The sequence below is a fragment of the Pseudocitrobacter sp. CD920760 genome, from assembly GCF_057782505.1.
Map to the genome: position 1 here is coordinate 3,148,066 of NZ_CM173490.1, position 57,671 is coordinate 3,205,736.

The window sequence follows — 57,671 nt, forward strand, 5'->3', positions numbered from 1 at the left end:
AAAATTCGCTGTGCGCGGCGCGCTGATTAGCGTCGAGCAACAGATCCCAGGGTTCCCACTCCCCCTTCTGCACCGACTGGCGCTGATATATCGCGTACTCGCAGCCCGGCTCATACACCTGGCGATAGCGATAACCGTTTTTGGTATAGGGCGCGGACTCTTCTCGCTGAGGAATACGGTCGATGATCTCCTTCAGCACGCGCTCCTGAAGCTCGCGCTGAGAATCCATCACACTTTTTCCGTAATCATTTTCCTGATGCAGATAATCGAGGACCTCTGGCTCTGCGCGATTGTCGTCGCGCAGCCAGAAATAGTTATCGATACGCGTATCGCCATGAAGCGTCATGGCGTGAGGAATTCGTTTCGCTTTTGGCGGCATGTCATTGTTCTTCTGTATTAGTCACACCCTATAAGGGTGGACAAATTAAACGACGATGCAAGCGAAACCTGTGACAAGACGTTTAAAGTTGCTGTTTTTGTTGCTGCAAATCCTGCTCGATGCCTTCTCGCACTTCCGGCGGCAGCTTCAGCGCGTCGCCCAGCGCATTCAGATAGCTGCGCTCCATAAAGTGATCGATATCTATCGCCGCACAACTCACAAAGTAAAGCTCTAAAGCTTCCTCTTCGTTATGCACATCACGCGCCAGACGTTGGGGATCGAGCGGCTGTTCAATAGCCTGGGCGATCAGCGCACGCCCCTGCTCCTCAACACCGGCTTCGCGCAGTTGCTGTTCGATGGCCGCCTGCTCTTTGGCATCAATATGCCCGTCGCTCTTCGCGGCGAACACCAGCGCCAGAATCAGTCGCTGCGTGCGCACATCCAGCGGCGCGGCAGGTTCACCGTATCTCTGTTCTGTTTGCGGATTGCCCTTTAACTTATCTTTATATTTGTTCCACAACACGCTGCCCGCCACCGCACCGCCGCCGACTAACAGCGCCCCGGTGCCGTATTTCGCCAGCATTTTGCGCGAGGATTTACTGGCGACCAGCAACCCCGCCAGCCCGCCCAGTGCGCCAGGCACCAGCATTTGGCTGAGATCTTTCTTCCCCTCACCCGATTTTTGCCCCAGCAGCGATTGCAGTTGATTAAGCCAGCCAGACATATGACCTCCGATAGATTTGTGCCAGTTATCCAGCGTAGGCGAGTCGATGTCAGGATATGTCTGCGCCGCATAAAGATGCGCAAATTTAAGGTGATAGCGCGGGGTTAACGCTGACAGCAAGACAGACGCAAACGTTTTCGTTTATAATGCGCGAAATTTTGACAGACGATGGAAGATGCAATGACTTTACTAGGCACAGCCCTGCGTCCTGCGGCGACGCGCGTAATGCTTTTAGGTTCTGGCGAACTCGGAAAAGAGGTTGCCATTGAGTGTCAGCGACTGGGAATTGAAGTGATTGCTGTCGATCGCTATGCCGATGCGCCTGCCATGCACGTCGCTCACCGCTCGCACGTCATTAACATGCTGGATGGTCAGGCGCTGAAAGCGCTGGTCGAGGCGGAAAAACCGCATTTCATCGTGCCGGAAATTGAAGCTATCGCCACCGACATGCTGGTTGAACTGGAACGTCAGGGCCAGAACGTGGTGCCCTGCGCGCGCGCCACGCAGCTGACCATGAACCGCGAAGGCATTCGTCGCCTGGCCGCCGAAGAACTCAAGCTCCCCACGTCGGCATATCGCTTCGCCGACAGCGAAGCGGCGTTCCGTGATGCCGTCACGGAAATTGGCCTGCCCTGCATCATCAAACCGGTAATGAGCTCATCCGGCAAAGGCCAGAGTTTTATCCGCAGCGAAGCGCAGCTCGCCGACGCCTGGCTGTATGCCCAGCAGGGTGGCCGTGCGGGCGCGGGCCGCGTCATCGTCGAAGGCGTGGTGAATTTTGATTTTGAAATCACCCTGCTGACGGTGAGCGCGGTCGATGGCGTTCACTTCTGTGCACCGGTCGGTCACCGCCAGGAAGATGGCGATTATCGTGAATCGTGGCAGCCGCAGCAGATGAGTCCGCTCGCCCTGGAACGTGCACAGGCTATCGCCCGCGACGTTGTGCTGGCGCTGGGCGGTCATGGTTTGTTTGGTGTGGAACTGTTTGTCTGTGGCGATGACGTTGTCTTCAGCGAGGTTTCCCCACGCCCGCATGACACCGGGATGGTGACGCTGATTTCACAAGACCTCTCCGAGTTCGCCCTGCACGTTCGCGCATTCCTGGGCCTGCCGGTTGGCGCGATTCGTCAGTATGGTCCGTCCGCCTCAGCGGTTATTCTGCCGCGTTTACAGAGCCAGAACGTCACCTTTGATAACGTTAATGGCGCGGTCGGTGCGGGTCTGCAGGTTCGATTGTTTGCAAAACCGGAAATCGAGGGTACGCGTCGAATGGGCGTGGCGCTGGCAACAGCGGATTCGGTTGATGACGCCATCGAGCGGGCAAAAGCTGCTGCTGCCGCCGTGATCGTAAAAGGATAGTTAAGCGGGTTCTTAACGCGAAAGATTTAGTCTGTTTTTCATTCTCCGCTCACAGAATGTTAAAGCATCCGGTAATAGTGATATATTACCGGATGCTCGTTATACACCCACAAAATATTAAAACCATAAGCATATAAAAAACGTTATAAATAACGCCGCATACCTACGCACTAAATAAACAGAATCAATATAGAAATGATCTTGAGCGCAACAGTAAAATGTATTGGTTTTTATCGCCACTGTTCGATTATAAAGATAGCGTACCGATATTACACCTAATCGACATGAACTTTATTCATTTCGATATATCGGCGCAACATAAACTCAATGCATTCATTTTTTATTAAGGGTTTACTATTATTTATATTACGTAGGTAAATAACATGAATCTGAAACTTCAATTAAAAACGCTTTCTTTTCTACAGTTTTTTCTATGGGGGAGTTGGCTTAACACCTTTGGCTCCTACATGTTTATTACATTGCACTTCAAGGGTGAAGATATCGGTGCGGTATACAGCACCTTGGGGATTGCCGCCGTCATTACCTCAACCTTGTTTGGGATAGTCGCGGATAAATGGATTAGCGCAAAATGGGTTTATGCCGCTTGTCACTTTATCGGCGCCATCATGCTATTTATTGCCGCGACAGTCACTACCCCCTCCGCGATGTTCACGGTTATCCTGTTGAATTCTTTAGTTTACATGCCAACTCTTGGTCTCAGTAATACTATCTCCTACTATCGACTACAAAATGCAGGGTTGGATATTGTTGCGGCGTTCCCGCCTATTCGCATATGGGGAACCATCGGTTTCATTGCTGCGATGTGGGCGGTAAGCCTTGCGGGGTTCGAACTTAGCCATGTTCAGCTCTACATCGGTGCCGCAGCCTCTCTGGCATTAAGCCTGTTTACATTAACGTTACCCCGTATCCCGGTCGCTAAGTCGAATCAGGCGCGCGGTATTATCGACGTATTGGGACTACGCGCTTTTGCTTTATTCAAAAATAGCAAAATGGCCATCTTTTTTATTTTTTCGATGCTGTTGGGTGCCGAGTTACAAATCACGGGTATGTTTGGTAATACCTACCTGCACAGCTTTGAGCGCATTCCTGAATTTGCCAATAGTTTTGTGGTTACACATGCATCAATTCTGCTGTCTGTATCCCAGATCTCAGAGGTTTGTTTTATCCTGGCGATTCCGTTTTTCCTGAAGCGTTTTGGTATTAAGAATGTCATGTTAATGAGCATGATTGCCTGGATGTTACGTTTTGGCCTTTTTGCATATGGCGACCCGTCTTTCATTGGTACCTTATTTTTAATCCTCTCCATGATTGTTTACGGTTGCGCATTTGATTTCTTCAATATTTCAGGTTCTGTGTTTGTTGAGCAAGAGGTTGACCCATCCATTCGCAACAGTGCGCAGGGCGTATTTTTAATGATGGCCAATGGCTTCGGTTGCATCCTGGGTGGGTTTGTCAGTGGCAAGGTTGTCGATTATTTAACCGTTGCAGGCAATCCCGAATGGAAAACAATTTGGTTAGTCTTCGCCGGGTATTCGCTCATCCTCGCGGTCATATTTGTAATGATATTCAAATACAACCATAAAGGCACCCGTGTCTCCACGGGTAATTTTGCATAAACCGATACCGAAAACGCAACACCATGGATTAGCGAAAAGGAGTTTATTATGGCAAATCAGTTATACAATCAATGCAGAGTGTATTGTGCGCCATGGCGGTTAGACGCACTAAATTTAAATGATATATTAGATCAATGGGTTGATGATGGTTTATTTCCATCGCTCGTTCACACCTTTTTACCCTATCGAGATGATGCTGGCGCAACAAGTGAGGAGGAGATCTTCATCAATGATGTTGCCAACATGGATAATAGCGTGGGTGTCGTAGGCTATTTCGATGGAGGAACCTATGACTCAGGCTGTGCGTGGGAAGCAGGCTACGCATGGGCTCGCGGTATGCCGGTTCATCTGGTAACGACAGATTTTCTTATCTGGGCGGCAGGAGATGCTGACGAATTTTATCCAATCAGCAAGTTGATGAACTACATAGCAACCGTTGTTTCCATCTCTGATTCCGATCCCAGTATTAAGAACTATCGGTCACAAACCACAGACATCATTAATCGCGCATTGCATATTCTGCAGCAGAACTTACTGACTGATTTTGGTACAGGACTTCCTCCGGCTAAACCTGTTTCCCCCTTACCAATCGAGTTCGATTATTATCTTGATCCCAATTTCTCCTATACTGAACCCTCTCGCGAATTACTGGGAAAAATTCAGCAAGCCATTGTCAATGCGGGGAAAACATACATCCTGGGCGATAATATAAATGACATCGCAAACGATATTGATAACTTGAGAAAATCAAAGCAAGCCATATTCTATTCAGATACCTTTGAACCCAACGTTGATACCGGGATTATGAATGGGATTGCTTACGCCCTGAATCAGCGCTCAATTATTTACTGCAGCAAGCAACAGCGTTATCAGTCAGGCCTTGCCATCGACTATCTCAACCTGATGATCACCTACTCTTCCACATTGGCGCACTCCTTTTCGGAACTCGTATCTCTTATAGAGGCTGAATAATCAGGTGCACGATGATGATGCGTGAGAGATAAAAAAAGCGGGCCGTTGGCCCGCTTCAGGTTTATTGCGGCCGGGTAAACGCAGTGCCACCCGGCATCGTTACGCACTTACAGCGTTGCAGTCTCTACGGCTTCGCGAGCCAGTTTGGTGATGCGATCGTAATCGCCTGCTTCCAGCGCATCCGCCGGAACCAGCCAGGAACCACCAACGCACAGAACGCTTTTCAGCGCCAGGTAGTCGCGGCAGTTTTTCAGAGAGATACCGCCAGTCGGGCAGAAACGAACCTGAGAGAACGGACCTGCAATCGCCTGCAGCGCTTTCACGCCGCCGTTTGCTTCAGCCGGGAAGAATTTGAACTCTTTCAGACCGTGATCCATACCCAGCATCAGTTCAGAAACAGAGCTAATACCCGGGATCAGCGGAATAGTACCTTCGGTTGCTGCTTTCAGCAGAGAGTCGGTCAGGCCCGGGCTGATGGCGAACTGCGCACCTGCTTCGGTGACTTCTTTCAGCTGCTGCGGGTTAGTGACAGTACCCGCACCTACGATAGCGTCCGGCACTTCTTTAGCGATAGCGCGGATAGCGTCCATTGCGCACGCGGTACGCAGGGTGACTTCCAGCACGCGTACACCGCCTGCAACCAGCGCTTTTGCCATCGGCACAGCGTGTTCCAGCTTGTTCACTACGATTACCGGTACAACAGGACCCGTAGTCAGGATTGCTTCTGCAGTGGTTTTCCAGTTTTTCATCAGATTATTCTCTCGCCAGATCTAAAAACGTATCATCTTAAAAGGTAATGCAGGTTGCGCCCTGCTCTGCGCCGGAGAGTTTCTCGCGTAGCGCGCTGAACATTTCGCGGCCAGTACCGACACGGGAGGCGCTCATGTCAGGAATGTGCGGTTGACGTGCGGCCAGCTCGGCTTCATCGACCAGCAGCGTTAATTCGCCGGTCTGCCCGTTGACACGGATCATATCGCCGTCACGTACTTTTGCCAGCAAGCCACCATCGTATGCTTCCGGGGTAACATGAATTGCTGACGGCACTTTACCTGATGCACCAGAGAGTCGTCCATCAGTTACTAACGCAATTTTGAAACAGCGGTCCAATAATACACCAAGTGGCGGCATGAGTTTATGTAATTCTGGCATTCCGTTCGCTTTTGGCCCCTGATGGCGCACCACAACTACGCAATCTTTGTCCAGCAGGCCCGCTTCAAAGGCGGGCAGAACGTCATGCTGGCTCTCAAAGACCACGGCTGGCGCTTCGATAACCTGGTTTTCAACCGGCACAGCAGAGGTTTTCATCACCGCGCGGCCAAGGTTGCCGCTCAGTACTTTGGTGCCGCCGTGTTTAGAGAACGGCTTGTCGAAGGAGGCGATGATGTTTTCATCCAGAGACGCGGCTGCGCCTTCACGCCAGTCCAGCTTGCCGTTATTCAGCCACGGTTCCATGGTGTAGTGAGACAGACCGAAGCCCGCCACGGTGTTTACGTCTTCGTGCAGCAGGCCACCTTTCAGCAGTTCGCGCACCAGCACCGGTACGCCGCCCGCCGCCTGGAAGTGGTTAATATCCGCCGGGCCGTTCGGGTACAGACGCGCCATCAGCGGCACAACGTCGGAGATTTCAGAGAAGTCATCCCAGTTGATGATGATGCCCGCAGCACGCGCCATGGCGACCAGGTGCATGGTGTGGTTAGTGGAACCCCCGGTTGCCAGCAGCGCAACGATACCGTTGACCACCACTTTTTCGTCGATCATCTGACCGAGCGGCATCCATTCGTTGCCGTTACCGGTCATGCGGGTCACCTGACGTGCGGCAGCCGCAGTCAGTTCTTCACGCAGCGGCGCGTCCGGGTGAACAAATGAAGAGCCCGGCAGCTGCATCCCCATGAATTCAATAACCATCTGGTTAGTGTTCGCGGTACCGTAGAACGTACAGGTACCTGGCGCATGGTAAGAAGCGGCTTCAGAATCAAGCAGCGCGTTACGGTCTACCTTACCTTCCGCATACAGCTGACGAATACGTACTTTTTCTTTATTCGGCAGGCCGCTGGCCATTGGGCCTGACGGAATGAAGACGGACGGCAGGTGGCCGAAAGAGAGCGCCGCCATAGCCAGCCCTGGGACGATTTTGTCGCACACGCCGAGGTACAGCGCGCCGTCAAACATATTGTGAGACAGGCCCACAGCCGCAGACATGGCGATCACTTCACGGCTCAGCAGGGAGAGTTCCATCCCATCCTGACCCTGGGTTACGCCATCGCACATCGCCGGCACGCCGCCCGCAACCTGACCCACAGCATTGACGCTGTGCAGGGCTTTACGAATGATATCCGGATAGTGCTCATACGGCTGATGCGCAGAGAGCATGTCGTTATAGGAGGTGATGATCGCAATATTGTTACGCAGCATGCTTTTCAGCGAGGCTTTATCCTCTGCGCCGCAAGCCGCAAAACCGTGCGCCAGGTTACCGCAGGCCAGCTGGGAGCGGTGAACGGTTTCTGTCTTCGCACGCTTGATGCGTTCAAGGTAGGCAGAACGGGTATCGCGCGAGCGGTCGATAATGCGATTTGTTACGCGTAACAATACAGGATTCATAAAAGCTCCTCAAAAATTTTCTGTCCAGGCTCCAGCGACATAAGGTTTTGATTAGCATTTTCTGCCACAAAACCCCCGTATTCTGTAGCTTAGGGGCAAACATCTGAAGATAGTGTAATAAAAAAAGCCCCGGGGGTGAATCCACCCGGGGCTTAAATGCGTAAAAATAGCACTACATGCTGTGTTAGATCATGTTACCGGTAAAATACCCCAATGGGATTACCGGTGTTCCTCACTCAAACTCGTTCCAGGAACGGCCATCGCGGGTGATCATGGCAACGGAAGCTACCGGCCCCCAGGTGCCTGCCTGATATGGTTTCGGCGGGTCCTGATCGGCGGCCCACGCTTCAGTGATGGAGTCGACCCACTTCCACGCTTCTTCCACTTCATCGCGACGCACGAACAGCGCCTGAATTCCGCGCATGGTTTCCAGCAGCAGGCGCTCATAAGCATCCGCCAGGTGCGTTTGATTGAAGGTTTCGGAGTAGCTCAGATCCAGCTTGGTGATTTGCAGGTTATGTTTGTGGTCCAGACCCGGCACTTTGTTCAGCACCTGGATATCCACACCTTCATCTGGCTGCAAGCGAATCGTCAGTTTATTCTGCGGTAGCTCCTGCCAGGACTCTTTAAACAGATTGAGTTCCGGGTTTTTGAAGTACACCACCACTTCAGAGCATTTGGTCGGCAGTCGTTTACCGGTGCGCAGGTAGAACGGCACGCCCGCCCAGCGCCAGTTGTCGATATCAACGCGAATAGCGACGAAAGTTTCCGTATTGCTTTGTTTGTTGGCGCCCTCTTCTTCCAGGTAGCCCGGCACTTTTTTGCCCTGAGCAAAACCTGAGGTGTACTGACCGCGTACGGTTTTTTCGCGCACGTTAGAACGGTCGATACGACGCAGGGATTTCAGTACTTTCACTTTGGCATCGCGAATGCTGTCGGCGGTCAGATCGGACGGCGGCGACATAGCAATCATGCACAGAATTTGCAGCAGGTGGTTCTGAATCATATCGCGCATCTGACCAGCCTGGTCGAAGTAGCCCCAACGGCCTTCGATACCAACTTCTTCTGCCACGGTGATTTCGACGTGATCGATAGTGCGGTTATCCCAGTTATTAACAAACAGGGAGTTGGCAAAGCGCAGCGCCAGTAGGTTCAGGACCGTTTCTTTACCCAGATAGTGGTCAATACGGTATACCTGGCACTCTTCGAAGTATTCGCCCACCTGGTCATTGATTTCACGCGAGGTCGCAAGCGAGGTGCCCAGCGGTTTTTCCATCACCACGCGCGCAGGCTTGGCGTTCAGTTTCGCCTCACCCAAACCTTTGCAAATCGCGCCGAACGTATTTGGCGGCATCGCGAAGTAGTTGATGGTGACACGGTTTTTCTGATCCAGCATTTCGCCAAGGCGGCTAAACGCGCTGGTGTCGTTGACATCCAGATTGCAGAAATCCAGGCGGCCGCTCAGTGTTTCCCACAAACCTTCATCAATTTTCTCCTTCATGAAGGTTTCGAGCGCCTCGCGCACCACTTTGGTGTACGCCTCTTTGTCCCAATCCGCACGTCCTACCCCGATAATACGGGTGTCCGGATTGATCTGACCGGCTTTTTCAAGCTGATACAGGGAAGGCAACAATTTACGACGCGCCAGGTCACCTTTCGCGCCGAAAATGACCAGATCGCATGCCTGGGCCGTTTGCGTTACCGCCATGTCATTCTCCTCAGTTGTATTTCCTGGTTCTTATGCCAGGCTACAGTTGTAATTTTATTACACCGCACTGTACTGTGTTTACTAACTTACCGAAACCTTTTACCGCCTTAGACCGCACAAATGGAAATATCTGCGGCTTAACGCTTGGGCAAAGCGCTAATTTTGTTCGTTCTTTCGCCCTGTTCGGGTATGCAAAAATTCGACGTTGATCATGTAATGAAAAAAAACAACATTTTTTGCTGTTGTTTGTCCCCTTTCATCAACCTTGAGGGGTATATTCTTGCTAAAACGCCTGCAGATTTCACCCATTAATGGAATCGTTTCAATCAATGAGCGCCCCATCACGATGAACATGCTGGAAAAAATTCAGTCGCAACTGGAAAACCTTAGCAAATCCGAACGTAAAGTGGCGGAGGTGATCCTTGCCGCGCCAGAGCAGGCTATCCACTCAAGTATTGCGGCACTGGCGCTGGAAGCCGAGGTCAGCGAGCCAACGGTAAATCGTTTTTGTCGCAGCCTTGAAACGCGCGGCTTCCCCGATTTTAAGCTTCATCTTGCCCAAAGTCTGGCCAACGGTACACCGTATGTTAATCGTAATGTGGATGAAGATGACAGCGTAGAAGCCTACACCGGGAAAATATTTGAGTCGGCGATGGCAAGCCTGGCGCACGTCCGCCAGTCGCTGGAAATGTCGGCGGTAAACCGGGCGGTCGATCTCCTTACTCAGGCCAAACGCATCGCCTTCTTCGGATTGGGCTCTTCCGCCGCTGTCGCCCACGACGCGATGAACAAATTCTTCCGATTCAACGTGCCGGTGGTCTATTCCGATGACATCGTGTTGCAACGGATGAGCTGTATGAATTGCAGCGAAGATGACGTCGTGGTGCTGATATCACACACTGGCAGAACCAAAAGTCTGGTGGAACTGGCGCAGCTGGCGCGTGAGAACGATGCTATGGTGATTGCGCTGACGTCGGCAAACACGCCGCTCGCGCGCGAAGCCACCCTTGCCATTACGCTTGACGTTCCCGAAGACACCGACGTTTATATGCCCATGGTTTCCAGGCTGGCACAGTTGACGGTCATTGACGTGCTGGCTACCGGTTTTACGCTGCGCCGGGGCGCGAAATTCAGGGATAACTTGAAGCGAGTCAAAGAAGCGTTAAAGGAATCGCGGTTTGATAAAGAACGTATGACACACAGCGATAACCACTAAAAATCGTTACAGCACTATTGATTAGACATTCGGCGTTATCACTGCACAAGCGGTGCTACCTTTTAGGAGCCGAATCCATGTTCACGCAACACCTGGTTGTTTAAGTTAACGGAGTATTACATGTCCAGAAGGCTTCGCAGAACCAAAATCGTTACCACGTTAGGGCCAGCCACTGACCGCGACAATAATCTTGAGAAAGTGATTGCCGCAGGCGCCAACGTTGTACGAATGAACTTCTCTCACGGTACGCCGGAAGATCATAAGCTTCGCGCAGATAAAGTACGCGAAATCGCGGCAAAACTGGGTCGTCATGTGGCTATTTTAGGCGATCTCCAGGGTCCAAAAATCCGTGTTTCAACCTTCAAAGAAGGCAAAGTTTTCCTCAACATCGGCGATAAATTCCTGCTCGACGCCAACCTGGGTAAAGGTGAAGGCGATAAAGAAAAAGTCGGTATCGACTATAAAGGTCTGCCTGCGGATGTGGTTCCGGGCGACATTCTGCTGCTCGACGATGGTCGCGTACAGTTGAAAGTGCTGGAAGTTCAGGGCATGAAAGTGTTCACCGAAGTGACCGTCGGCGGCCCGCTTTCCAACAATAAAGGTATCAACAAACTGGGCGGCGGCCTCTCTGCTGAAGCCCTGACCGAGAAAGACAAAGCAGATATCGTCACCGCAGCAAAAATTGCTGTCGACTATCTGGCGGTCTCCTTCCCGCGCTGTGGCGAAGACCTGAACTACGCTCGTCGTCTGGCGCGCGAAGCAGGCTGCGACGCGAAAATCGTGGCAAAAGTTGAACGTGCGGAAGCCGTATGCAGCCAGGACGCGATGGATGACATCATCCTGGCGTCTGACGTGGTGATGGTTGCGCGTGGCGACCTGGGTGTAGAAATCGGCGACCCGGAGCTGGTGGGTATTCAGAAAGCGTTGATTCGTCGCGCGCGTCAGCTGAATCGTGCAGTGATCACTGCAACCCAGATGATGGAATCGATGATCACCAACCCAATGCCAACCCGCGCGGAAGTCATGGACGTGGCGAACGCCGTGCTGGATGGTACCGATGCGGTGATGCTGTCTGCGGAAACCGCTGCGGGCCAGTATCCGTCTGAAACCGTCGCGGCAATGGCGCGCGTGTGCCTGGGTGCGGAAAAAATCCCAAGCATCAACGTCTCTAAACACCGTCTGGACGTGCAGTTCGACAACGTTGAAGAAGCCATTGCGATGTCCGCGATGTACGCGGCAAACCATCTGAAAGGTGTGAGTGCCATCATCACCATGACCGAGTCTGGCCGTACCGCGCTGATGACTTCACGTATCACCTCCGGTCTGCCGATTTTCGCCATGTCGCGTCATGAGCGCACCCTGAACCTGACCGCGCTGTATCGCGGCGTGACCCCGGTGCATTTCGATAGCGAAAGCGACGGCGTTGCGGCGGCCCATGAAGCCGTTAATCTGCTGCGCGATAAAGGCTATCTGGTTGCCGGCGACCTGGTGATTGTGACGCAGGGTGATGTGATGGATACCGTGGGTTCCACCAACACCACGCGTATTTTGACCGTCGAATAAGATAGTTCTTTAATGTGTAAAAGGCCTCTTCATGTGAAGAGGCCTTTTTATTTTTAGCTACGAGTAGGCTGTAAAACTGCCTGATGGCGCTTCGCTTATCAGGCCTACCAGACTTTGCCCTACTCAATTCGTGTAGGCCCGGTAAGCGCAGCGCCACCGGGCACATAAAGCACTTACTCTGGATATCGCTCGCTCGGTTTATACGGCTTAATATCACCCGGTTTACGCGTTTTCAGCAGCTTCAGGATCCAGGTGTACTGTTCCGGATGCGGGTCGACAAAAATCTCCACCTCTTCATTCATTCGACGCGCAATGGTGTGATCGTCTGCTTCCAGCAGATCGTCCATCGGCGGGCGTACCAGAATGGTTAAACGATGTGTTTTGCCATCATAGACCGGGAACAGCGGCACCACGCGCGCACGGCACACCTTCATCAGACGGCCGATCGCCGGGAGTGTGGCTTTGTAGGTGGCGAAGAAATCGACGAACTCGCTGTGCTCCGGGCCGTGATCCTGATCCGGCAGATAGTAGCCCCAGTAGCCCTGACGCACCGATTGGATAAACGGCTTAATGCCGTCGTTACGCGCATGCAGACGACCGCCAAAACGACGACGTACGGTATTCCACACATAATCGAATACTTTGTTGCCCTGATTGTGGAACATGGCGGCCATTTTCTGCCCCTGGGACGCCATCAGCATTGCCGGGATATCCACGCCCCAGCCGTGCGGCACGAGGAAAATGACGTTCTCGCCCTTCTCGTGCATTTCGTCGATGATCTCTTTGCCCTGCCAGTCGACGCGCGGCAAAATTTTCTCTGGTCCGCGAATCGCCAGTTCAGCCATCATCGCCATCGCCTGCGGCGCAGTGGTGTACATACCATCAATGATAGACTCGACTTCAGCATCGCTTTTGTCCGGGAAACAGTAACGCAGATTGATTTGTGCGCGGCGGCGAGCGCTTTTGCCTAAACGCCCGGCCAGACGGCCCAACGAGCCTAATAGCGGGTCGCGTACTTTTGCGGGCAGACAAGCTACACCCGCGAAGGCGAACACACCTAACCACGCACCCCAGTACTGTGGGCGGCGAAAGTCTTTCTCAAATTCAGGAATGTATTCACTGTTTTTTTTGTTTGTTTCCATGCTTATTCCATGAAGAGCGCTTCTGGTGCGAAACGATTACCGATAGTGTAGCGAGGCGCTCTGGTTCACACAAAAGAAAAAGCCGGTGACACTGAGTACACCGGCTTTAATTGCATATAAATTAAGCGAAATTAATCAAAACGCAGCTGCGGAAGGACCTGCTTAACCTGTGCAAGGTAATCCGTACGATCGGAACCGGTCAGGCCTTCCGTACGCGGCAGTTTCGCCGTCAGCGGGTTGACCGCCTGCTGGTTGATCCATACTTCATAGTGCAGGTGCGGGCCAGTAGAACGCCCGGTATTCCCGGAAAGCGCGATACGGTCGCCACGTTTGATTTTCTGCCCTGGCTTCACGAGGATTTTACGCAGGTGCATGTAGCGGGTGGTGTAAGTACGACCATGACGGATCGCCACATAGTAACCTGCCGCACCGCTACGCTTCGCCATGACCACTTCACCGTCACCCACCGCCAGTACAGGCGTGCCTTGCGGCATCGCGAAGTCTACGCCTCGGTGCGGCGCGACACGGCCGGTAACCGGGTTCAGGCGACGCGGATTAAAGTTTGAAGAGACGCGGAACTGACGCGCGGTTGGGAAACGCAGGAATCCTTTTGCCAGCCCGGTACCGTTACGGTCGTAATACTTACCGTCTTCGGAGCGGATCGCGTAGTAATCTTTACCTTCGGAACGGATACGCACGCCAACCAGTTGGCTTTGCTCGCGCTTGCCATCCAGCATTTCGCGCGACATCAGTACGGCGAATTCATCATCTTTTTTCAGCTTACGGAAGTCCATCTGCCACTGCATCGCTTTGATTACCGCACTGACTTCTGTGCTGGTAAGGCCGGCATTGCGCGCGCTGGTCACAAAGCTGCCGCCAACAGTGCCTTTCAGCAGGCTGTTCACCCACTCGCCCTGCTGCGTTTCAGCGCTCATTTTAAAGCCGTTAGCAACGCGGTCATAAGTACGAGTTTCGCGACGGGACATTTCCCAGGTGAGCTGTTGTAAATCGCCATCCGCCGTCAGCGTCCAGGAGAGCTGCTGGCCGATTTTCATATTACGCAGGTCTTTATCCGTCGCCGCAAGACGACTGATATCACCCATATCAATACCATACTGATTGAGGATGCTGCTGAGGGTGTCGCCTGTCGAGACAACGTACTCATGCTGGTTATCGGTTTTTTCGTCCAGCTCATCCTGCGGGATAGCTTCATCTTCCTGTGCTGCCTGGTCGATAGGCTCGCTCGCTTCCGGCAACAGGGAACGGATTTCTTTCTGTTCCAGCTCGATGGTGCGTACAATCGGGCTGGATGTTGGGTGATAAACGTATGGTCGCCATACGGCGACCGCTAAAGTCAGGACTGTCAACGACCCCAGCATAACGCGGTGGGGTCGCGGCAAATTGTTAAACGCCAGGGCGACAGAGCGGGCTATCTGTTGCACGTATTCACTTCCTCATTAATCTCCCTTCAGGCAGCTCGAATATTGGTTCGCGAGTTGACGAAGAAACGCCGCGTAACTCTCTTTGCTCAATTGAATGTTTGTACCCAGAGGATCTAACGTGCCCATACGCACAGAAGTTCCCCGGGCCACCGCTTCAACGACCGCTGGCCTGAACTGTGGCTCAGCAAAAACGCAGGCTGCTTTTTGCTCAACCAACTGTGTTCTGATTTGATGTAAACGCTGCGCACCGGGTTGGATTTCAGGGTTTACGGTAAAGTGGCCAAGCGGCGTTAAACCGTACTGTTTTTCATAGTAGCCATAGGCGTCATGAAAAACGAAATACCCCTTCCCTTTCAGCGGTGCCAGCTCGTTACCAACCTCTTTATCGGCTGTGGCTAATTGTGCCTCAAAATCCTTCAGGTTGGCGTCGAGTTTGGCTCGACTCTGCGGCATAAGTTCCACTAATTTGTCATGGATTGCAACCGCTGACAGCCGCGCTATCTCTGGCGAGAGCCACAGATGCATGTTGTAGTCGCCGTGATGGTGATGTGCGTCACCTTTTTCACTCTCATGGCCTGCGTGATCGTGGTCACCTTCATGGTCATGGTCATCATCATCTCCCCCTTTCATGAGCAACGGTTTCACGTCGTCAAGCTGGGCAATGGTGACTTTATTTTTGTCAGAAATGCTTTGCGTTGACTTATTCATGAACGCTTCCATTTCCGGCCCAATCCAAACGACTAAGTCCGCGTTCTGTAAGCGTTTTACATCAGAAGGTCGCAGAGAATAATCATGCTCAGACGCACCATCAGGCAGTAAAACCTGCGTCTCGGTGACGCCATCGGTGATAGCTGAAGCGATAAATCCAAGCGGTTTTAATGAGGCGACCACAGCCGCGTCAGCGCGCTGAACGGCGGCACCGCTCAACGCAATCGATAAAGCAGCGAAAAGAAGCGTATTTTTCTGTAACATAATGCGTCTGATAATCGTAATGAATAAGTGGAATGTGATATTATAACATTCACTCACTTGTGCAACCCTTAATTGCTATGACGAATCTTGTAACACTGGAAAATGTTTCGGTCTCATTCGGCCAGCGCCGCGTGCTGTCTGACATTTCACTGGCCCTGAAGCCAGGACGCATTTTGACGTTACTCGGGCCGAACGGTGCGGGTAAATCCACGCTGGTACGCGTGGTTTTAGGCCTGGTAGCACCCAATGAAGGCGTGATCAAGCGCGAGGGCAAACTACGCATTGGCTATGTGCCGCAGAAATTACACCTGGATGCCACGCTGCCGCTGACGGTGGAGCGTTTTTTACGTCTGCACCCGGCAACCAAAAAAGCGGATATCCTTCCGGCGCTGAAACGCGTGCAGGCAGGTCATTTGCTTAACGCGCCAATGCAGAAACTCTCTGGCGGCGAGACACAACGCGTCCTGCTGGCGCGCGCGCTGTTGAACAGCCCGCAGTTGCTGGTGCTGGACGAACCGACGCAGGGTGTCGATGTTAACGGTCAGGTCGCGCTGTACGATCTGATTAACCAGCTACGTCAGGAACTGGACTGCGCGGTGCTGATGGTTTCGCACGACCTGCACCTGGTGATGGCAAAAACTGACGAAGTTTTATGCCTGAATCATCACATCTGCTGTTCCGGCACGCCGGACGTGGTGTCGATGCATCCAGAATTTATCTCGATGTTCGGCCCGCGCGGCGCTGAACAACTCGGCATCTACCGCCATCAGCATAACCATCGCCACGATTTACAGGGTCGTATTGTTTTGCGTCGGGGAAATGGTCACTCATGATTGAATTGTTGCTGCCCGGCTGGCTGGCCGGGATGATGCTGGCGTGCGCCGCTGGCCCGCTGGGCTCGTTTGTGGTCTGGCGTCGTATGTCCTATTTCGGCGATACCCTGGCCCATGCTTCATTACTGGGCGTAGCGTTTGGCCTGCTGCTGGATGTAAATCCTTTCTATGCGGTTATCGTGGTTACGCTCTTTTTGGCCGGCGGGCTGGTATGGCTGGAAAAACGCCCTCACCTTGCGGTCGATACCTTGCTGGGGATTATGGCGCACAGTGCGCTGTCGCTGGGTCTGGTGGTCGTCAGCCTGATGTCGAATATCCGCGTGGATCTGATGGCGTATTTGTTTGGCGACCTGCTGGCGGTTACGCCGGAAGATCTGATTTCCATCGCGATTGGCGTGGTGATTGTGCTGGCCATTCTTCTCTGGCAGTGGCGTAACCTGCTGTCGATGACCATCAGCCCGGACCTGGCGTTTGTCGATGGTGTGAAGCTGCAACGCGTGAAACTGCTGCTGATGCTGGTGACGGCGTTAACCATCGGCGTGGCAATGAAGTTTGTAGGTGCGCTAATCATCACGTCACTGCTGATTATTCCCGCCGCGACGGCTCGTCGTTTTGCCCGCACACCGGAACAAATGGCGAGCATCGCCGTTGGCGTGGGGATGATTGCGGTCACCGGCGGCCTGACCTTCTCGGCGTTTTATGATACACCGGCCGGGCCCTCCGTGGTGCTGTGTGCCGCGGTGCTGTTTATTTTCAGTATGATGAAAAAGCAGGCTCAGTGAGCCGTTGAGATGCCGGATGGCGGCTTCGCTTATCCGGTCTTCAGGCGCGGAGTCGTGTTTTGCCGGATGGCGGCTTCGCCTTATCCGGCCTGGGAATACGGTTTTGTCGGTCGGATAAGATGCGTGAGCATCGCCATCCGACACGGTCCTCAGGGCATTTCCGGCGGCGTAATGCCGAAGTGATTCCACGCACGCACCGTCGCCATACGTCCACGCGGCGTACGTTGCAGGAAGCCCTGCTGAATCAGGTAGGGCTCCAGCACATCTTCAATAGTTTCCCGCTCTTCACCAATCGCCGCCGCCAGGTTATCTAACCCCACCGGGCCGCCGAAGAATTTATCGATAACGGCTAGCAGCAATTTGCGGTCCATATAATCAAACCCTTCCGCATCGACGTTAAGCATATCCAGCGCCTGCGCGGCGATATCCGCTGAAATGGTGCCATCGTGCTTTACTTCCGCGAAGTCGCGTACGCGACGCAGCAGGCGGTTGGCGATACGCGGCGTACCGCGTGCGCGGCGAGCAACTTCCAGCGCGCCCTCTTCACTCATCTCCAGCCCCATATAACGGGCGCTACGGCCAACGATATGTTGCAGGTCAGGCACCTGATAAAATTCAAGCCGCTGAACAATACCGAAACGGTCACGCAGCGGCGAGGTTAACGACCCCGCGCGCGTGGTCGCGCCAATCAGAGTAAACGGCGGCAAGTCGATTTTAATCGAGCGCGCGGCCGGGCCTTCGCCAATCATGATATCGAGCTGATAATCCTCCATCGCCGGATAGAGCACCTCTTCCACCACCGGTGACAGTCGATGAATTTCATCGATAAACAGCACATCATGCGGTTCGAGGTTCGTCAGCATTGCCGCCAGGTCGCCCGCTTTCTCCAGCACCGGGCCAGAGGTAGTGCGCAAATTCACGCCCATTTCATTGGCAACGATATTAGCAAGCGTGGTTTTACCCAGCCCAGGAGGGCCGAAAATAAGCAGATGGTCGAGCGCATCACCACGCAGCTTCGCGGCCTGGATGAAAATCTCCATCTGCGAGCGCACCTGCGGCTGACCAATGTACTCTTCCAGCAATTTAGGCCTGATGGCGCGGTCTACCACATCTTCTGGCAGCGTACTTTCTGCACTAATCAGACGGTCTGCTTCAATCATCCTCTACCTCACAGCGCAGCGCGTAACGCTTCGCGGATCAATGTTTCGCTATTGGCATCCGGACGGGCGATTTTGCTGATCATCCGGCTGGCTTCCTGAGGTTTATAGCCCAGTGCCACCAGCGCGGCAACCGCTTCCTGCTCTGCATCGTCCGTCGCCGGGCCAGCCGGAGAGGTGAGCACCAGATCGGCGGCTGGCGTAAACAGGTCGCCGTGCAGGCCCTTGAAGCGGTCTTTCATTTCGACAATCAAACGCTCGGCGGTTTTTTTGCCGATGCCCGGCAGTTTCACCAGCGCGCCAAGTTCTTCGCGCTCAACGGCATTAACAAACTGCTGCGCCGACATACCGGAGAGGATTGCCAGCGCCAGTTTCGGGCCAACGCCATTGGTTTTAATCAATTCTTTAAACAGGGTACGTTCCTGTTTGTTGTTAAAGCCGTACAGCAACTGTGCATCTTCGCGCACCACGAAATGGGTGAAGATGATGGCTTCCTGCCCCGCTTCCGGCAGCTCATAGAAGCAGGTCATCGGCATATGCACTTCATAGCCGACGCCGCCCGTTTCCAGCAGTACTAACGGGGGTTGTTTTTCAATGATGATGCCTCTGAGTCTGCCTATCACATGACGCTCCTGCGTTAATGGCTCTGATACAAAGGTGTATCATAAAAAAATGCTGGATAGATATCCAGCGAGGGATGAAACAAAAGTTGATGTGTGGTGGTTTTTCTGGATAGCCGATAGTCAAGATGAATGCTATTCACCCACTCCCTGCACGTTAAATTTCTTCGGAGTAAGTCCATTCTCAATTCGCCATTGATACGCCTGTGTATGTTCTAAATCGTTACCATCAAGAGTAATCGAGGCCTGGTTTGAGTAAATCAAATATTCATCACCCTTGTTAGCAGGTTGAGTGCCAGACAGAGCATAAGTCCCCGCCAGCAAATCCCCCTCTGACACCATTTCATAACTTTTTAACGCGTAGCCATATCGCCAGTTAATCACATCAAAAAGTATTCTTTCAGCCGCCTCTCTTGCAAAAATATCATTCCCCACTTTGATGGAAAAACTGCTTGAGTTAATTTTATAATGATGTTTCCCGGGTAAGAATTCAAAAGCCTGAGTCAGTGAAAACGATCTCTTATAATGCCCACCCGGCGGAATAACTTGCCAGCCATCAACACCATCATAAATTCCACACATCCCATCAAGGACAATATTACTCGTTGAAACGTTAAATGCAGCGTTACAGGGCAGCAATCCACCTTTAAATATATAAGCGGGTTGATTATTGCGATTGTAGAAATCCAGAAATGCATTCACCACGCGTCCTTGCTGTATGACGCCAAGCCTCACGGTTACTCCACTTTGCACCATTCTCGCATTGTTGATACTCGTACCAACTTCACCCACGCCGTAGATGTCATCACTTATATGAATGACTTTCGGAACAATTGCCCCCTTATCATTTAAAGAAACGCGTCCATAGCGATAGGGATAGCGAATAACATTGTCATTAGCGAACGCATTCACACAATAACTTATTAAAAGCAAACACATCACCTTCATTAAGGATTTCATAAAACTTGCCTTGTCATTACCCTAATACAATGCTAATTCTTTATTATTAGGAAAGAAAGATTATAGATTATATATAAACAATGGATTAAATAGTGAAAATAAATTACCCAACCAAATATGAAACCGGCGATATTGTCTTCACCTGCATCGGCGCTCGCCTGTTTGGACAAATTTCTGCGGCCTCGCAATGCTGGAGCAACCATGTGGGGATAATTATCGGACATGACGACGATGATTACCTGGTCGCCGAAAGCCGCGTACCGCTCTCTACCATAACAACGTTGTCTCGCTTCATTGAACGCTCGACCAATCAACGCTACGGCGTCCGCCGTCTGGCTGGCGGATTAACCGCAGAACAAAAACTGGCGCTGGTGGAAAAGGTGCCAGGACGGCTGCATAAGCTTTACCATACCGGCTTTAAATACGATTCTGCGCGTCAGTTCTGCTCGAAATTTGTCTTCGATATCTATAAAGAAGCGTTATGCATCCCGGTGGGCGAAATAGAAACCTTCGGGAACTTGCTGCACAGTAACCCCAACGCCAAACTCACCTTCTGGAAGTTCTGGTTTCTGGGCTCGATTCCGTGGGAGCGAAAAACCGTGACACCAGCCAGCTTGTGGCATCATCCGAGTCTGACTCTTATCTTCGACAGTAATGTTCAAAACATAAAGTAACCTGCAGTTATTTAACTAAAAATCAAGATACTTTTTACAGAAAAGGATGTTCTATGAATGTTAAGAAATTTATATTTTCATCATTAATACTTTCTCCAATCATTGCTTCAGCAAGTACTACAACTGAAATGACAGAGCGTGGAGTTATTGAACAACAAGTAATGGACCTTACTTATAAAAAAGACTGGGTACAGTTGGAATCAATAATTAAACAATATAATACCAATTTTCCAGCTACCAGCGGAGGGACGCAAAAACTAGAAATATTTTGGGGAAGTATGTACGACATATATAAGAATGATGTCAGCGATGGTGGTTTTACCGACGAAACAATCAATGAATGGTTGAAAGCTGTACCCAATTCGTCCGGTGCAAGGATACTTAAAGCATTTAAATATAATGCTCAGATTGTCGAACTCCGGGGTGAAGGCCCGGCGGACTCTGTAGATCCCAGTGTATGGCCAAAATATAAAAAACTTGTCAACCAGGAAAAGGAATACCTTCTAAAAAACAAGGATCTGGCTGATAAAGATGCTGAATGGTATCCCATCATGATGATGGTTGCCAGAAACCTTGAAGATAAAGATTTATTATATAAAACCTTTTATGAAGGAATTGAAAAATACCCTACTTATCAGGATAATTATTTACAGGCAATGGAGGGGCGATTACCTAAGTGGGGCGGCAGTTATGAAGAAATAGAAAAGATCGCCCGGATTGCTGCAGATAAAAATAAAACACAGTCTGGTTTATCTATGTATGCTTACATTTGGCATAATGCTTTCTTCTTCCAACCAGATAGCATGAATTTATTGCGAGATAAAAAAATAGTCTCCTGGAACGACCTTCTTCAAGGCTGGAGAGACCGCTACGAGCAATACCACTCTACAAGAACGCTGAATGGTGTATTGATCGCCTCTTGCATAGCTGATGATAAAGAAACGTTTACCCGTGCAAATGCCATGATTGATGGCCAGGTCGAACGCCAAAGTTGGCCAATGGGGCTAACATGGCAACAATGCAAAGACTATTTTAAACAGCAGAATTAATATCAAAACGATAATGCCTCTGCCTTAATTAGCAGAGGCATTCGAATTCAACGCAATCGCCCTCTCGCCAGATTCAGCCGCGATTCGCTCATTTGCATCGCGTTCTGGCTGACATGGCAGTGGGTGATGGCAATGGCCAGCGCATCGGCGGCATCGGCCTGTGGATTCGCGGGGAGCTTCAGCAGCGTGCGCACCATGTGCTGCACCTGGCTTTTCTCCGCGCTACCAATGCCCACGACGGTCTGCTTGACCTGACGGGCGGCATATTCAAACACCGGTAGGTCCTGATTCACCGCCGCGACAATCGCCACGCCGCGCGCCTGCCCCAGCTTTAACGCGGAGTCGGCGTTTTTCGCCATAAAGACCTGCTCAATGGCAAAAAAATCAGGCTGAAACTGGGTGATGATTTCGCTGACGCCAGCGTAGATTAGCTTCAGACGGGACGGCAGATCATCCACCTTGGTTCGAATGCAGCCGCTGCCTAAATAGGTAAGCTGCCTGCCAACCTGGCGGATGACGCCGTAACCGGTGATGCGTGAGCCGGGGTCAATCCCGAGAATAATCGACAACACGCACCTCCGGTTGTTGAGTGAACGGCTCCATTACAGAGTCGCTGCTACCTCATCAGAGATCTCACCGTTATGGTAGACTTCCTGCACATCATCGCAGTCTTCCAGCATATCGATCAGACGCAGCAGTTTCGGCGCAGTTTCTGCATCCATGTCTGCTTTGGTCGATGGGATCATGGAGACTTCTGCTTCGTCGGCTTTCAGGCCAGCCGCTTCCAGCGCATCACGTACTGCGCCCATCTCTTCCCACGCGGTGTAGACGTCAATCGCGCCATCGTCGAAGGTCACAACGTCTTCGGCACCCGCTTCCAGCGCAGCTTCCATGATTGCGTCTTCATCGCCTTTCTCGAAGGAGATCACGCCTTTTTTGCTGAACAGGTAGGCAACGGAACCGTCAGTGCCCAGGTTACCACCGGTTTTGGTGAACGCGTGACGCACTTCCGCTACGGTACGGTTACGGTTGTCAGACAGACATTCAACCATCACCGCAGTACCGCCAGGGCCGTAACCTTCATAAATGATGGTTTCCATGTTCGCATCATCATCACCGCCCACGCCACGTGCGATGGCACGGTTCAGGGTGTCACGCGTCATGTTGTTAGACAGCGCTTTATCAATCGCCGCACGCAGACGCGGGTTGGAGCCAGCGTCGCCGCCGCCCAGACGCGCAGCCGTTACCAGCTCACGAATGATTTTGGTGAAGATTTTACCGCGCTTGGCATCCTGTGCCGCTTTGCGGTGTTTGGTGTTGGCCCATTTACTATGACCTGCCATAAATATTTCCTCAAAAAGCGCGCCCTATCAGGCGGCGTTAATTACAAACTCTTCAATCGCCTGCCGGTTGCTCCACGACTTGGTTAATGCCGCGGCGTCCACAGCATTAACCCAGCGGTAGGTCAGATGTTCAGTGAACACGATCTCCCGTTCGTGAGGGAGCGCAAGGCAAAACCAGGATTCGGTATTGCGCATGACGCCCGGCGCATAGCGATGACGTAAATGACTAAAAATTTCAAACTCCACCGTACGCTGACAATCCATAAGATTCAGACGCTCTGCGAAAATATCGACAGAGACCTCTTCCTTTACTTCACGTGCGGCGGCCTGCGGCGCGGTTTCACCCTCTTCCACGCTGCCGGTAACCGACTGCCAGAAATCAGGATCATCGCGCCGCTGTAGCATCAGCACCCGCTTCGTGTCCTCGGCATAAATCACCACGAGAATCGACACGGGACGCTTGAATGACATATTACTTGTTCTCCGCAGACTCTTTTGCTTCCTTCGCCACGACCTGAATGTTCAGTTCAGCCAGAGAAGCCGGATTCGCGAAGCTTGGCGCTTCGGTCATCAGACAGGCTGCTGCCGTGGTTTTCGGGAAGGCAATAACGTCACGGATGTTATCGGTGCCGGTCAGCAGCATGGTCAGACGGTCAAGACCGAATGCCAGGCCTGCGTGCGGCGGCGTACCGTATTTCAGGGCGTCGAGCAGGAAGCCGAATTTCTCGCGCTGTTCCTGTTCGTTAATGCCCAGAATGCCGAACACGGTCTGCTGCATATCACCACGGTGAATACGCACGGAACCACCGCCCACTTCATAGCCGTTGATAACCATGTCGTATGCGTTCGCTACCGCGTCTTCCGGCGCCGCTTTCAGTTCGTCTGCGGTCATGTCTTTCGGCGAGGTGAACGGGTGGTGCATCGCGGTCAGACCGCCTTCACCATCGTCTTCAAACATCGGGAAGTCGATAACCCACAGCGGCGCCCATTTGGACTCGTCGGTCAGGTTAAGGTCTTTACCCAGTTTCAGGCGCAGCGCGCCCAGCGCGTCGGCAACCACTTTTTTGTTGTCCGCGCCGAAGAAGATCATGTCGCCATCTTGTGCGCCGGTGCGCTCAAGAATCGCTTCGACGATTTCTGCATTCAGGAATTTCGCTACCGGGCTGTTGATGCCTTCGAGACCTTTTGCACGTTCGTTGACTTTAATATAAGCCAGACCTTTCGCGCCGTAGATCTTCACGAAATTACCGTATTCGTCGATAAGTTTACGGGTCAGTGCCGCACCACCAGGAACACGCAGCGCCGCAACACGGCCTTTCGGGTCGTTTGCCGGGCCTGCGAAGACCGCGAACTCAACGTCTTTCAGCAGGTCAGCAACATCTACCAGCTCCATCGGGTTACGCAGATCCGGTTTATCGGAACCGTAACGGCGTTCAGCTTCGGCAAAGGTCATGATCGGGAAATCGCCCAGATCCACGCCTTTGATTTCCAGCCACAGCTGACGTACCAGCGCTTCCATCACTTCACGCACTTGCGGTGCGGTCATGAAAGAGGTTTCGACGTCGATCTGGGTGAATTCCGGCTGACGGTCAGCACGCAGGTCTTCGTCACGGAAGCATTTTACGATCTGATAGTAGCGGTCGAAACCGGACATCATCAGCAGCTGTTTGAACAGCTGCGGAGACTGCGGCAGCGCGTAGAATTTACCTTTATGTACACGAGACGGTACCAGGTAGTCGCGCGCGCCTTCCGGGGTCGCTTTGGTCAGCATCGGGGTTTCGATATCGAGGAAACCGTGATCGTCCATAAAGCGACGCACAAAGCTGGTGATTTTCGCGCGGGTTTTCAGGCGTTGCGCCATTTCCGGGCGACGCAGGTCGAGGTAGCGGTACTTCAGACGCGCTTCTTCGGTGTTAACGTGGTTTGAATCCAGCGGCAGTGATTCTGAACGGTTGATGATGGTCAGATCAGACGCAAGCACTTCGATTTCACCGGTGGCCATGTCGGCGTTGACGTTTTTCTCGTCACGCGCACGCACGGTGCCGGTTACCTGAATGCAGAACTCATTACGCAGTTCGGAGGCCAGCTTTAATGCGTCGGCACGATCCGGATCGAAAAACACCTGCACGATGCCTTCGCGGTCACGCATATCAATGAAGATGAGGCTACCGAGATCACGACGACGGTTGACCCAACCACACAGAGTCACCTGCTGCCCAACGTGGGACGGTCGAAGCTGTCCGCAATATTCTGTACGCATGAGATATCCCTTAACTTAGCCGCAGGCACAACTGTCGCAGCTTTAGCTGAATGTCACTACTGGATGAAAAAAGGGGGTTATTATACTGGAAATTCTCGCTGGCGATAAGCCCGCTGCGGTTTATCCGCGCATTAGCTGAACGCTTATTGCGCAGACTCACAAAAATTAACAAAATAGATCCCGCTGATAACCCTTCAGACGTCGTAAGGTATTGCTCTGTTTGCCTGTTTAGATGAGAAACGTGATGTTGAATATTGATGCGAAAAAGACCGCACTGGTGATTATTGACCTGCAGGAAGGCATTCTGCCCTTCGCCGGTGGCCCGCATACGGCGAGTGATGTGGTCACCCGCGCTGCCCACCTTGCAGACAAATGTCGTGCAGTGGGTGCTCCGGTGGTGATGGTGCGCGTGGGTTGGTCTGCGGATTTCGCCGAAGCGCTGAAACAGCCGGTTGATGCGCAGGCTGGCGCACACGCGTTGCCGGACAACTGGTGGACCTATCCGCAGGCGCTCGGCAAACAAGAGCACGATATTGAAGTCACTAAACGCCAGTGGGGCGCATTTTACGGCACCGACCTGGAGTTACAGCTGCGTCGTCGCGGCATCGACACCATTATCCTGTGCGGTATTTCCACCAACATTGGCGTGGAATCCACCGCGCGCAACGCCTGGGAACTGGGCTTTAATCTGATCATTGCTGAAGACGCGTGCAGCGCCGCCAGTACCGAGCAACACCAGGGCAGCATGACGCATATTTTCCCGCGCATCGCCCGCGTACGCAGCAGTGAGGAGATAGCTCAGGCGCTATGATTTACATCGGTCTGCCGCAGTGGTCACATCCCAAATGGGCGCGCCAGGGCATTAGCGGGCTGGAGGATTACGCCCGCTACTTTAACTGTGTAGAGGGGAATACCACGCTCTATGCTCTGCCGAAAGCGGAAATCGTCACCCGCTGGCGCGAGCAGACCGGCGATGATTTTCGCTTCTGTTTTAAATTCCCGGCGACCATTTCCCACGAAGCAAAACTTCGCCACTGCGATGACCTGACCACGGAATTTTTTCAGCGGATGTCGCCGCTGGAAGACAGGATTGGACAATACTGGCTCCAGTTGCCCGCCACCTTCGGCCCACAGGATCTTCCCGTTTTGTGGGCTTTCCTCGACGGCCTGCCGAAAAATTTCACCTATGGCATAGAAGTGCGCCATCCGCAGTTTTTCGATAAAGGTGAAGCCGAGCAGCAGCTGAATCGCGGGTTGATAGAACGCGGCGTCAATCGCACGATCCTCGACAGTCGCCCGGTGCATGCCGCCGTGCCGCACAGCGAGGCTATCGTTGACGCCCAGCGAAAGAAGCCAAAAGTGCCGGTTCACGCCATTGTTACCGCCAAAAATCCGATGGTCCGGTTTATCGGTAGTGATGATATGGCGCAGAATCAGGCATTTTTTGCCGCCTGGCTGAAGAAACTCCCCGAGTGGACCACCACCACCACACCGTATCTGTTTTTACATACGCCGGATATTGCACAGGCACTGGAGCTGGTTAACGCCCTCTGGCATAACCTGCAAATCGCACTGCCGGAAGTAGGTTCTGCGCCCGCGATCCCACAACAATCTTCTCTTTTTTGATATTCCTACCTATCATAGTGAATGCCATCTGCCAGCGAGAAAGGGAGTTTGTATGGTAAGTGCGCTTTATGCCGTACTGGCCGCACTGTTGTTGATCAAGTTTTCCTTCGACGTCGTTCGCCTGCGCATGCAATATCGCGTCGCCTACGGTGACGGCGGTTTTAGCGAACTGCAAAGCGCGATTCGTATTCACGGCAATGCGGTGGAATATATTCCCATCGGCGTCATTTTATTGCTGTTTATGGAAATGAACGGTGCGGAAACCTGGATGGTTCACCTGTGCGGCATTTTGCTGCTGGCAGGCCGTTTAATGCATTATTATGGTTTTCATCATCGCCTTTTCCGCTGGCGTCGCTCAGGCATGAGCGCGACCTACATTTCGCTTCTGCTCATGGTGCTGGCAAATCTGTGGTATCTGCCGTGGGAGTTGGTTTTCTCACTCCGTTAGCGCACAATACGCCGTTTTCGTTTTTTCGGATTTTACGTTATGTCTCACCGCGACACGCTTTTTTCTGCGCCAATTGCCCGTCTCGGCGACTGGACCTTTGATGAACGGGTAGCCGAAGTCTTCCCGGATATGATCCAACGTTCCGTCCCCGGCTACTCCAATATCATCTCGATGATCGGTATGCTGGCGGAACGTTTTGTCCAGCCTGCCACCCATGTCTACGATCTCGGCTGTTCGCTGGGTGCGGCAACGCTCTCCATTCGCCGTAATATCGCCCATGAGAGCAGCAAAATTATCGCGGTGGATAACTCCCCGGCGATGGTGGAACGCTGCCGTCGCCATATTGACGCCTATAAAGCGCCAACGCCGGTTGAGGTGATTGAGGGTGATATCCGCGATATCGAGATTGAGAACGCCTCGATGGTAGTCCTCAACTTTACCCTGCAATTTCTTGAGCCCGCTGAACGTCAGGCGCTGCTAAATAAAATCTATAAAGGGTTAAATCCCGGTGGCGCGCTGGTGTTGTCAGAAAAATTCAGCTTTGAAGACGCCACCGTCGGCGAACTGCTGTTTAACATGCATCACGACTTCAAGCGGGCCAACGGTTATAGCGAACTGGAGATCAGCCAGAAGCGCAGCATGCTGGAAAATGTGATGCTCACTGATTCTGTCGAAACCCATAAAGCGCGCCTGAGCCAGGCCGGGTTTGAGCATAGCGAACTGTGGTTCCAGTGCTTCAACTTCGGTTCACTGGTGGCACTGAAAGCAGGAGCGGCGGCATGATCGAGTTCGGCAATTTTTACCAGCTGATTGCAAAAAATCACCTCTCTCATTGGCTGGAAACCCTGCCCGCGCAAATCGCCACCTGGCAGCGCGATCAGCACGGGTTGTTTAAGCAGTGGTCCAACGCCGTTGAGTTCCTGCCGGAAATCACCCCGTGGAAACTGGACCTGCTGCACAGCGTGACCGCCGAGAGTGAAACGCCGCTCAGCGAAGGACAAATTAAACGCATTGATACGTTGATGCGCAATCTGATGCCATGGCGCAAAGGCCCCTACTCCCTTTATGGCGTGAATATTGATACCGAATGGCGCTCCGACTGGAAATGGGAACGCGTGCTGCCGCACCTGTCCGACCTGACCGGGCGCACTATTCTGGATGTCGGCTGCGGTAGCGGTTATCACATGTGGCGCATGATTGGCGCGGGCGCGCATCTGGCGGTGGGTATCGACCCCACGCAGTTGTTCCTGTGCCAGTTTGAAGCGGTGCGTAAATTGCTGGGGAATGACCAGCGCGCACACCTGCTGCCGCTCGGCATTGAACAGCTTCCAGCGCTGAAAGCCTTTGATACCGTGTTCTCAATGGGCGTGCTGTATCATCGCCGTTCGCCGCTGGAACACCTCTGGCAGTTGAAAGATCAACTGGTGAGCGAAGGCGAGCTGGTGCTGGAAACGTTGGTGGTTGAAGGTGACGAAAATACGGTGCTGGTGCCGGGCGATCGCTACGCGCAAATGCGTAATGTTTACTTTATCCCTTCCGCCCCGGCATTGAAAAACTGGCTGGAAAAGTGCGGCTTTGTTGATGTGCGTATTGTGGATATGTCTGTGACGTCCACCGACGAGCAGCGTCGCACCGAATGGATGGTCACCGAGTCACTGGCCGACTTCCTTGACCCGAACGACCCGACAAAAACGATTGAAGGTTACCCGGCTCCGCTGCGCGCAGTGTTGATTGCGAAAAAACCTTAACTCCTTCGCAACGCCTGATGCGCTTCGCTTATCAGGCCTACAAAGCACCGTAGGTCGGATAAGGCGAAGCCGCATCCGACAATTGCTCCCACCACTAATCCCCGTACAACCGGATGCTGAGAATGTTGGAAATCGATATGCCGTTCCAGTGATACTCCAGATGCTCCGCCTGAAGGATCTTCGTCACCAGACAAGGCCGATACAGCACATAACAGGTATGTCCGGCGTGGCGAACGGAACAATAGTGAATGCCGTCAACATGTTGTGCCTTTTGCTGCTGCGCAAACGCCTTCGACTGGCTGTAGTCAGTAGCATGATAAATCGAAGAAGAGAGGTAAGGTTCCTGCGTGATATCCACCAGCGTGGCATCAAACTCCGTATAGAGAACTCGCATCTGAACTTTCTGTGCCGGTTCGTTGGTGTAACCAAAAATACGCTCCTGATGGTACACCGTCTCTTTCACCGCCGTATCAAGCTGCGGCGCACAGTAATAACCGCCAAAATCGCCCGTCGTGAAACGTGCGCCCTCCGGGTTCACATGCGTAAAAGCCGCCATCACGTAGCTACAGCCATTAAGCCCGACAAGCCAGTCTTCTTTTGGCACTCTGGATAACGAACCCACTTGCTCCTGTAACCGCTCATTGGTGATGGCTTCGACTGCCCACACGGCTTCTAATTCATCGCTACTGGCGACATCTTCAAATAAATCGATAGTGGGATAGCGGCTGGGGATAATGCGATAAGCCGTTGCGCCTTTAAAGGCGGCGAGGATGGGCGCGTCATTAATCAAGCCATGCCTCCTCTCCACGCCTGAAGACGTGTGGCAACCTCGTAAAGGTCGGCAACCCGACCGCCGCTCATCACGTCCATTGCCGAGCGCCCGGCGAAGAAAGGATGATTATTCGGTTTGCGCACCCAGCCATAAATGCTGTCATCGGCGGTGAACAACACGCGCAGGCATTTATGAATGTTAAGGATGTAGCTCATCCGCTCGAGCGTATCCGCACTTAGACGGATACCGCCACTCACCTCTTTATACTTGTTCAATGTTGAACGCGAACTCACACCCAACAGTTTTAACTGTTCATCTGTGGTGCATTGCCATTTATCGAGAATACGGAAGACAACGGGCAGCGCCTTACTGGTATCTATCGCATTATTTTCATGCTGCTTGTTGACGATTGCCATCGTTCCCCCCTCGCCTGCGTGGCTTTAATGCATATTACATACATGAACAATGATAGTTCATTTATCCATTTATGTACACTGTCGAATAGTGCAGCGTTACACCGCCCGGGAGATAAAAAAAGGCCCCTGTTGAATTGGCAGGGGCCTGGTACAAGCAAACATCACATTGGGCGACATGATGCGCGGTAAAAATCGGTTATTCGGCGCGGCGCGCGATAATCGCCTTCATTTGCGCAACGGCGGTTGCGTCGACGGCATAGCGCGAGTATTCATCCGCGTCCGGGTCTGTTGACATGGAGAGCCCCGGATTACGGTAACGCATTGCCGACGGGATCCACTGCCCGGCAGAGCTGTGAACTTCCTTCACACCTGCCTCAAGAAACAGTTCAAGGTTGCTGGCCCTGACTCCTGCCCCCGCCATAATGATTGGAGCATCGGCACGGGCAATAAGTTCCCGAATTAATGAAAGACCTTTTTCCGCTGACGCTTTTTGCCCGGATGTCAGCACCCTTGCCACGCCCAGTTTTGCCAGCGTATCAAAGGCTTGCTGCGGATCCGCACACATATCAAAAGCACGATGAAAAGTCACCGCCAGCGGGCCCGCCGCCGCCATAATTTGCTGCATCCGCGCGTTATCGACGTTGCCAGCTTCATCCAGCATGCCGATTACCAGGCCGGGAAAACCCAGTTCGCGGACGGTGTGCACATCTTCAAGCATCGCCTGAAACTCACCGTCGGTGTAGCAAAAATCACCGCCGCGCGGGCGAATAATTGGATGTACCGGAATCGACACCTGCTCTCGCGTAGATTTCAACACACCATAAGAAGGCGTCAGCCCGCCCTCCAGCGGCGCGGCACATAATTCGATGCGATCGGCACCGTTTTTTTCTGCGCTCAGCGCGCATTCCATGCTGTAACAGCATATCTCCAGCACTGTCATTCGCTTCTCCATAACTCAAAACTGGGCGGATCATGCCACGGTTCGCGGCCGCAGACCCCGCGTCACTTCACATTGTTACACTGCCTGTTCGCTGGCAACGATCGCTTCAATCGTCCAGGGGTGAAATTTGATAGTCACTTTACCGTCGGTAACGGCCAGGGTCGGATTGGGCAGACGCTCCTTCTCCCCTTTCGGCGAACTGGTTTTGACAAAAATCCCCGGCTGGCTTAGCCCATCATCACTCAATAATGCCAGCGCGCGGGCATTTAAGGTCTCCGGCTCCCCAGGCAGCACGATTTCAATATGCTCCCAACCTTCGTGGGGATAGCGCTTTTCGCCCGGCCAGGGAAGCTCGACTACGCTGAACTGCCAGTGCGCCACGCAGACCGGCTCCCGCAGTTTAAACAGGCAGATGGGGCGGCCATTGATGATATTCTCTGAAAGTAGTTCACCGCACTGCTCCAGCCCGCGACGCCAGCGCTCAGCGGTGGCATTTTGATGACAGCGTAGCGATATATGGTCGGCATCGAGCGGGGCAATGTTTAAACCCAGACGAGTGGACAGTTCTGTTAACGCCTGAACGAAACGCGGGAGATCCGCAGAAATATCCTTCAGTTCTTCAATTGTCTGCCAGTTAGCCATTTTCCCACTCCCGTTTGTAATAAAGGCGCTAATCTACCCTGTTGTTCGCAGTGAACCAAGACCGTCGGCGACATGAGTGGTTATTCATTAATCGTGCAGGCGCATCTGGCGGTTTGTAACGCGTCCCTGATGCTGACGCCATCAGGCAAATGCAGTATACTCCCGCCTTAATTTATCCACACCCGACGCGGCTCTTAACGCGATGCCACGTCTTTCAATGTAAGGTATTTCGGTGAATATTCAGGCTCTTCTCTCAGAAAAGGTTAGCCAGGCCCTGATTGCGGCAGGCGCGCCTGCCGATTGCGAACCGCAGGTTCGTCAGTCAGCAAAAGTACAGTTCGGCGACTATCAGGCTAATGGCGTGATGGCGGTTGCGAAAAAACTGGGCATGGCGCCGCGACAACTGGCAGAGCAGGTCCTGTCTCACCTCGACCTTACCGGTGTCGCCTGCAAAGTTGAAATCGCAGGCCCGGGGTTTATCAATATCTTCCTCGACCCGGCATTCCTGGCTGAGCACGTCAATAACGCGCTGGCCTCCGATCGTCTGGGGATTACCCAGCCTGCACCGCAAACCATCGTGGTGGACTACTCTGCACCTAACGTCGCAAAAGAGATGCACGTGGGTCACCTGCGCTCCACCATCATTGGCGATGCCTCCGTGCGAACCCTGGAACTGCTGGGCCATAAAGTGATCCGCGCAAACCACGTCGGCGACTGGGGTACCCAGTTCGGCATGCTGATCGCGTGGCTGGAAAAACAGCAGCAGGAAAACGCCGGTGAAATGGAACTGGCTGACCTCGAAGGTTTCTATCGCGACGCCAAAAAACACTACGATGAAGACGAAGCGTTTGCCGAGCGCGCGCGTAGCTACGTGGTGAAACTGCAGGGCGGCGATGAATATTTCCGCGAGATGTGGCGCAAGCTGGTCGATATCACCATGACCCAGAACCAGATCACCTATAACCGTCTGAACGTCACCCTGACGCGCGACGACGTAATGGGTGAGAGCCTTTACAACCCGATGCTGCCGGGCGTTGTTGCCGATCTCAAAGCGAAAGGCATGGCTGTAGAGAGCGAAGGCGCAACCGTGGTGTTCCTTGACGAGTTCAAGAACAAAGAAGGTGAGCCTATGGGCGTCATCATCCAGAAAAAGGATGGCGGCTACCTCTACACCACCACCGATATCGCCTGCGCGAAATACCGTTATGAAACCCTGCATGCTGACCGCGTGCTGTACTACATCGACTCCCGTCAGCATCAGCACCTGATGCAGGCGTGGACCATCGTGCGCAAAGCCGGTTACGTGCCGGAATCCGTACCGCTGGAACACCACATGTTCGGTATGATGCTGGGCAAAGACGGCAAGCCGTTCAAAACCCGTGCAGGCGGTACTGTGAAGCTTGCTGATCTGCTGGACGAAGCGCTGGAACGCGCCCGTCGCCTGGTCGCCGAGAAGAACCCGGATATGCCAGCTGAAGAGCTGGAAAAACTGGCTAATGCGGTCGGTATCGGCGCGGTGAAATATGCGGATCTTTCTAAAAACCGTACCACCGATTATATCTTCGACTGGGACAACATGCTGGCGTTTGAAGGTAACACTGCACCGTATATGCAGTATGCCTACACCCGTGTGCTTTCCGTGTTCCGCAAAGCAGGTATCGAAGAGAGCGAACTGCTGAACGCAACGGTTGAGATTAAAGAAGATCGTGAAGCCCAGCTGGCTGCGCGCCTGCTGCAATTCGAAGAAACCCTGAACGTGGTCGCTCGCGAAGGCACGCCGCACGTGATGTGTGCCTACCTGTACGATCTGGCCGGTCTGTTCTCAGGCTTCTACGAGCACTGCCCGATCCTGAGCGCAGAAAGCGAATCTATTCGTAACAGCCGTCTGAAACTGGCGCTGCTGACGGCGAAAACGCTGAAAACCGGTCTGGATACCTTGGGTATTGAGACGGTAGAGCGGATGTAATAAAGAAACCCGGCTGATGCCGGGTTTTTTAATTGCAGCTATGGTGCGTATTCTGTAGGCCGGATAAGCGAAGCGCATCCGGCACGTTGCACCATCAAAAATACTTACGCAAATACTCCGTCAGACACAAAATCGCCATCGCCTGGCCGTAAGGCATAGAGGTCAGCGGGATCTCGCGATAAAAATCGAGATTCGAGCCCATCCCGGTGCCAAATGAGGTTTGCAGCAGTTCCCCTTCCGGCGAGATGTGTTTCACAATCCCTTTAATCGCCTTTTCCGCCACTTCCGCATACTCCGCCCCGACGTAGCGCTTACGCACGGCTTTGAGGATCCCGTAGGCAAATCCCGCTGTTGCAGAGGCTTCAAGGTAAGAGTTCGGATCGTCGAGCAACGTGTGCCACAGGCCGCTTTCATCCTGGCATTTCGCCAGCGCGGCAATCTGCGCGTTCAGTACCTGTACCAGATAACGACGCACGGCGTTGCTTTCCGGCAGATCCACCAGTTCCAGGAAGTCAGGGATCACAATCGTCAGCCAGCTATTGCCGCGCGCCCAGCGGGCGTTGGCGAAGTTATGCTGACCATCGTAGGTCCAGCCGTGAAACCAGAGACCGGTCTCCCGGTCCATCAGGTTCTGTACGTGCAGCAGGAACTGATATACCGCCTCTTCAACATATTCCGGGCGATTGAGCAATTTACCAATTTTCGCCAGCGGCAGTACGGTCATCATCAGCGTGTCATCCCACATCTGCTGATGGTTTTCCTCCGCCAGCGTGATGTGCTGCATGCCGCCGTGATTGGTGCGCGGCATTTCGTTCATCGCCCACTCAGCCCAGCTATCGAGCCACGGCAGATACGCGGCGTTACCCGTCTCTTCGTAGCGGTACGCCAGCGTCAGGAACGGCGCCATGGTGTTGACGTTTTTGGTGGTTGCCCCTTCAGCAAAGCGATCGGCGAACCAGTTGTCGATGATGTCGCGCATCGCCACATCGCCGGTCTGCTGGAAGTACTGGTGAATACCGTACAAGCCGACACCGTGCGTCCACTCCCAACCGGCCCAGCCTTTGGTATCAATCACGCGGCCATCGTCGAGGCGCAGCAGGAACTGACCGGTTTCATCCTTAATGTTGACCAGATTGTTGGTCACCGTCTGGATCAAACCCTTCAGCTCTTCCCGGGAGATAAAACGCTCCGGTTGACGTAATAACGCGCTGTGTTTTACCGGCCAAACTTTCATATCCATTAACCTCTGTGATAAGTCGAATTCAATGTGACACCCTGCTTAAGCGATGGCGCAGCAGGTTTGTTACGATTCAGATAACCAATATTGTTGTTGCCCCACAGGGATTCATATGGCATCCCTGCCAGCATTTCGACCGTGGCGCGGGCATCCGGGGTGATGCTTTCCGGCATCGCGCGGCCCGACTCACGCATCTTCGCGGTCTCTTCACGCAGGACACTGTGCGTTTTCAGATTCAGTTTGAAACGCAGGGAGACCAGGAAGCCGCAGGCCAGTACCAGAATGGTGCCGAAGCTTAAGATCATCAGGATGGTGTGGCTCACTTCCGGCGGCTGAACTTTCTGGCCAGAGACAAAACCCGACATCTGCATGATGATACCCACCATCATCACCGCACCCGCCTGAGACGCTTTACGCGTCAGGGTCATGATGCCCGCAAAGATACCTTCACGGCGCTGGCCGGTAATCACTTCATCGACGTCAGAAATGTAGGTATAGGTGTTCCACGGCACATAGTTGATACCACCGCGACCCAGACCGGCAATGGCTGAAATCAGCAACAACAGGGAATAAACGTCGCTCATGCCTGCGTAGTAAAGCATCGCGTAGGAGAGTGAACCGAGACCAAACAGCACCACCACCATGCGGTAAGATGGCGCGGGCCCGAAGCGGATGCACAGCGGGATCATCGCGATAACCGCAATGAACTGGAAGATAGCCATGGTACCCAGCAGATTAGAGGCCATAGAGGCTTCCTGCATCAGCACGAAGACCACATAGTAGGTGAACACCGCGTTAAAGACGTCCTGTGCAATATAGCCACCGAGATACATTCCCAGGTGCTGGCGGAAAATTTTAATCCGCAGCGTGGAGGTCAGCTCGGTAATCAAACGACTCATGCTCTGCGCAAATGTCAAGTGCTTTTTCTCTTCTTCCGCACGCAGCGCCGCTTCCGTCCACTCTTCACGCGGGCGCTCCCAGGTGTAGAACCAGACAAAGGTCAGCATCATCGCGCACAGCACCGAGAAGACCAGGCTTGCGTAGAAGAAGGAGATGGCGTTGTCTTTACCGAAGGTGGTCAACAGAATACCTGGCAGGAAAGAGGCCAGAATCGCCGACATCTGCGCCATAGAAATGCGCGCGCCGGAGAACTTGGTTTTCTGTTTGAAGTCGTCGGTCATTTCCGGCACCAGTGTTTCATACGGCACCAGAATCATGGTGTAGACGATATCGAAGATCAGATACGTCAGCAGGTAATACCAGAATCCCATGTCTCCGACCCACATGAAGGAGTAGCTGAAGACGCAGGGAATACCGAGCATAATAAAGAACTTACGGCGGCCAAAGCGTTTACCAAGCCAGGTCGAGCCAAAGTTATCGGTTAAGAAGCCCATCAGCGGGCTGACAACGGCATCAAGCACGCGTGCCGTCGCAAAAATGAACGTGGCTTCAATCGGCGTTAAGCCGCAGAAGGTAGTGTAGAAGTAGAGCAGCCAGGCTGCGGTTAACGCAGTAGTGCCTGCGCCGAGAAAATCCCCTGACCCGTAAGCAAGGTAATTAGCCAAACCTATTTTTCGTGTTTTCATCGCCGTGGATCCTGTGTTTTTTAAGGCCCCTCTCAGAAGACAAGAGAGGACTGACACGGCTACAGTAAAATCATGCAAAGCTTGATACCTTTCCATTATTGCCAGCGGAATCCATTCACTGGCAAAAATGCAAAGAGTGGTGGCACGTGCTTCACTGATTTATAAAACAACGTTTCTTTTCAATCAAAAGAAGGGACCAGAAATGCGAGGCACGCTACAGATTAGCGCGGCATACGGCGAAAGAAAGAACAACTAGCGGTAATTCGCAATCACCTCATAACGACGGATCTTCAACGCCGGAACCAGCCTGCCTCCCCCCGGAACTTGCCAGATAAAACGCAGTGATTCCATTGCAGTCACGTTACTGAACGCGTGTGTCGTGCCGCTCTGACCGTCCAGCTCGACACAGCGCGTAGAGGAGCATAAGCGTGTTTGTAACCCGGCTGGCGTCGGGCCGATAAGCTCGTAGCGCCACGCCACCAGCGTCATTTTACCTGCGACCGACTGAGTCGCGCTCAGCGGTAAAGAAGATGCCGCCTCACCGCGATAATTCAGCGTCATTCCCGCGCGGCTGGCCTGCCAGGCCCCCTCTCCCGCCGCATGAACGGTGAGGGGCAAACACAATAACAGCAGAGACTTAATCATCATTTACCGCCAATCGTCGCGGTCATGCGGATGTTACGGTTGTCCGAAAGTTCCAGGCTGGAGAGCACCACCAGTTGCGGCAGGCTGCGGCGTAAGAAGCGCGACAACAGCGGACGCAGTGCATGATTCACCAGCAGCACCGGCGGCGCGCCGAGCATCTCCTGACGCGCCAGCGCCTCCTGGGTTTGCGCCAGTAATCTGTCCGCCAGCCCCGGCTCCAGGCCACCGCCGCTCTGCAAGGCCTGCAACAACAGACGTTCCAGCGGCGCATCCAGGCCAATCACCTGCACTTCATCGCTGCCAGGGAACCAGCGCTGCGTGATCGCCCGACCCAGCGCCACGCGCACCACCGCCGTCAGTTCATTCGGATCGTGTTGCACCGGCGCGTGTTCCGCCAGCGTCTCCAGAATGGTACGCATATCGCGAATCGGCACTTTCTCATCGAGCAGATTTTGCAGCACTTTATGCAGAGTAGTGAGCGTGACCACGCCCGGCACCAGATCCTCCGTCAGTTTTGGCATCTCCTGGGTGACGCGATCCAGCAGTTGCTGCGCTTCCTGACGCCCAAACAGCTCTGCCGAGTGCTGGCTTATCAAATGGTTAAGATGTGTGGCGACGACGGTACTGGCCTCCACCACCGTAAAGCCCTGAATTTGCGCCTGCTCTTTTAGGGCATTCTCAATCCAAATCGCCGCCAGCCCAAACGCCGGATCGACCGTCACTTCGCCAGGTAGCGTACCTGCCGCCGTGCCGGGGTTAATCGCCAGCCAGCGCCCCGGATAGGCTTCACCGCTACCAATCTCTACGCCTTTGAGCAAAATGCGATAGCGCGCAGGCGGCAGATCCATATTGTCGCGGATGTGCACCACCGGCGGCAGGAAGCCCATTTCCTGGGCGAATTTTTTACGAATGCTGCGAATACGCCCCAGCAATTCGCCGTCCTGCTGGAAATCCACCATCGGGATCAGGCGATAGCCGACCTCCATCCCCAGCGTGTCTTCCAGTTGTACGTCATTCCAGGTGGCCTCGACCGCCTGGGTGTTCTCCACGGGTTTGCTCGGCTGCGCTGGTTCCGGGGCTTTCATTTCGCGCCCGCGCAGCCACCAGGCAAGCCCGAGCAGCGCAGCAGTAAACAGCAGGAAAACAAAGTTGGGCATGCCGGGCACCAGACCAAGCAGGCCCAGCACAGCGGCACTCAGCATCATCACGCGCGGGTTGCTGAACAGCTGGCCGACCATCTGCTGACCCACATCCTGCTCGGTGCTGACGCGGGTCACAATCACCCCCGCAGCGGTAGAGATAACCAGCGCCGGGATCTGCGCCACCAGGCCGTCACCGATAGTTAGCAGGGTGTAGGATTCCGCCGCTTTGCCCATCGGCAGCCCGTGCTGTAATACCCCGACCAGCAGGCCACCGATGATGTTTATCACCATAATCAGGATCCCGGCGATGGCATCGCCGCGCACAAACTTACTCGCGCCGTCCATCGAGCCGTAAAAATCGGCCTCCTGCGTCACTTCGGTACGACGCTTTTTAGCCTCTTCTTCGCCGATGATCCCGGCGTTGAGATCCGCGTCAATCGCCATCTGTTTGCCGGGCATGCCGTCCAGCACAAAGCGCGCGCCTACTTCGGCAATACGCCCGGCGCCTTTGGTGATCACCATAAAGTTGATAATCACCAGGATGATGAACACCACGATACCGATAGCAAAGTTACCGCCGACGAGGAAGTGGCCGAAGGCTTCCACGACTTTCCCCCCCGCCGCGCCGCCGGTATGCCCTTCCATCAGGATGATACGCGTGGATGCCACGTTGAGCGCCAGACGCAGCAGCGTTGTGAACAGCAGAATGGTGGGGAATGCGGCAAACTCCAGCGTTCGCTGGGTGAACATTGCCACCAGCAGCACCATAATCGACAGGGCGATGTTGAAGGTAAACAGCAGGTCGAGAACGAATGCGGGCAGCGGCAGCACCATCATCGACAAAATCAGCAGGATCAACACCGGCCCGGCGAGAACCTGCCACTGGGTCGATTTAAAATTGTCGGGCAGACGCAGCATTGCAGCCAGATTAGCCATCAGAGTCCTTCTCATTCAAAAAATCCAGCGCCTCGGGCACCGGCAGGTTATCAGGTTTTTTCGGCGGCGTTCCGCCCGCCAGACGCCAGCGTTTTAGCTGCCATACCCAGGCAAGCACTTCCGCCACGGCGGCATACAGCTGGCCGGGAATTTGCTGCCCCACTTCCGCGTGACGATACAGCGCACGCGCCAGCGGTGGGGCTTCCAGCATCGGCACGCGGTTTTCTTCGCCCAGTTCACGAATACGCAGCGCCACCAGCCCGGCGCCTTTTGCCACCACGCGCGGGGCGCTCATTTTGTTTTCGTCGTACTGCAACGCCACCGAATAGTGGGTCGGGTTATTGACGATCACATCCGCCTTCGGGACATCTGCCATCATGCGTCGACGCGCCGCCGCGCGCTGCATCTGACGAATGCGCCCTTTCACGTGCGGGTCGCCTTCGCTCTGCTTGAATTCATCACGAATGTCCTGGCGCGACATGCGCAGCTTTTTCAGGTGGCTGTAGATCTGCCAGAAGACGTCAAACCCCACCATCGGGATAATCGCCAGCACCACCAGCAGGGCGCAAAAACCGACCATATTCAGCGCGTTGCCCATCGCCACCAGCGGGGATTCACTGATAAGCCGCATCATGTCCGGCCAGTGCAGCCACAAGAACAACCCGGCCATGCTGCCCATCAGCAGCGATTTCATCACCGCTTTCATCAATTCCGCCGCCGTTTGCGCCGAGAACATGCGCTTAATGCCCGGCAGCGGGTTAAGCTTGTCGAGTTTGAACGCCAGCGATTTGGTGCTGAACACCAGCCCGCCGAGCATCACCGGCGCCACCAGCGCCACCACCACCACGCCAACAATCAGCGGCATCAGCGCCAGCATCGCCTCTTTCAGCAGCAGGATTATCTGCCCCAGAATGAGATTGGGATCGTTGATAATCGAGTGATCAAATCGCAGCCCGGAGGAGAGTAAGCTGGCTAAACGCCGGGCGAGGGATTCCCCGCCAAGCCAGATGACGCAGACGCCCACCAGCAGGATCAACAACGAGGTTAATTCGCGGGAACGCGGAATTTGCCCCTCTTCACGGGCTTTCTCTAACCGTTGGGGTGTGGGGTCTTCTGTTTTGTCGTCGTTTTCTTCTGACACGCGGTGGCTCTCGCAGACTCATCCACGGTCATTATTACGCGAGGGGAAAAGAACAATCGGAGGAAAAGCGGCGTAAAACGGGGGAAGCTCCCCCGTTTACAGCGCAGACGTTACGCGAGCAGGTAGGTAAAGGTATAACGACCCGAGCCCAGCGCCGCACGCATTCCTTCAGTGCAGGCCGCGAAAGAAACGCCATCATCCTGCAACACACGCTGCGCGCCATCCAGCACCACATCCGCGCGGGTGTTCGGTGGAATGACCACCGAGAGCGTCAGCATTTTGTCGCCGTCGCGCTGCCAGTGCACGCCAATTTCCCCGTAGTTCGACTGATACGATGCCTTCAGCCAGCGAAGGTCGCCGCCCGGCAGCGGGCGCAGATGAATGTGCTTAAAGCCCGGTTCGCTATCGTCCGGGTTGATCCCCGCCGCCGCGCGATACAGCCATTCACCAATTGCGCCGTAGGCGTAGTGGTTAAAGGAATTCATTGCCGGGCTCCACATGGTGCCATCGGGTTTAATGCCATCCCAGTGTTCCCAGATGGTGGTCGCCCCTGCATGTACCTGGTAGAGCCATGAAGGGAAGTCCTCTTTCAGCAGCAGTTGCCAGGCGGCCTGAGTTTGGCCATTTTCGCTCAGCGCGTGACAGAAGTACGGCGTGCCGACAAAGCCGGTCACCAGATGCCCATCGTTCTCTTCCAGCAATTGCAGCAGCGTTTGAACTGTGCGTTCGCGAAACGCGGCGGGCACAAGGTCAAAATAAAGCGCGAGGATATGCGCCGTTTGCGTACGAGCAGCCAGACGCCCTGTCGGGGTGAAAAATTCCTGCTGGAAGCGCGCAACGATCGCCTCATGCAGCGCCGAATACTCAGCATAATCGGCCTCATTGCCCAACGCTTGCGCCGCGCGGGCAAACAGTTTTGTCGATAGCGCATAGTAGGCCATGCAGGTCAGCTCGTTCGGCGTTGCGCCAAAATAGCTACCTTCTTTCGCATCCAGCGCCACCCAGTCGCCAAATTGCAGGCGATAGCTCCACAGATGATCCACCGCGTGCGCACGCATAAAATCAACCCACGCTTTCATGCTGCCATATTGCTGGCGCAGAATCGCTTTATCGCCATACATCAGATACAGCGTCCACGGGTTGATCACCGCCGCATCGGCCCAGGCCGCGGCGGAGTGCGTCCGTCCGTGTGACAGAAAACGGTCGTTATCACACTTCCCGGTCAGAATATCCGGTACCACGTGCGGCACGCCGCCCTCTTCCGTTTGGTCATATTTCAGGTCGAGCAGCCACTTGCTGAAGAAATTGCGCGTCTGCATCAGATAGCTGGCGGTACGGCAAAAAATTTGCGCGTCTCCGGTCCAGCCCAGCCGTTCATCGCGCTGCGGGCAGTCGGTGGGCACATCAACAAAATTGCCTTTCAATCCCCAGACAATATTGTGGTGCAACTGGTTTAGGTCATCCCGCGAGGTTTCCAGCGAGCCGGTAGGCTGCATGGCGGAATGCAGAACAACCGCGTGGAAGTCGTCACATCCTGGCGTTCCCGGCCACGCGTCGATGCGAACATAGCGAAAGCCCTGAAAGGTAAAGTGCGGATGATAGTGTTCTTCTTCGCCACCACGCAGGGTGTACTCTACGCACTGTTTAGCGGTGCGCAGGTTGTCGAGATACACGTTACCCTCGGCGTCCAGCACCTCAAAATGGCGCAGCACCACTTTCTGCCCGCGCTCGCCGCGCACGCTAAAATCGACCCAACCGCTGAGGTTCTGGCCGAAATCAAGCACCGTATCGCCCTGCGGGGTAGTAATTATCTCTCTCGGGCTCAGGCGTTCAATGGCCTGCACCGCGCAGGACGTTTGCGGCGTCAGTACCGATTTATCCGCCTCGGGGAGCGTCACGTCGCGCCACAGTGGCGAACTGAATCCCGGTTGACTCCAGCCAGCCTGCTCCAGCCGCGCGTCGTAGATTTCACCATCATAAAGTTCTGAGAACAAAATCGGTGCATCGGATGCCAGCCACTGATTATCCGTGGCAATAATCACTTCCCGGCCATCGCGATAGCGCACCACTAACTGGCCGATAAACGCCGTTTGCTCGCCATAATAGTTGCGATAACGGTTAAAGCTCATGTCGCCTTTGTACCATCCTGCGCCAACCATAGCTCCCAGCGCATTTCCCCCCGGTTGCAGTAGTGCAGTGACATCATAGGTTTGATAGCGCAGATGATGATGATAGCTGGTCCAGCCAGGCGTTAGCTCATCCTGGCCGACGCGCTGCCCGTTGAGGTACAACTGATACAGCCCCAGCGCGCTGGCGTGCGCCACTGCCGACACAATCTCGCCTTCCGGTAGCGTGAATTCCCGGCGCAGCAGCGTACCTTTGGAATTCTCTTTATCGGCGGGCGTCTCCGCCGAAATAAAAGCAGCCTGCCACTGCGCTGCCGGTAAGCCCGTGATAAACCGTGCGGTCGGGCTCCAGCCGCTTGCATTGCCGTAGTTATCGTAAATTCTGACCCGCACGACATAGTGCGCCGATGGCGTTAACGTCAAAGCAGGCAGCGTAATATTTGCTGATTCAGCGCTGTGAACCTCGCCGCTGTCATAGCATAGCGACGTGAAATCTTCGCCCTGCGCTATCTGTACCTGCCATGCGGTTTGCTCAACGTTGCGCTGGTCGCTGGCGATAATCCATCCCAGCACCGGCAGAGTCTCAACGCCAGACAGGGTTGATTCATAATCTAAAGTGATTCTTTCTACCGCTAACATTGTTATTCCCTCAATGATTAACTGTGAACGTTCAGAGCATCGTGCGACGCTGGTGTGTGCGATGAGACAATCTCGCCTTCGTCATTAAATTCATTACGCTGCTTACCGTGGAAACACAGCCAGCCGATAACCATCCCGGCCACCACGATTGCGGTTAACAGACAGTAGAGAACGATGGGACCGGCAGTCAGCAGAACCGGCGTGACAAACGCCAGCAGGCCGCAGGTCAGACGCGCGACGCCCACGATGACGCCCTGCGCCGTGGCGCGCAGCATGGTAGGAAATGACTCCTGCGCCCACACTTTCATGATCCCTTCGAAGGCAAAACCGGTACCGATGTTGGTAAACAGCAGGCAGCAGAACCAGGAGAGCGGCGAGAAATTCAGCAGCACCGGCGTGAAGTAGCCCACCGACATCATCACTGCGCCGAAGATAAAGAACGGAATACGTTTTGTGGTATCGACGATACGCATAAACATCAGGCCCGATGCCACGCTCACAGGCAGAATCAGCAGCCCCCACAGCGAGTTAGTACTGACCGAAATGCCCACCACGTTCACGGCAACATAGGTCCCAAACTGCCCACCGGTATTGGCCGCCAGATTGGTAAAGGTGTAGAACGCGCACAGGGAGAGGAACGGCCAGAAGTATTTTTTATCCAGCAGATCGCGCCAGCCATTTTTCTGTGCGCGAACGGTAGCCACGCCGCGACGCAGTTCATCGCGCGCCACCAGCCACAAGGGCGACTCCGGGATTGACCAGCGCAGCACCAGCAGCACCAACGCCACCAGGCCGACGTGCATATACATAATCTGTGCGCCGACTTTGCCCCAGTCGCCCACGATGGCGGAAATCCCCATCGTCGCGCCTATCCCCACTAACCACAGCAGGTTAGACAAGCCAATGATTTTGCCACGATTATTGTCATCCGCCGCTTCGGAAATGGTCGCCAGGGAAACCGGTAAATCGGCCCCGGTCGCCAGCCCGACAAACAGCGTGCCGATAACCAGGAATGGGAAGCTCAGACCAAAGGCCATTGCCAGCGTGCCGATTAAAATCATCGCCATTGTGATAATAAAAACATTACGTCGGCCGATTCGGTCGCCCAGTCGGCCTCCGCAAAATGCCCCGGCGGCAATACTGAGTGTTAATAACCCCGACAGAATGCCGATTTCCAGCGCAGTTATACCTATCGTTTTTTGATAAATAACCAGTGCGGTGCCGTTTGATACAATTGCCGCAGAGTCTATATATGATGCCATTCCTGACACCACCCCAACATACCAGGGGTTGGGTGCTTTATTTTTTGACATAACGAGTCCTTAATTCAGAGCGAGCCAGGAGACACACCAACGCCTCTCGACCGGGGAGTTATAATAAAGTTCTTATTTGTTATTAGCCTGAAATTAAATAGCCGTTAATATACGCGAATGCAGTTCTCGCTCGTGGCTGGGTGAATATTTAAAATAACGTTTATAAGATTCCGTTAAGCGAATACCATTCATAAAACCGCAGCGCACGGCAATCTCACTGACGGTTTTATCCGTGGTGCGTAGCATCTCTTGTGCTTTCAATAATCGATATAACATCTGAAATCTGACTGGCGTATAACCGGTAACACGTTTAATAAAGCGAAACATTGTACGGCGGGCGATTCCGTTATCATCGCTTATCGCGTTCCAGTCCAGATGGCGCAGACTGCTGGTTTTGAGGGTGCGTATCAGGTTTGCCCGCCCTCGCGCCTCGACGCTTAGCGCGCGCGGTTGATGGCCGCAGTGGCAGAGCGCATTGAGGATATTAAAGAAGGCCGCTTCAATGATCGAAAAATAGAGGACATCATAATCGCTGTCGTTGCGGGAGATTATCTCCTGGCTCCAGCCCCCAATGTTCTCCAGTGCCGCAGAGGTTAGGGTCATTTCATTTTGTCGCAACAGTTGGTCTTTCATCATTCCCAGCAATACGTCCATCTGTTGCAAAAAATGAAAATTACGCACCCGACGAACTAAGATATTAATAACGGAAAGATTATTCGTAGAAACATAACTGTGCGTATCATTGGTGGTCACGAGGAAGAAATCGCCTTCACATATAAAGCGCACTTCATCATTAATGATATGAAACCCACTACCGTTACGGACAATAACAATTTCGTCAAAATCATGTCCGTGTACGCCTTCCATCAATTGATGATTCATTGAAAAAAGGCAGAACGTATGTTGTTCAGAGAGAAAGAATTCACTGTCCCGTAAAATTCGCATAGCCCCTCCCGTTTTATTAAAGACACGCATCGGCCTTAATAAAGAATAAGGTTGCATGCTATTAATATTATCGTCCCTTGCGCTGAAGACTATTTAACCGCATTAATTATGACAAGTCTATATAGGGGAGTGACACTCAGACGTAAGCCGCTGTGACCTCGGCGTCATTTCGGGGAAAGAGGAGACGTAATGATTATGAATGGCAGCTTCGCGTTATCCGACATACCTGAAAGTAGGCCGGGCAAGCGAAGCGCCCCCGGCATCAATCAGAAGCCCAAACTGTCCAGCAAATCGTCAACCTGATCCTGGCTTGCGACCACACCCGCTTTCGAGGTGTCCACCTGTGGGCCATTGAGCAGGCTTTCGTTTTCACGCTGAGTGCGTGAAGCAGGCTCAGGCATATTCTCCAGCAGCACCATTAACAGCTGGCGCTCAATCTCCTGGATAACATCCATCATCCGCTTGATAACCTGTCCGGTGAGATCCTGGAAATCCTGCGCCATCATAATTTCCAGTAGCTGGGCATTGGTAAAACGGGTGTGGTCCGGCACGTCGCGCAGATACTGGCGTGTGTCGGTGACCAGCTCACGCGCATCCGTCAGCGCGATCGGATTTTCAAACCACGCATCCCAGCGTGTACTCAGCGCATTCGCATTTTTCTCAAGCGCGTCCTGGTGCGGCTGTGACGCCTCGACGCTGTTCAGCGCGCGTTCAGCGGCCTGCGCGGTCATCTGCACCACATAGTCCAGACGATCGCGGGCATCAGGAATCGCTTCCGCCGCTTCAGCAATCGCCTGGTCAAGCCCCAGTTCACGCAGGCTGTCGCGCAGCATGCGGGTCAGGCTGCCGATACGCGCAATGATATCCGCAGCAGAATGTTCATCATCGGGCTTAATGGGGGGGTGTATCATGGTCATCTCCTCACATGCCCAGCTTCTCGAAAATCTTATTCAGCTTCTCTTCCAGCGTCGCCGCGGTAAACGGCTTCACCACATAGCCGCTGGCACCGGCCTGTGCGGCGGCAATAATGTTCTCTTTTTTGGCCTCTGCGGTTACCATCAGCACCGGCAGCGCAGCCATTGCGCCATCGCCGCGAATGGTTTTCAGCAGATCCAGCCCGTCCATGTTCGGCATGTTCCAGTCAGAAATCACAAAGCCAAAGCCGCCCGCCTGCAATTTATTCAGCGCATCAACACCGTCTTCCGCTTCTTCGACATTATTAAACCCCAGCTCTTTAAGCAGGTTACGCACAATGCGGCGCATGGTGGAAAAGTCATCCACAACCAAAAACTTAAGCTCTTTATCCGCCATTCACTTCTCTCCTGTTATATACGTATTGCCTGTCCGGCACTGATTTTCGCCAGCATTTGCTGGCTTATCTGACTGAGGTCGACCACTTCGCTGACGCCACCCATATTGATGGCTTCGCGCGGCATGCCGAACACCACACAACTGGCTTCGTTCTGGGCGATGGTCCAGGCACCCGCCTGGCGCATCGCCCGCATTCCTGCCGCACCGTCGTTGCCCATCCCGGTGAGGATCACACCAACGGCATTGCGCCCTGCGTGCTGAGCAACGGAATGAAACAGCACATCCACCGACGGGCGATGGCGGTTTACCGCCGGCCCGTCATGAATTTTGATTTGATAGTTTGCCCCGCTGCGTGCCAGCTCAAGATGACGATCGCCCGGCGCGATATAAGCATGTCCCGGCAAGACGCGTTCACCGTCTTCCGCTTCTTTCACGCCAATCTGGCACAGCTTATTGAGCCGATCGGCAAACGATCGCGTAAACCCTGGCGGCATATGTTGGGTGATCAACAACGCCGGACTGGTCACCGGCAGCGGCTGCAACACATGGCGAATCGCCTCTGTTCCGCCGGTCGATGCGCCAATGGCAATCAGCTTTTCCGAGCTCAGCAATGGCCCGCTTTTTAAGGTGGCCGGTGCGACGACCGTTTTATGCGCGGAAATTTGCGCCCGCGCCGCCGCGCGCACTTTGTCGGCAATCATTTCGCTGTAGGCCAGCATCCCTTCGCGGATACCCAGTTGTGGCTTGGTGACAAAATCCACCGCCCCCAGCTCCAGCGCGCGCAGCGTCACTTCTGAACCTTTTCCCGTCAGCGAAGAAACCATCACCACCGGCATCGGGCGCAGGCGCATCAGCTTCTCAAGAAAGTCGAGGCCATCCATGCGCGGCATCTCAACATCCAGCGTCAGGACATCGGGGTTAAATTTTTTGATCAGATCGCGCGCCACCAGCGGATCTGGCGCAGTGGCAACCATTTCCATATCGCTGTGGCTGTTGATAATTTCGGCCATGATTTGCCGCATCAGCGCAGAATCATCCACCGACAGCACCCTGATTTTACTCATCCGTTTTCCTTACCCAGCGCGTAAACCGTTTGCCCCCGCAGGCTGAATTCATGCACGAGGTGGCTAAAGTTCTCCGAATGCCCGGCAAACAGTAATCCGCCGGGTTTAAGCAGCGGAATAAAGCGGCGGAGAATCGCCTGCTGGGTCGCTTTATCAAAATAGATCATCACGTTACGACAAAAAATCGCATCGAATGGCCCCGGTACGTTGTAGTGTCTTTCCAGCAAATTGACGCTGGAGAAATCCACAAAATTGCTCAGTTCCGGGCGTACTTTCACCAGCCCGGTATGCGGGCCGGTGCCGCGCATAAACCAGTTTTGTAGCTGCTGATGGGTCAGCGTTTTCAGCTCTTCCTGGCGATAAATGCCGTTCTGCGCTTTGTTCAGCACTTCCGTATCAATATCGCTGGCGTGCACTTTCCAGCGCCCCGGCGCGTTGCCCAGCGTTTTGGCAAGCGTCATGGCGATGGAATAGGGTTCCTCGCCCGTAGAGGCCGCAGCACTCCAGACACGATACTCGCCGCGCCGTTTTGCAGCGTGCTCGGCAAGCGTCGGGAAATGGTGCGCCTCACGGAAGAAGGCCGTGAGATTGGTGGTGAGTGAGTTAATAAACGCCTGCCATTCGGTGCTTTCGGTATCCCCTTCCAGCAACGATAAATAGTGACCAAAGTCATCCAGCGCCAGCGTGCGCAAGCGCCGTACCAGGCGGTTGTAGACCATATCGCGCTTGTGATCCGCCAGCACAATGCCTGCGCGCTGGTGGATCAATTGGCTTATCCGACGGAACTGCGCGTCGGACAGCTCGAGGCGCTGCGTCATCGGTGTAGTTAACGACGAGGAAATGGATGTCATAGCGCCTTCTTTCATTACTTTCAGGAAACCGCAGGCTGTGCGTTCTGCACAACTCGCTCAGGAGAAACAGAAGTCAGTTCTTCAATCTTAAATACGGAGACCAGGGTAGTGAGCGTGTCCGCCTGCCCGGTCAATTGCTCCGTTGCGGCGGCCCCCTCTTCCACCAGCGCGGCGTTCTGCTGCGTCACCTGATCCATCTGGCTGACCGCAAGCGCTACCTGCTCAATGCCGCGACGCTGTTCATCCGACGCCGAGGCAATCTCGCCCATGATGTCGTTGACCTGGGTGACCGAATGGACAATTTCACCCATCGTTTTGGCGGCGGTATCCACCAGTGCCGATCCTTCCTGTACGCGGGCAACCGACTCTTCAATCAATACTTTGATCTCTTTTGCCGCCTGAGCGCTGCGGCTTGCCAGGTTACGCACCTCACCCGCCACCACCGCAAACCCGCGCCCCTGTTCACCCGCGCGTGCCGCTTCGACCGCCGCGTTTAGCGCCAGAATGTTGGTCTGGAAAGCAATACCGTCGATCACGCTGATGATGTCGCCGATTTTCTGCGAACTGGTGGCAATGCTTTGCATGGTATGAGCCACGTTTGATGCCTGATCGCCCCCCTGCCGCGCCGTGCGCGCCGCATTGCTGGCGAGTTCGGACGCCTGACGCGCGTTATCGGCGTTCTGCCCGACTGTTGCGGTAAGCTGCTCCATACTGGCCGCCGTTTCCGCCAGCGATGCCGCCTGCTGTTCGGTACGCGATGAGAGATCGTTATTGCCAGCGGCTATTTCGGAAATGCCCGTATGCATGGCGTAGCTACTTTGACGGACCTGGCTGACAGTGTTGCGCAACGCATCCTGCATCGCCTTCAGCCCGGCGAAAATCGCGCTGATTTCGTTTTTACCGTACACCGCAATCGGGCGTGCAAGGTCGCCTCTGGCGATGCTGTCAAAATGGTCGCTGACTATCTTCAGTGGCGACACAATCATTCGCCGCGACCACAGTAGAGAACCCACGGTAATCAGCACTGCCAGCACCACCATGGTGAGGAACATCAGCTGTGAACGCTGATAATCACGCTGACTTTCCGCCCGCGCATCATCAATATACGCGTCGATGTGGCGCTGCCAGCCCTGGTAATCTGCATCAAATTTGGCCTGCATTTTTTGCACCGGCGAGCCAAGGAAATCGGCAAGCTGATTGGTTTCGAGCCAGGTGGCCTGATGCTCAAGGCCGTTGCGCCAGGCGCTAAAGCTGGCTTCCGTCCGCTCGCCCAACTGGCGCGACTCGGTGGATCGCTGTTCAATCGATTTAAAGGCAGCAAATTCACTGTCAGCCAGTTTGAGTGCCTGTCGCGCGTCTACCATTCCGGCTTTGATTTCATCAAGCGGATAGCCCAGCGCGGTCAGCGTGCCCGTGCGATTCAACACCTGGCTGGTCTGTAATAGTGCCGCACGCGCCGCCATCAGCGAACTGAGCTGCTGGCCGCTGTGTTCAATTTGCTCAAGGTTTTGTTGGCCGTCGCGAAAGGCCCAAAAAGAGAGGCCGTTGCTGCCAATCTGTAACAGGCCGCAAATTATCAAAATCAAAAACAACGTGGTCGAAATGCGAATACGAGTAAACATCACCACTCCTGTTACGCAGGCAATCGCGCCTGACACAAATTAAAAGGTTTCCCAGTTTTCTTCTGAACGCGCGACCGCATGCTGAACGCCAGGAACCGATGCGGTTTTTGGCGAGACGACCGCGCGCTTGGACGACGCCAGCCGAAACGCGCTGACCGCTTCGCTCAGCTTCCCGGCCTGCTCTTCCAGCGCAGCCGCCGCAGCAGCGGATTCTTCGACCAGCGCGGCGTTTTGCTGTGTGACTTTGTCCATTTCGGTGACCGCCAGCGCGACCTGGTCTATCCCACGACTCTGCTCATCAGAGGCGGAAGAGATTTCACCCATAATGTCGGTCACACGGGTGACGGCGTTGACAATCTCATGCATGGTTTCCCCGGCGCTTTCCACCAGCCGGGAACCGGCATCTACCCGCTCGACAGAGCTATCGATCAGGGCTTTAATCTCTTTTGCCGCCTGAGCGCTGCGGCTGGCAAGATTGCGCACTTCTCCGGCGACCACGGCAAACCCTCTCCCCTGCTCGCCGGCCCGTGCGGCTTCCACGGCGGCGTTCAGTGCCAGAATATTGGTCTGGAAGGCGATACCGTCGATGACGCTGGTGATGTCAGCGATTTTCTGCGAACTTCCGGCGATATCGTGCATGGTGCTGACCACGTCATCGACCACATTGCCGCCGCGACGCGCCGTTTCCGAAGCGCTTTGTGCCAGCCGTGAGGCCTGACGCGCGTTATCGGCGTTCTGTTTTACCGTGGCGGTGAGCTGTTCCATGCTGGCGGCGGTCTCTTCCAGTGAGGCGGATTGTTGTTCAGTGCGTGAAGAAAGGTCGTTATTCCCGGCGGCGATTTCGCTGGTGCCGCTGTAAATGGCATCGGTGCCCTCGCGAACGCGGGTAACCGTGTCAATTAACGCGTGCTGCATGTGATTAACGGTATCCGCCAGTTGGGTCAGTTCATTGCGTCCTTTCAACGCCAGTTCGGGCGTCAGGTCGCCGTTGGCGATGTGGCGGATATGGGTCATGACATGGTTAAGCGGCGTCAACAGAATGCGGCGGATGCCAAGCCACACAGCCAGCAGCACCGCCGCCAGCACCAGCGCCAGAATCATTAACTGCCAACGGGCAAACTGATAATCGTGGCTGCTGGTGGTAAATGCCTGCTGATAGAGAGACTCACTCTGCGCGCGATACACGCCCATCGCCTCGCCCATAGCGTTCTGTTTACCCTGGGTAGGCTGGGCAAAATAGGCGTCCATATTCCCCTGTTCCAGGAAACCAATCAGCTCCTGTAAGGCGGCGAAATAGGCCTGCGTTTGTTGCGCAACACGCTGGCTGACCTGTGCCATTTCTGGCTCAACCGCCGCCTGATTAAATCGCGTGATATGCGCCTGAGCCTGCGCCAGCGTTGATTTGGCATTTTTCAGCAAATCGGTTTTGGCGCTGCTTTGAAGGTTGCTGGTATCCATCATCATGCGCGCCGAGGAGCGGCTGAGGTTGATACGCGTTTGCAGCATCAGGTCCCAGGCATCTGTCAGCTCGGCCTGCTGGGTACGAAGGGCGTTAGAGAGCGCAAAACTGTGCTGGTTTTGCGAAAGAGACGAAAAAAGCAATCCCCCGGAGAGCAGCTGCAAAAGTGCGAAGACGACCAGCACCAACATCAGCAGGGTGACAACGCGGATACGGTTTAACATACAACACCTTCTCGATGACGTGATATCGGTGTTATCGGCATCGGGAAGTGAAACTTTAAGCAGAGAAACAGGACATCCCCGCACGAATGCGCAAAATTACAACATTTCCGATAAACCCTAAAAAATAGTTGTAAATCTGTCCGCTTTAATCCAATTTATACTACGAATGAATTAATGGAATTACATAATAAAAAATCATTGATCATCATGTTAATTATTCGTTACACGACGGGGAAATATTAAGTGGCAAACGCAAATAAACTCACGGTATTTATCGTGATTTTCATGCTGGCGGGGATTCTCACCGGCGCAATGATCCATTCCTACGCATCAGCAGACTCCATCACCGCATGGTCCGATAACATCACCCTTCTCACCGATATCTTCCTGCGCCTCATCAAAATGGTTATTGCGCCGTTAGTATTCAGCACGCTGACCGTGGGCATTATGCGCCTGGGTGAAACCTCGACGATTGGTCGCGTTGGCGGGAAAGCCATGGTGTGGTTTATCAGCTCATCCGTGCTGTCCATCCTGGTGGGGCTGTTTATCGTCACTCTGGAACATCCGGGTAGCGGGATGAATCTGGCGATTCCGGCCGGTACCGTTGAAACCGGACTCGCAACCAGCGGCATGTCGCTGAAAGCGTTTCTGGCACATACCATCCCCACCAGTATCGCGGGGGCAATGGCCGATAACGAGATCCTGCAAATTGTGGTCTTCTCGATGTTCTTCGGCATTGGCGGCGCATCGTTGGGGCAGAAATTCAACGCACCGCTGGTAGCCGCGCTGGACGTGGTTTCGCACATTATGCTGAAGGTGACGGGCTATGTGATGTATGTGGCTCCGCTGGCGATTTTCGCCGCCATCTCGTCGGTTATCGCCAAAGAAGGTCTCGGTATTTTGCTGAACTACGCCTCTTTCATTGGTGGTTATTATCTGGCGATTGTGCTCACCTGCCTGGTGCTGATAGGCGTCGGTTACATGGTGCTGAAGAAAGAGATTTTCCGCCTGGTCAATATGCTTAAAGATCCGGTGCTGGTCGCTTTCACCACCAGTAGCTCTGAAGCGGCCTATCCAAAAACGCTGGAACAACTGGCGAAATTTGGTTGCTCTCCTAATATCGTCTCTTTCGTTCTGCCGATCGGTTACTCCTTTAACCTGGTGGGGTCGATGGTGTACTGCTCGTTTGCCTCGATGTTTATCGCGCAGGCGTACAATATTCAGCTGAGCTTCTCTGAAATTACCGTATTGATGCTGACGCTAATGCTGGCGTCAAAAGGTATCGCCGGGGTCCCGCGCTCTGCGTTGGTGGTGCTGGCGGCGACCATTCCGAGCTTTAACATTCCGGTTGCTGGGATCCTGCTGCTGATGGGGATTGACCACTTCCTCGATATGGGGCGTTCCGCAATTAACGTGCTGGGTAACGGCGTGGCGGCGGCGATGCTGTCGCAGAATGAAGGGATGCTGAGCGAAGGCGAAGCGGAAGAAGTGGAACAGCAGGAAGTGCAGGCTTAACGCAAGCGGCATGGTGCGGGCGGTGGAATTGCCGGATGGCGGCTACGCCTTATCCGGCATACAAATCGCACCCACCCCGTAGGCCGGATAAGCGAAGCGCATCCGGCATTGCACAAACCGCACCCACCCGTAGGCCGGATAAGCGAAGCGCATCAGGCATTGCACAAACCGCACCCAACCCGTAGGCCTGATAAGCGAAGCGTCATCAGGCATTGCACAAACCGCACCCAACCCGTAGGCCTGATAAGCGAAGCGTCATCAGGCATTGCACAAACCGCACCCAACCCGTAGGCCTGATAAGCGAAGCGCCATCAGGCATTGCACAAACCGCACCTGCCCCGACATTGGATTCTCACAGGCGCGGTAAGCAACCTATCACGCAGCTTGCGTCGCCGTACTGTCCAGCAGCGCCATCTCATCGCTACTCAGCAATTTTTCGATATTCACCAGAATCAGCATGCGATCGCCCAACGCGCCAAGACCGGTCAGGTACTCCGTCGATAGCGTCACGGCAAATTCCGGCGCGGGGCGAATTTGATCTGCCGCGAGTGACAGCACGTCAGACACGCCGTCCACCACAATCCCTACCACGCGCTGGCCGAGATTCAGCACAATCACTACCGTATTGTCGTTGTACTCCACGTCCTGCTGGCTGAACTTTACGCGCAGGTCGACAATCGGCACAATTACGCCGCGTAAATTGGTTACGCCCTTAATAAACGCAGGCGTATTGGCGATGCGAGTTACCTGATCGTAACCGCGAATTTCCTGCACCTTCAGAATATCGATGCCGTACTCTTCATCACCAAGGGTAAAAACCAAAAACTCCTGGCCCGATGGCTCGCCCGCCAGTTTTGCTACGCTGTTCATACCGGTCATTTTATTTCCTTCTCTATTCAGGCGGCGATGTACGCCAGACGTTTTTCACGATTAAGACTTTGCAGGGCTGCGACATCCACAATCAGCGCCACGCTGCCGTCGCCGAGAATGGTGGCGGCGGAAATGCCCGGCACTTTGCGATAGTTACTCTCCAGGTTTTTCACCACCACCTGATGCTGCCCGATCAGTTGATCGACCAGCAGCGCATAGCGTCGCCCGGCGCTTTGCAGAATGACCACAATGCCCTGCGTCGCTTCGGTTTTGGCCCCCTGCACATCAAACACTTTCCACAGTTCTACCAGCGGCAGGTATTCACCGCGCACTTCCAGCACGCGCTCCCCGCCCGCCAGCGGGTGCAAATCTTCGTCGCGCGGCTGGAGCGATTCCATCACCGCATTCAGCGGCAGAATAAAGACTTCGTCGCACACCTTCACGGACATCCCGTCGAGGATTGCCAGCGTCAGCGGCAGCAGAATACGAATGGTGGTGCCCGTGCCCTGTTTCGATTGAATCTCGACGTGGCCGCCCATCTCCTGGATATTGCGTTTCACCACATCCATGCCCACGCCGCGCCCGGAAACGTCCGTCACCTGCTCGGCGGTCGAGAATCCTGGCGCAAAGATGAGCATCCCCACTTCGTCGTCGGTCATGTTGTCGTGAACCGCCAGCCCCTGCGAGAGCGCTTTCGCCAGAATGCGTTCTCGGTTCAGCCCTGCGCCATCGTCGGTCACTTCGATACAGATATTGCCGCCCTGATGCTCCGCCGACAGAATAAGATTACCGACCTCTGATTTTCCTGCGGCGATACGTGTTTCCGGCAGTTCAATGCCGTGATCCAGACTGTTACGCACCAGGTGTGTCAGCGGGTCAATAATTCGTTCAATCAGGCTCTTGTCGAGTTCGGTTGAACTGCCCTGTAGCGTGAGTTCAACCTGTTTACCGAGCTTGCTCGCCAGGTCACGCACCAGACGCGGGAAGCGGCTGAATACATACTCCATCGGCATCATGCGAATAGACATCACCGATTCCTGCAAGTCACGGGCGTTACGCTGCAGCTGGCCCATGCTGGTAATGAGGTCGCCATGCTGCACCGGGTCGAGCTCCGTCGAGCGCTGCGCCAGCATCGACTGGGTGATCACCAGTTCCCCCACCAGGTTGATAAGTTGATCAACCTTCTCAACGGCAACGCGAATACTGGTCGATTCGCTGGCGCGCGCCGGTTTTTCACGTTCTACGCGTGCGGGCGCGACGGGTACCAGAGTCGGTGCAGTTGCGGGTTTGCTCTCTTCAGGCTCTTCAGCAAGCTCGCTATCAAACGAAATTTGATCCGCCTCGATAACAAAACAGAGCACCGCCACGATATCGTCCTGATTCACATCACCTTCCAGGGTCGCGCTCAGGCTATCAACGCCCATCGTGACGTCGCTCAGCGTCGCGAGGTTTCCGAGTTCTTCCTGGAGCATCTCCGGCTCGCCGGGTTTCAGGCGTGAAAGGGTGATCCGCGAATTTCCCGGCAGTGGGTCCGCTTTCTCGACTACGGTCAACCGGGTCGCTGGCGGCACGCTCTCGCCTTTGGCTTCCAGCGCCAGCTGACGCAGCGCCTGGCAGATGTATTCAAAACTGGCGGCATCCGGCTCCTGCGAGCTTTTATAGGCGTCGAGCTGTTCCTGCATAATATCTTTGGTTTCCAAAAACAGGTTGATAATGTCGGTATTGAGCGGCATTTCCCCTCGACGCGCATCGTCGAGCAGGTTCTCCATTAAATGGGTCGTTTCCTGCAACACAGAAAAACCGAAGGTGCCTGCTCCTCCTTTGATGGAGTGCGCCGCCCGAAAGATGGCGTTCATCTGTTCGGTGTCGGGATCGGACGGGACAAGCACCAGCAGGTGCTGCTCCATGTCCGCCAACAGTTCGTCGGCTTCATCAAAGAAAGTCTGATAAAAATCGCTGATATCCATGCTCACGCAATCACCTCTGATCGGATTGTGGCGGTGTTGGGCTTTGTGTCGCCGACGGCGACGGTAATGCACTTAACGGTTCGTTCTGGCTCTGCGCGTTCTCGTGGAGAATCGCCTGTTCGGCCTGGTTGTTGAGCACCAGCAAACTGATGCGACGGTTGATGGCATCATCCCCACCATGGCTCGATAGTCGCATGGTGTTCGCCATGCCTACCACACGCAGCACTTTGCCTTCACTCAGCCCGCCAATCACCAGCTCACGCCGGGAAGCGTTAGCGCGATCCGCCGAGAGTTCCCAGTTACTGTAACCGCGCTCGCCGCCCGCGTAGGGATAATCATCCGTATGGCCGGAGAGGCTGATTTTATTGGGGATTTCATTCAATACCGGGGCGATACCGCGCAGGATATCGCGCATGTATGGCTCCACCTCGGCGCTGCCGGTTTTAAACATCGGCCGGTTCTGGCTGTCGATAATCTGAATGCGCAATCCCTCCTGAACGAGGTCAATCTTCAGGTGCGGGCGCAGGGCTTTCAGTTTGGGGTCAGCCTCAATTAGCTGGTCCAGCTCACCGCGAATGCGCTTCAGGCGGTTAGTTTCCATCCGCTTTTTCAGTTCATCCATGTTGGGCTGTTTATTCACTTCGCCCTGCTGCTGGGTGACGTCATCCCCGCCGCCGGGAATCGGGCTATCGCTGTTCGATATTCGCGGTCCGCCGCTCACCGCTGTCGCCAGCGGCGTACGGAAGTATTCGGCAATTTGGATCAGCTCTTTAGGGCTGGAGATAGAAATCAGCCACATCACCAGAAAGAAGGCCATCATGGCGGTCATAAAATCGGCGTAGGCAATCTTCCACGATCCGTGGCCGCCTCCCCCGTGCGCTTTGGCTTTGCGTCTTTTGACGACGACGATCGGGTGCGACTGATTTTTCATGCGTCCTCGGTCGTGGCTTGCTGCGCCGTCGGGTTACGCACCGCGCGCACATGCTCTTCCAGTTCAACAAACGACGGACGCTCGCTGGTATAGAGTGTTTTGCGGCCAAACTCCACGGCGATCGGCGGCGCGTACCCGTTGAGATTCGAGAGCAGCGTAATTTTGACGCACTGCATCATTTTGGTGGTTTCTGCGCTTT

Annotated in this window: 53 protein-coding genes (2 of these 53 only partly in view); 16 read left to right on the forward strand and 37 right to left on the reverse strand. The window is 54.1% G+C overall.

The window, feature by feature from the left end; translation table 11 throughout:
- Both ptrB and AC1MKH_RS14790 read right to left on the reverse strand, forming a co-directional pair.
- Positions 1-379, reverse strand: partial view of an oligopeptidase B gene (gene ptrB / locus AC1MKH_RS14785; protein WP_276219907.1) — the start only. 1,682 nt of this gene lie to the left of the window's left edge; the window shows 379 of its 2,061 coding nt (coding positions 1-379); its start codon is at positions 377-379; its stop codon lies off the left edge, out of view.
- A gap of 82 nt (positions 380-461) precedes the next feature.
- Positions 462-1,103 carry a tellurite resistance TerB family protein gene (locus tag AC1MKH_RS14790; protein ID WP_327621906.1) on the reverse strand — a complete coding sequence of 214 codons (642 nt, stop codon included), beginning with the start codon at positions 1,101-1,103 and terminating at the stop codon, positions 462-464.
- A gap of 180 nt (positions 1,104-1,283) precedes the next feature.
- Here AC1MKH_RS14790 and purT point away from each other — a divergent pair, with 180 nt between their 5' ends.
- The 3 genes from purT to AC1MKH_RS14805 all read left to right on the forward strand — a co-directional run bounded on the left by purT (position 1,284) and on the right by AC1MKH_RS14805 (position 5,071).
- Positions 1,284-2,462: a formate-dependent phosphoribosylglycinamide formyltransferase gene (gene purT, locus AC1MKH_RS14795; protein WP_276219905.1), complete on the forward strand. Its 1,179-nt coding sequence runs from the start codon at positions 1,284-1,286 to the stop codon at positions 2,460-2,462.
- 383 nt (positions 2,463-2,845) lie between these two features.
- Positions 2,846-4,099: a nucleoside permease gene (locus tag AC1MKH_RS14800; RefSeq protein ID WP_276219904.1), complete on the forward strand. Its 1,254-nt coding sequence runs from the start codon at positions 2,846-2,848 to the stop codon at positions 4,097-4,099.
- A 48-nt stretch (positions 4,100-4,147) separates the two neighbouring features.
- Positions 4,148-5,071 (forward strand): nucleoside 2-deoxyribosyltransferase, encoded by a 924-nt coding sequence (locus AC1MKH_RS14805; protein WP_276219903.1) that lies wholly within the window; start codon positions 4,148-4,150, stop codon positions 5,069-5,071.
- Positions 5,072-5,178: 107 nt separating this feature from the next.
- Here the strand turns inward: AC1MKH_RS14805 and AC1MKH_RS14810 are convergent, their stop codons facing one another.
- From AC1MKH_RS14810 to zwf, 3 genes are all read right to left on the reverse strand, one after another.
- Positions 5,179-5,820: a bifunctional 4-hydroxy-2-oxoglutarate aldolase/2-dehydro-3-deoxy-phosphogluconate aldolase gene (locus tag AC1MKH_RS14810; RefSeq protein WP_015964039.1), complete on the reverse strand. Its 642-nt coding sequence runs from the start codon at positions 5,818-5,820 to the stop codon at positions 5,179-5,181.
- Positions 5,821-5,857: 37 nt separating this feature from the next.
- Positions 5,858-7,669, reverse strand: a complete 1,812-nt coding sequence (gene edd, locus AC1MKH_RS14815; protein ID WP_276219902.1) for a phosphogluconate dehydratase — start codon at positions 7,667-7,669, stop codon at positions 5,858-5,860.
- Between the two features lie 232 nt (positions 7,670-7,901).
- The gene (zwf, locus tag AC1MKH_RS14820) at positions 7,902-9,377 is read right to left on the reverse strand and encodes a glucose-6-phosphate dehydrogenase (protein WP_276219901.1); all 1,476 of its coding nucleotides are present in this window, start codon (positions 9,375-9,377) and stop codon (positions 7,902-7,904) included.
- A gap of 346 nt (positions 9,378-9,723) precedes the next feature.
- Between zwf and AC1MKH_RS14825 the strand changes: the two genes are divergently transcribed.
- Complete coding sequence (locus tag AC1MKH_RS14825; RefSeq protein ID WP_113857102.1) at positions 9,724-10,593, forward strand: MurR/RpiR family transcriptional regulator; 870 nt, start codon at positions 9,724-9,726, stop codon at positions 10,591-10,593.
- Positions 10,594-10,713: 120 nt separating this feature from the next.
- The gene (gene pyk / locus AC1MKH_RS14830) at positions 10,714-12,156 is read left to right on the forward strand and encodes a pyruvate kinase (protein WP_015964035.1); all 1,443 of its coding nucleotides are present in this window, start codon (positions 10,714-10,716) and stop codon (positions 12,154-12,156) included.
- A gap of 173 nt (positions 12,157-12,329) precedes the next feature.
- Here the strand turns inward: pyk and lpxM are convergent, their stop codons facing one another.
- The 3 genes from lpxM to znuA form a co-directional block, all read right to left on the reverse strand.
- Positions 12,330-13,298, reverse strand: a complete 969-nt coding sequence (lpxM, locus tag AC1MKH_RS14835; protein ID WP_276219900.1) for a lauroyl-Kdo(2)-lipid IV(A) myristoyltransferase — start codon at positions 13,296-13,298, stop codon at positions 12,330-12,332.
- Between the two features lie 131 nt (positions 13,299-13,429).
- A complete protein-coding gene (gene mepM / locus AC1MKH_RS14840; protein ID WP_276219899.1) occupies positions 13,430-14,740 on the reverse strand; it encodes a murein DD-endopeptidase MepM in 1,311 nt (436 codons plus the stop codon).
- Between the two features lie 15 nt (positions 14,741-14,755).
- Positions 14,756-15,712, reverse strand: a complete 957-nt coding sequence (gene znuA / locus AC1MKH_RS14845) for a zinc ABC transporter substrate-binding protein ZnuA (RefSeq protein ID WP_276219898.1) — start codon at positions 15,710-15,712, stop codon at positions 14,756-14,758.
- A gap of 77 nt (positions 15,713-15,789) precedes the next feature.
- On the opposite strand from znuA, the gene znuC reads away from it, so the two are divergent.
- Both znuC and znuB read left to right on the forward strand, forming a co-directional pair.
- Complete coding sequence (znuC, locus tag AC1MKH_RS14850) at positions 15,790-16,545, forward strand: zinc ABC transporter ATP-binding protein ZnuC (RefSeq protein ID WP_015964029.1); 756 nt, start codon at positions 15,790-15,792, stop codon at positions 16,543-16,545.
- A complete protein-coding gene (gene znuB, locus AC1MKH_RS14855) occupies positions 16,542-17,327 on the forward strand; it encodes a zinc ABC transporter permease subunit ZnuB (protein ID WP_276219897.1) in 786 nt (261 codons plus the stop codon). The genes znuC and znuB overlap by 4 nt, the downstream gene beginning before the upstream one ends.
- A 149-nt stretch (positions 17,328-17,476) precedes the next feature.
- On the opposite strand, the gene ruvB is transcribed toward znuB, so the two are convergent.
- From ruvB to AC1MKH_RS14870, 3 genes are all read right to left on the reverse strand, one after another.
- A complete protein-coding gene (gene ruvB / locus AC1MKH_RS14860) occupies positions 17,477-18,487 on the reverse strand; it encodes a Holliday junction branch migration DNA helicase RuvB (RefSeq protein WP_276219896.1) in 1,011 nt (336 codons plus the stop codon).
- A gap of 8 nt (positions 18,488-18,495) precedes the next feature.
- Positions 18,496-19,107 carry a Holliday junction branch migration protein RuvA gene (gene ruvA, locus AC1MKH_RS14865; protein ID WP_015964026.1) on the reverse strand — a complete coding sequence of 204 codons (612 nt, stop codon included), beginning with the start codon at positions 19,105-19,107 and terminating at the stop codon, positions 18,496-18,498.
- Positions 19,108-19,239: 132 nt separating this feature from the next.
- Positions 19,240-20,064: a hypothetical protein gene (locus AC1MKH_RS14870; RefSeq protein ID WP_276219895.1), complete on the reverse strand. Its 825-nt coding sequence runs from the start codon at positions 20,062-20,064 to the stop codon at positions 19,240-19,242.
- A 92-nt stretch (positions 20,065-20,156) separates the two neighbouring features.
- On the opposite strand from AC1MKH_RS14870, the gene AC1MKH_RS14875 reads away from it, so the two are divergent.
- Positions 20,157-20,738 carry a YebB family permuted papain-like enzyme gene (locus tag AC1MKH_RS14875; protein WP_276219894.1) on the forward strand — a complete coding sequence of 194 codons (582 nt, stop codon included), beginning with the start codon at positions 20,157-20,159 and terminating at the stop codon, positions 20,736-20,738.
- 53 nt (positions 20,739-20,791) lie between these two features.
- Positions 20,792-21,787 carry a DUF4034 domain-containing protein gene (locus tag AC1MKH_RS14880; protein ID WP_276219893.1) on the forward strand — a complete coding sequence of 332 codons (996 nt, stop codon included), beginning with the start codon at positions 20,792-20,794 and terminating at the stop codon, positions 21,785-21,787.
- Between the two features lie 47 nt (positions 21,788-21,834).
- Here AC1MKH_RS14880 and ruvC read toward each other — a convergent pair whose 3' ends face one another.
- Genes ruvC through aspS form a run of 4 tightly spaced genes read right to left on the reverse strand, consistent with a single transcriptional unit; the run spans position 21,835 to position 25,390 of the window.
- A complete protein-coding gene (gene ruvC / locus AC1MKH_RS14885; RefSeq protein WP_015964021.1) occupies positions 21,835-22,356 on the reverse strand; it encodes a crossover junction endodeoxyribonuclease RuvC in 522 nt (173 codons plus the stop codon).
- Positions 22,357-22,389: 33 nt separating this feature from the next.
- On the reverse strand, positions 22,390-23,130 hold the full coding sequence (locus AC1MKH_RS14890) for a YebC/PmpR family DNA-binding transcriptional regulator (protein WP_015964020.1): 741 nt from the start codon (positions 23,128-23,130) through the stop codon (positions 22,390-22,392).
- Positions 23,131-23,157: 27 nt separating this feature from the next.
- Entirely contained in the window at positions 23,158-23,601 is a 444-nt protein-coding gene (nudB, locus tag AC1MKH_RS14895) for a dihydroneopterin triphosphate diphosphatase (protein WP_231827004.1), read from the reverse strand.
- A 1-nt stretch (position 23,602) separates the two neighbouring features.
- Positions 23,603-25,390, reverse strand: coding sequence for an aspartate--tRNA ligase (aspS, locus tag AC1MKH_RS14900; RefSeq protein WP_276219892.1), 1,788 nt, complete (start codon positions 25,388-25,390; stop codon positions 23,603-23,605).
- 244 nt (positions 25,391-25,634) lie between these two features.
- Between aspS and AC1MKH_RS14905 the strand changes: the two genes are divergently transcribed.
- Genes AC1MKH_RS14905 through cmoB form a run of 5 tightly spaced genes read left to right on the forward strand, consistent with a single transcriptional unit; the run spans position 25,635 to position 29,212 of the window.
- Positions 25,635-26,201 (forward strand): hydrolase, encoded by a 567-nt coding sequence (locus AC1MKH_RS14905; protein ID WP_276219891.1) that lies wholly within the window; start codon positions 25,635-25,637, stop codon positions 26,199-26,201.
- The gene (locus tag AC1MKH_RS14910) at positions 26,198-27,016 is read left to right on the forward strand and encodes a DUF72 domain-containing protein (protein WP_276219890.1); all 819 of its coding nucleotides are present in this window, start codon (positions 26,198-26,200) and stop codon (positions 27,014-27,016) included. The genes AC1MKH_RS14905 and AC1MKH_RS14910 overlap by 4 nt, the downstream gene beginning before the upstream one ends.
- Positions 27,017-27,068: 52 nt before the next feature.
- A complete protein-coding gene (locus tag AC1MKH_RS14915) occupies positions 27,069-27,464 on the forward strand; it encodes an MAPEG family protein (RefSeq protein ID WP_113857109.1) in 396 nt (131 codons plus the stop codon).
- A gap of 39 nt (positions 27,465-27,503) precedes the next feature.
- The gene (gene cmoA, locus AC1MKH_RS14920) at positions 27,504-28,247 is read left to right on the forward strand and encodes a carboxy-S-adenosyl-L-methionine synthase CmoA (protein WP_253898542.1); all 744 of its coding nucleotides are present in this window, start codon (positions 27,504-27,506) and stop codon (positions 28,245-28,247) included.
- Positions 28,244-29,212 (forward strand): tRNA 5-methoxyuridine(34)/uridine 5-oxyacetic acid(34) synthase CmoB, encoded by a 969-nt coding sequence (gene cmoB, locus AC1MKH_RS14925; protein ID WP_276219889.1) that lies wholly within the window; start codon positions 28,244-28,246, stop codon positions 29,210-29,212. Before cmoA ends, cmoB begins: the two co-directional genes overlap by 4 nt.
- 94 nt (positions 29,213-29,306) lie before the next feature.
- On the opposite strand, the gene AC1MKH_RS14930 is transcribed toward cmoB, so the two are convergent.
- The 4 genes from AC1MKH_RS14930 to AC1MKH_RS14945 form a co-directional block, all read right to left on the reverse strand.
- Positions 29,307-30,002, reverse strand: a complete 696-nt coding sequence (locus AC1MKH_RS14930; protein ID WP_276219888.1) for an RES family NAD+ phosphorylase — start codon at positions 30,000-30,002, stop codon at positions 29,307-29,309.
- Positions 29,999-30,400, reverse strand: coding sequence for an MbcA/ParS/Xre antitoxin family protein (locus tag AC1MKH_RS14935; RefSeq protein WP_231826998.1), 402 nt, complete (start codon positions 30,398-30,400; stop codon positions 29,999-30,001). The genes AC1MKH_RS14930 and AC1MKH_RS14935 overlap by 4 nt, the downstream gene beginning before the upstream one ends.
- Before the next feature lie 196 nt (positions 30,401-30,596).
- The gene (gene cutC / locus AC1MKH_RS14940) at positions 30,597-31,340 is read right to left on the reverse strand and encodes a copper homeostasis protein CutC (RefSeq protein ID WP_276219887.1); all 744 of its coding nucleotides are present in this window, start codon (positions 31,338-31,340) and stop codon (positions 30,597-30,599) included.
- Between the two features lie 75 nt (positions 31,341-31,415).
- Positions 31,416-31,982, reverse strand: a complete 567-nt coding sequence (locus AC1MKH_RS14945; protein WP_276219886.1) for a VOC family protein — start codon at positions 31,980-31,982, stop codon at positions 31,416-31,418.
- A 232-nt stretch (positions 31,983-32,214) separates the two neighbouring features.
- Between AC1MKH_RS14945 and argS the strand changes: the two genes are divergently transcribed.
- Positions 32,215-33,948: an arginine--tRNA ligase gene (gene argS / locus AC1MKH_RS14950; RefSeq protein WP_276219885.1), complete on the forward strand. Its 1,734-nt coding sequence runs from the start codon at positions 32,215-32,217 to the stop codon at positions 33,946-33,948.
- A 94-nt stretch (positions 33,949-34,042) separates the two neighbouring features.
- Here the strand turns inward: argS and bglB are convergent, their stop codons facing one another.
- From bglB to tar, 14 genes are all read right to left on the reverse strand, one after another.
- A complete protein-coding gene (gene bglB / locus AC1MKH_RS14955; RefSeq protein ID WP_276220116.1) occupies positions 34,043-35,182 on the reverse strand; it encodes a beta-galactosidase BglB in 1,140 nt (379 codons plus the stop codon).
- A gap of 5 nt (positions 35,183-35,187) precedes the next feature.
- Positions 35,188-36,771: an MFS transporter gene (locus AC1MKH_RS14960; RefSeq protein WP_276219884.1), complete on the reverse strand. Its 1,584-nt coding sequence runs from the start codon at positions 36,769-36,771 to the stop codon at positions 35,188-35,190.
- Between the two features lie 252 nt (positions 36,772-37,023).
- The gene (gene flhE, locus AC1MKH_RS14965; RefSeq protein WP_276220115.1) at positions 37,024-37,416 is read right to left on the reverse strand and encodes a flagellar protein FlhE; all 393 of its coding nucleotides are present in this window, start codon (positions 37,414-37,416) and stop codon (positions 37,024-37,026) included.
- Complete coding sequence (flhA, locus tag AC1MKH_RS14970; RefSeq protein WP_276219883.1) at positions 37,416-39,494, reverse strand: flagellar biosynthesis protein FlhA; 2,079 nt, start codon at positions 39,492-39,494, stop codon at positions 37,416-37,418. Before flhA ends, flhE begins: the two co-directional genes overlap by 1 nt.
- Positions 39,487-40,635: a flagellar biosynthesis protein FlhB gene (gene flhB, locus AC1MKH_RS14975; RefSeq protein WP_015964003.1), complete on the reverse strand. Its 1,149-nt coding sequence runs from the start codon at positions 40,633-40,635 to the stop codon at positions 39,487-39,489. Before flhB ends, flhA begins: the two co-directional genes overlap by 8 nt.
- Positions 40,636-40,745: 110 nt before the next feature.
- On the reverse strand, positions 40,746-43,400 hold the full coding sequence (locus tag AC1MKH_RS14980) for a glycoside hydrolase family 78 protein (protein WP_276219882.1): 2,655 nt from the start codon (positions 43,398-43,400) through the stop codon (positions 40,746-40,748).
- Positions 43,401-43,417: 17 nt separating this feature from the next.
- Positions 43,418-44,662, reverse strand: a complete 1,245-nt coding sequence (locus AC1MKH_RS14985) for an MFS transporter (RefSeq protein ID WP_276219881.1) — start codon at positions 44,660-44,662, stop codon at positions 43,418-43,420.
- A gap of 144 nt (positions 44,663-44,806) precedes the next feature.
- Positions 44,807-45,658: a helix-turn-helix domain-containing protein gene (locus AC1MKH_RS14990; protein ID WP_276219880.1), complete on the reverse strand. Its 852-nt coding sequence runs from the start codon at positions 45,656-45,658 to the stop codon at positions 44,807-44,809.
- A gap of 266 nt (positions 45,659-45,924) precedes the next feature.
- Entirely contained in the window at positions 45,925-46,569 is a 645-nt protein-coding gene (cheZ, locus tag AC1MKH_RS14995; protein ID WP_276219879.1) for a protein phosphatase CheZ, read from the reverse strand.
- Positions 46,570-46,579: 10 nt separating this feature from the next.
- Positions 46,580-46,969: a chemotaxis response regulator CheY gene (gene cheY, locus AC1MKH_RS15000; protein WP_015964001.1), complete on the reverse strand. Its 390-nt coding sequence runs from the start codon at positions 46,967-46,969 to the stop codon at positions 46,580-46,582.
- Between the two features lie 14 nt (positions 46,970-46,983).
- A complete protein-coding gene (locus tag AC1MKH_RS15005; protein ID WP_276219878.1) occupies positions 46,984-48,033 on the reverse strand; it encodes a protein-glutamate methylesterase/protein-glutamine glutaminase in 1,050 nt (349 codons plus the stop codon).
- A complete protein-coding gene (cheR, locus tag AC1MKH_RS15010; protein ID WP_327621907.1) occupies positions 48,030-48,884 on the reverse strand; it encodes a protein-glutamate O-methyltransferase CheR in 855 nt (284 codons plus the stop codon). Before cheR ends, AC1MKH_RS15005 begins: the two co-directional genes overlap by 4 nt.
- 20 nt (positions 48,885-48,904) lie before the next feature.
- Complete coding sequence (locus AC1MKH_RS15015; protein ID WP_276219876.1) at positions 48,905-50,506, reverse strand: methyl-accepting chemotaxis protein; 1,602 nt, start codon at positions 50,504-50,506, stop codon at positions 48,905-48,907.
- Between the two features lie 39 nt (positions 50,507-50,545).
- On the reverse strand, positions 50,546-52,189 hold the full coding sequence (gene tar, locus AC1MKH_RS15020; RefSeq protein WP_276219875.1) for a methyl-accepting chemotaxis protein II: 1,644 nt from the start codon (positions 52,187-52,189) through the stop codon (positions 50,546-50,548).
- 243 nt (positions 52,190-52,432) lie between these two features.
- Between tar and AC1MKH_RS15025 the strand changes: the two genes are divergently transcribed.
- The gene (locus tag AC1MKH_RS15025) at positions 52,433-53,704 is read left to right on the forward strand and encodes a dicarboxylate/amino acid:cation symporter (protein ID WP_276219874.1); all 1,272 of its coding nucleotides are present in this window, start codon (positions 52,433-52,435) and stop codon (positions 53,702-53,704) included.
- 375 nt (positions 53,705-54,079) lie between these two features.
- Here the strand turns inward: AC1MKH_RS15025 and cheW are convergent, their stop codons facing one another.
- The 4 genes in view from cheW to motA are tightly spaced (at most 17 nt apart) and all read right to left on the reverse strand, a layout consistent with a single transcriptional unit that may run on beyond the window.
- Positions 54,080-54,583, reverse strand: coding sequence for a chemotaxis protein CheW (gene cheW / locus AC1MKH_RS15030; RefSeq protein WP_015963995.1), 504 nt, complete (start codon positions 54,581-54,583; stop codon positions 54,080-54,082).
- Between the two features lie 17 nt (positions 54,584-54,600).
- The gene (cheA, locus tag AC1MKH_RS15035) at positions 54,601-56,547 is read right to left on the reverse strand and encodes a chemotaxis protein CheA (protein WP_276219873.1); all 1,947 of its coding nucleotides are present in this window, start codon (positions 56,545-56,547) and stop codon (positions 54,601-54,603) included.
- 4 nt (positions 56,548-56,551) lie between these two features.
- Entirely contained in the window at positions 56,552-57,472 is a 921-nt protein-coding gene (gene motB / locus AC1MKH_RS15040) for a flagellar motor protein MotB (protein WP_276219872.1), read from the reverse strand.
- Positions 57,469-57,671, reverse strand: the 3' portion of a protein-coding gene (gene motA / locus AC1MKH_RS15045) for a flagellar motor stator protein MotA (RefSeq protein WP_015963992.1). The gene runs 688 nt beyond the window's last position; only the last 203 of its 891 coding nucleotides appear in the window; the start codon falls outside the window, past its right edge; it ends in the stop codon at positions 57,469-57,471. The genes motB and motA overlap by 4 nt, the downstream gene beginning before the upstream one ends.

Excerpts from the sequence above, each read along its gene's own strand:
- AC1MKH_RS15005 (WP_276219878.1), bottom strand. The coding sequence starts at position 48,033 with ATGAGTAAAATCAGGGTGCTGTCGGTGGATGATTCTGCGCTGATGCGG.
- cheY (WP_015964001.1), bottom strand. The coding sequence starts at position 46,969 with ATGGCGGATAAAGAGCTTAAGTTTTTGGTTGTGGATGACTTTTCCACC.
- cmoA (WP_253898542.1), top strand. The coding sequence starts at position 27,504 with ATGTCTCACCGCGACACGCTTTTTTCTGCGCCAATTGCCCGTCTCGGC.
- znuA (WP_276219898.1), bottom strand. The coding sequence starts at position 15,712 with ATGTTACAGAAAAATACGCTTCTTTTCGCTGCTTTATCGATTGCGTTG.
- cheZ (WP_276219879.1), bottom strand. The coding sequence starts at position 46,569 with ATGATACACCCCCCCATTAAGCCCGATGATGAACATTCTGCTGCGGAT.
- AC1MKH_RS14915 (WP_113857109.1), top strand. The coding sequence starts at position 27,069 with ATGGTAAGTGCGCTTTATGCCGTACTGGCCGCACTGTTGTTGATCAAG.
- flhA (WP_276219883.1), bottom strand. The coding sequence starts at position 39,494 with ATGGCTAATCTGGCTGCAATGCTGCGTCTGCCCGACAATTTTAAATCG.
- AC1MKH_RS15015 (WP_276219876.1), bottom strand. The coding sequence starts at position 50,506 with ATGTTTACTCGTATTCGCATTTCGACCACGTTGTTTTTGATTTTGATA.
- edd (WP_276219902.1), bottom strand. The coding sequence starts at position 7,669 with ATGAATCCTGTATTGTTACGCGTAACAAATCGCATTATCGACCGCTCG.
- cutC (WP_276219887.1), bottom strand. The coding sequence starts at position 31,340 with ATGACAGTGCTGGAGATATGCTGTTACAGCATGGAATGCGCGCTGAGC.
- AC1MKH_RS14905 (WP_276219891.1), top strand. The coding sequence starts at position 25,635 with ATGTTGAATATTGATGCGAAAAAGACCGCACTGGTGATTATTGACCTG.
- znuB (WP_276219897.1), top strand. The coding sequence starts at position 16,542 with ATGATTGAATTGTTGCTGCCCGGCTGGCTGGCCGGGATGATGCTGGCG.
- AC1MKH_RS14790 (WP_327621906.1), bottom strand. The coding sequence starts at position 1,103 with ATGTCTGGCTGGCTTAATCAACTGCAATCGCTGCTGGGGCAAAAATCG.
- bglB (WP_276220116.1), bottom strand. The coding sequence starts at position 35,182 with ATGAAAGTTTGGCCGGTAAAACACAGCGCGTTATTACGTCAACCGGAG.
- pyk (WP_015964035.1), top strand. The coding sequence starts at position 10,714 with ATGTCCAGAAGGCTTCGCAGAACCAAAATCGTTACCACGTTAGGGCCA.
- AC1MKH_RS14935 (WP_231826998.1), bottom strand. The coding sequence starts at position 30,400 with ATGGCAATCGTCAACAAGCAGCATGAAAATAATGCGATAGATACCAGT.
- AC1MKH_RS14810 (WP_015964039.1), bottom strand. The coding sequence starts at position 5,820 with ATGAAAAACTGGAAAACCACTGCAGAAGCAATCCTGACTACGGGTCCT.
- AC1MKH_RS14890 (WP_015964020.1), bottom strand. The coding sequence starts at position 23,130 with ATGGCAGGTCATAGTAAATGGGCCAACACCAAACACCGCAAAGCGGCA.
- AC1MKH_RS14985 (WP_276219881.1), bottom strand. The coding sequence starts at position 44,662 with ATGGCATCATATATAGACTCTGCGGCAATTGTATCAAACGGCACCGCA.
- cheW (WP_015963995.1), bottom strand. The coding sequence starts at position 54,583 with ATGACCGGTATGAACAGCGTAGCAAAACTGGCGGGCGAGCCATCGGGC.
- nudB (WP_231827004.1), bottom strand. The coding sequence starts at position 23,601 with ATGTCATTCAAGCGTCCCGTGTCGATTCTCGTGGTGATTTATGCCGAG.
- znuC (WP_015964029.1), top strand. The coding sequence starts at position 15,790 with ATGACGAATCTTGTAACACTGGAAAATGTTTCGGTCTCATTCGGCCAG.
- motB (WP_276219872.1), bottom strand. The coding sequence starts at position 57,472 with ATGAAAAATCAGTCGCACCCGATCGTCGTCGTCAAAAGACGCAAAGCC.
- purT (WP_276219905.1), top strand. The coding sequence starts at position 1,284 with ATGACTTTACTAGGCACAGCCCTGCGTCCTGCGGCGACGCGCGTAATG.
- AC1MKH_RS14945 (WP_276219886.1), bottom strand. The coding sequence starts at position 31,982 with ATGGCTAACTGGCAGACAATTGAAGAACTGAAGGATATTTCTGCGGAT.
- aspS (WP_276219892.1), bottom strand. The coding sequence starts at position 25,390 with ATGCGTACAGAATATTGCGGACAGCTTCGACCGTCCCACGTTGGGCAG.
- AC1MKH_RS14960 (WP_276219884.1), bottom strand. The coding sequence starts at position 36,771 with ATGAAAACACGAAAAATAGGTTTGGCTAATTACCTTGCTTACGGGTCA.
- tar (WP_276219875.1), bottom strand. The coding sequence starts at position 52,189 with ATGTTAAACCGTATCCGCGTTGTCACCCTGCTGATGTTGGTGCTGGTC.
- AC1MKH_RS14990 (WP_276219880.1), bottom strand. The coding sequence starts at position 45,658 with ATGCGAATTTTACGGGACAGTGAATTCTTTCTCTCTGAACAACATACG.
- AC1MKH_RS14825 (WP_113857102.1), top strand. The coding sequence starts at position 9,724 with ATGAACATGCTGGAAAAAATTCAGTCGCAACTGGAAAACCTTAGCAAA.
- cmoB (WP_276219889.1), top strand. The coding sequence starts at position 28,244 with ATGATCGAGTTCGGCAATTTTTACCAGCTGATTGCAAAAAATCACCTC.
- ruvB (WP_276219896.1), bottom strand. The coding sequence starts at position 18,487 with ATGATTGAAGCAGACCGTCTGATTAGTGCAGAAAGTACGCTGCCAGAA.
- AC1MKH_RS14805 (WP_276219903.1), top strand. The coding sequence starts at position 4,148 with ATGGCAAATCAGTTATACAATCAATGCAGAGTGTATTGTGCGCCATGG.
- AC1MKH_RS14800 (WP_276219904.1), top strand. The coding sequence starts at position 2,846 with ATGAATCTGAAACTTCAATTAAAAACGCTTTCTTTTCTACAGTTTTTT.
- flhE (WP_276220115.1), bottom strand. The coding sequence starts at position 37,416 with ATGATTAAGTCTCTGCTGTTATTGTGTTTGCCCCTCACCGTTCATGCG.
- AC1MKH_RS14910 (WP_276219890.1), top strand. The coding sequence starts at position 26,198 with ATGATTTACATCGGTCTGCCGCAGTGGTCACATCCCAAATGGGCGCGC.
- cheR (WP_327621907.1), bottom strand. The coding sequence starts at position 48,884 with ATGACATCCATTTCCTCGTCGTTAACTACACCGATGACGCAGCGCCTC.
- AC1MKH_RS14870 (WP_276219895.1), bottom strand. The coding sequence starts at position 20,064 with ATGAAATCCTTAATGAAGGTGATGTGTTTGCTTTTAATAAGTTATTGT.
- AC1MKH_RS14880 (WP_276219893.1), top strand. The coding sequence starts at position 20,792 with ATGAATGTTAAGAAATTTATATTTTCATCATTAATACTTTCTCCAATC.
- AC1MKH_RS14980 (WP_276219882.1), bottom strand. The coding sequence starts at position 43,400 with ATGTTAGCGGTAGAAAGAATCACTTTAGATTATGAATCAACCCTGTCT.
- lpxM (WP_276219900.1), bottom strand. The coding sequence starts at position 13,298 with ATGGAAACAAACAAAAAAAACAGTGAATACATTCCTGAATTTGAGAAA.
- zwf (WP_276219901.1), bottom strand. The coding sequence starts at position 9,377 with ATGGCGGTAACGCAAACGGCCCAGGCATGCGATCTGGTCATTTTCGGC.